This is a genomic window from Ruegeria sp. AD5, assembly GCF_056542345.1.
Window position 1 is genome coordinate 561,604 of the sequence record NZ_JBQFZR010000001.1, and the last position, 54,211, is coordinate 615,814.

At 59.2% G+C, this 54,211-nt stretch carries 65 protein-coding genes (2 of these 65 running past the window's edge); 45 read left to right on the forward strand and 20 right to left on the reverse strand.

The features are described from left to right. Positions 1–86, reverse strand: partial view of an aminotransferase-like domain-containing protein gene (locus ACR0JG_RS02815; RefSeq protein WP_480567462.1) — the 5' portion only. 1,108 nt of this gene lie to the left of the window's left edge; 86 of the gene's 1,194 nt are visible here — the first part of the coding sequence; its start codon is at positions 84–86; its stop codon lies beyond the left edge, outside the window. A gap of 151 nt (positions 87–237) precedes the next feature. On the opposite strand from ACR0JG_RS02815, the gene ACR0JG_RS02820 reads away from it, so the two are divergent. After that, positions 238–1,008 (forward strand): FadR/GntR family transcriptional regulator, encoded by a 771-nt coding sequence (locus ACR0JG_RS02820; RefSeq protein WP_170392644.1) that lies wholly within the window; start codon positions 238–240, stop codon positions 1,006–1,008. An 81-nt stretch (positions 1,009–1,089) separates the two neighbouring features. Here ACR0JG_RS02820 and ACR0JG_RS02825 read toward each other — a convergent pair whose 3' ends face one another. The 5 genes from ACR0JG_RS02825 to ACR0JG_RS02845 form a co-directional block, all read right to left on the reverse strand. Next, complete coding sequence (locus ACR0JG_RS02825; protein WP_170392645.1) at positions 1,090–1,650, reverse strand: F0F1 ATP synthase subunit B; 561 nt, start codon at positions 1,648–1,650, stop codon at positions 1,090–1,092. Positions 1,651–1,655: 5 nt separating this feature from the next. Next, positions 1,656–2,207, reverse strand: a complete 552-nt coding sequence (locus ACR0JG_RS02830; RefSeq protein ID WP_170402362.1) for a F0F1 ATP synthase subunit B' — start codon at positions 2,205–2,207, stop codon at positions 1,656–1,658. Positions 2,208–2,293: 86 nt separating this feature from the next. Beyond that, complete coding sequence (locus tag ACR0JG_RS02835; RefSeq protein ID WP_005981269.1) at positions 2,294–2,518, reverse strand: F0F1 ATP synthase subunit C; 225 nt, start codon at positions 2,516–2,518, stop codon at positions 2,294–2,296. Between the two features lie 48 nt (positions 2,519–2,566). Continuing rightward, positions 2,567–3,325: a F0F1 ATP synthase subunit A gene (locus ACR0JG_RS02840; protein WP_170392647.1), complete on the reverse strand. Its 759-nt coding sequence runs from the start codon at positions 3,323–3,325 to the stop codon at positions 2,567–2,569. Positions 3,326–3,327: 2 nt separating this feature from the next. Further along, positions 3,328–3,660: an AtpZ/AtpI family protein gene (locus ACR0JG_RS02845; protein ID WP_170392648.1), complete on the reverse strand. Its 333-nt coding sequence runs from the start codon at positions 3,658–3,660 to the stop codon at positions 3,328–3,330. Between the two features lie 231 nt (positions 3,661–3,891). Between ACR0JG_RS02845 and ACR0JG_RS02850 the strand changes: the two genes are divergently transcribed. Further along, entirely contained in the window at positions 3,892–4,224 is a 333-nt protein-coding gene (locus ACR0JG_RS02850; RefSeq protein ID WP_170392649.1) for an ArsR/SmtB family transcription factor, read from the forward strand. Here ACR0JG_RS02850 and ACR0JG_RS02855 read toward each other — a convergent pair. The 4 genes from ACR0JG_RS02855 to ACR0JG_RS02870 form a co-directional block, all read right to left on the reverse strand. Continuing rightward, a complete protein-coding gene (locus tag ACR0JG_RS02855) occupies positions 4,221–4,634 on the reverse strand; it encodes a universal stress protein (RefSeq protein ID WP_170402365.1) in 414 nt (137 codons plus the stop codon). The genes ACR0JG_RS02850 and ACR0JG_RS02855 overlap by 4 nt on opposite strands. An 81-nt stretch (positions 4,635–4,715) precedes the next feature. Continuing rightward, positions 4,716–4,994 (reverse strand): hypothetical protein, encoded by a 279-nt coding sequence (locus tag ACR0JG_RS02860; RefSeq protein ID WP_170425150.1) that lies wholly within the window; start codon positions 4,992–4,994, stop codon positions 4,716–4,718. Positions 4,995–5,051: 57 nt separating this feature from the next. Continuing rightward, a complete protein-coding gene (locus tag ACR0JG_RS02865) occupies positions 5,052–5,963 on the reverse strand; it encodes a DMT family transporter (RefSeq protein ID WP_170392652.1) in 912 nt (303 codons plus the stop codon). Then, a complete protein-coding gene (locus ACR0JG_RS02870; RefSeq protein ID WP_170609772.1) occupies positions 5,960–6,838 on the reverse strand; it encodes a LysR family transcriptional regulator in 879 nt (292 codons plus the stop codon). The genes ACR0JG_RS02865 and ACR0JG_RS02870 overlap by 4 nt, the downstream gene beginning before the upstream one ends. Before the next feature lie 120 nt (positions 6,839–6,958). Between ACR0JG_RS02870 and ACR0JG_RS02875 the strand changes: the two genes are divergently transcribed. Then, positions 6,959–7,540: an FMN-dependent NADH-azoreductase gene (locus tag ACR0JG_RS02875; RefSeq protein ID WP_480567463.1), complete on the forward strand. Its 582-nt coding sequence runs from the start codon at positions 6,959–6,961 to the stop codon at positions 7,538–7,540. Between the two features lie 64 nt (positions 7,541–7,604). Continuing rightward, on the forward strand, positions 7,605–8,345 hold the full coding sequence (locus tag ACR0JG_RS02880) for an aspartate/glutamate racemase family protein (protein WP_170425141.1): 741 nt from the start codon (positions 7,605–7,607) through the stop codon (positions 8,343–8,345). On the opposite strand, the gene ACR0JG_RS02885 is transcribed toward ACR0JG_RS02880, so the two are convergent. Continuing rightward, positions 8,346–8,876: a prolyl-tRNA synthetase associated domain-containing protein gene (locus ACR0JG_RS02885; protein ID WP_480567464.1), complete on the reverse strand. Its 531-nt coding sequence runs from the start codon at positions 8,874–8,876 to the stop codon at positions 8,346–8,348. A gap of 89 nt (positions 8,877–8,965) precedes the next feature. Here ACR0JG_RS02885 and ACR0JG_RS02890 point away from each other — a divergent pair, with 89 nt between their 5' ends. The 12 genes from ACR0JG_RS02890 to trmD all read left to right on the forward strand — a co-directional run bounded on the left by ACR0JG_RS02890 (position 8,966) and on the right by trmD (position 16,424). Continuing rightward, a complete protein-coding gene (locus tag ACR0JG_RS02890) occupies positions 8,966–9,484 on the forward strand; it encodes a hypothetical protein (RefSeq protein WP_170818880.1) in 519 nt (172 codons plus the stop codon). A gap of 160 nt (positions 9,485–9,644) precedes the next feature. Then, a complete protein-coding gene (ffh, locus tag ACR0JG_RS02895; protein WP_170402391.1) occupies positions 9,645–11,153 on the forward strand; it encodes a signal recognition particle protein in 1,509 nt (502 codons plus the stop codon). Then, positions 11,150–11,707 (forward strand): GNAT family N-acetyltransferase, encoded by a 558-nt coding sequence (locus ACR0JG_RS02900; protein WP_170733723.1) that lies wholly within the window; start codon positions 11,150–11,152, stop codon positions 11,705–11,707. The genes ffh and ACR0JG_RS02900 overlap by 4 nt, the downstream gene beginning before the upstream one ends. Beyond that, the gene (locus tag ACR0JG_RS02905; protein WP_170392660.1) at positions 11,704–12,255 is read left to right on the forward strand and encodes a GNAT family N-acetyltransferase; all 552 of its coding nucleotides are present in this window, start codon (positions 11,704–11,706) and stop codon (positions 12,253–12,255) included. The genes ACR0JG_RS02900 and ACR0JG_RS02905 overlap by 4 nt, the downstream gene beginning before the upstream one ends. Further along, positions 12,252–12,791: a GNAT family N-acetyltransferase gene (locus ACR0JG_RS02910; RefSeq protein WP_480567465.1), complete on the forward strand. Its 540-nt coding sequence runs from the start codon at positions 12,252–12,254 to the stop codon at positions 12,789–12,791. The genes ACR0JG_RS02905 and ACR0JG_RS02910 overlap by 4 nt, the downstream gene beginning before the upstream one ends. Continuing rightward, positions 12,788–13,084 carry a chorismate mutase gene (locus ACR0JG_RS02915; protein WP_170392662.1) on the forward strand — a complete coding sequence of 99 codons (297 nt, stop codon included), beginning with the start codon at positions 12,788–12,790 and terminating at the stop codon, positions 13,082–13,084. The genes ACR0JG_RS02910 and ACR0JG_RS02915 overlap by 4 nt, the downstream gene beginning before the upstream one ends. A 42-nt stretch (positions 13,085–13,126) precedes the next feature. Then, complete coding sequence (rpsP, locus tag ACR0JG_RS02920; protein WP_010437590.1) at positions 13,127–13,516, forward strand: 30S ribosomal protein S16; 390 nt, start codon at positions 13,127–13,129, stop codon at positions 13,514–13,516. Between the two features lie 12 nt (positions 13,517–13,528). Then, complete coding sequence (bluB, locus tag ACR0JG_RS02925; protein WP_480567466.1) at positions 13,529–14,164, forward strand: 5,6-dimethylbenzimidazole synthase; 636 nt, start codon at positions 13,529–13,531, stop codon at positions 14,162–14,164. Positions 14,165–14,166: 2 nt separating this feature from the next. Continuing rightward, the gene (locus ACR0JG_RS02930; RefSeq protein WP_170392664.1) at positions 14,167–14,313 is read left to right on the forward strand and encodes a hypothetical protein; all 147 of its coding nucleotides are present in this window, start codon (positions 14,167–14,169) and stop codon (positions 14,311–14,313) included. Then, positions 14,306–14,809, forward strand: coding sequence for a ribosome maturation factor RimM (rimM, locus tag ACR0JG_RS02935; protein ID WP_170475747.1), 504 nt, complete (start codon positions 14,306–14,308; stop codon positions 14,807–14,809). Before ACR0JG_RS02930 ends, rimM begins: the two co-directional genes overlap by 8 nt. Continuing rightward, entirely contained in the window at positions 14,809–15,624 is an 816-nt protein-coding gene (locus tag ACR0JG_RS02940) for a hypothetical protein (RefSeq protein WP_170425117.1), read from the forward strand. Before rimM ends, ACR0JG_RS02940 begins: the two co-directional genes overlap by 1 nt. Further along, on the forward strand, positions 15,621–16,424 hold the full coding sequence (gene trmD, locus ACR0JG_RS02945) for a tRNA (guanosine(37)-N1)-methyltransferase TrmD (protein WP_480567467.1): 804 nt from the start codon (positions 15,621–15,623) through the stop codon (positions 16,422–16,424). The genes ACR0JG_RS02940 and trmD overlap by 4 nt, the downstream gene beginning before the upstream one ends. A gap of 2 nt (positions 16,425–16,426) precedes the next feature. Here the strand turns inward: trmD and ACR0JG_RS02950 are convergent, their stop codons facing one another. Then, positions 16,427–17,227: a glycoside hydrolase family 25 protein gene (locus tag ACR0JG_RS02950; RefSeq protein WP_170508530.1), complete on the reverse strand. Its 801-nt coding sequence runs from the start codon at positions 17,225–17,227 to the stop codon at positions 16,427–16,429. Positions 17,228–17,597: 370 nt separating this feature from the next. On the opposite strand from ACR0JG_RS02950, the gene rplS reads away from it, so the two are divergent. Beyond that, positions 17,598–17,981 (forward strand): 50S ribosomal protein L19, encoded by a 384-nt coding sequence (gene rplS, locus ACR0JG_RS02955; RefSeq protein WP_170328369.1) that lies wholly within the window; start codon positions 17,598–17,600, stop codon positions 17,979–17,981. A gap of 11 nt (positions 17,982–17,992) precedes the next feature. Beyond that, entirely contained in the window at positions 17,993–18,214 is a 222-nt protein-coding gene (rpmE, locus tag ACR0JG_RS02960; protein WP_170392669.1) for a 50S ribosomal protein L31, read from the forward strand. An 86-nt stretch (positions 18,215–18,300) separates the two neighbouring features. Here rpmE and ACR0JG_RS02965 read toward each other — a convergent pair whose 3' ends face one another. From ACR0JG_RS02965 to ACR0JG_RS02975, 3 genes are all read right to left on the reverse strand, one after another. Further along, positions 18,301–18,978, reverse strand: a complete 678-nt coding sequence (locus ACR0JG_RS02965; protein ID WP_480567468.1) for an SOS response-associated peptidase — start codon at positions 18,976–18,978, stop codon at positions 18,301–18,303. Positions 18,979–19,029: 51 nt separating this feature from the next. Then, complete coding sequence (locus ACR0JG_RS02970; RefSeq protein ID WP_480567469.1) at positions 19,030–20,619, reverse strand: MFS transporter; 1,590 nt, start codon at positions 20,617–20,619, stop codon at positions 19,030–19,032. A gap of 118 nt (positions 20,620–20,737) precedes the next feature. Further along, the gene (locus tag ACR0JG_RS02975; protein ID WP_480567470.1) at positions 20,738–21,625 is read right to left on the reverse strand and encodes an AEC family transporter; all 888 of its coding nucleotides are present in this window, start codon (positions 21,623–21,625) and stop codon (positions 20,738–20,740) included. A gap of 218 nt (positions 21,626–21,843) precedes the next feature. Here ACR0JG_RS02975 and ACR0JG_RS02980 point away from each other — a divergent pair, with 218 nt between their 5' ends. Next, positions 21,844–22,653 carry a division plane positioning ATPase MipZ gene (locus ACR0JG_RS02980; RefSeq protein WP_170402416.1) on the forward strand — a complete coding sequence of 270 codons (810 nt, stop codon included), beginning with the start codon at positions 21,844–21,846 and terminating at the stop codon, positions 22,651–22,653. Positions 22,654–22,785: 132 nt separating this feature from the next. Here the strand turns inward: ACR0JG_RS02980 and ACR0JG_RS02985 are convergent, their stop codons facing one another. Both ACR0JG_RS02985 and ACR0JG_RS02990 read right to left on the reverse strand, forming a co-directional pair. Further along, complete coding sequence (locus tag ACR0JG_RS02985) at positions 22,786–24,021, reverse strand: adenylate/guanylate cyclase domain-containing protein (RefSeq protein ID WP_480567472.1); 1,236 nt, start codon at positions 24,019–24,021, stop codon at positions 22,786–22,788. A gap of 62 nt (positions 24,022–24,083) precedes the next feature. Beyond that, a complete protein-coding gene (locus ACR0JG_RS02990; protein WP_170392676.1) occupies positions 24,084–24,536 on the reverse strand; it encodes a MarR family winged helix-turn-helix transcriptional regulator in 453 nt (150 codons plus the stop codon). A gap of 65 nt (positions 24,537–24,601) precedes the next feature. Here ACR0JG_RS02990 and ACR0JG_RS02995 point away from each other — a divergent pair, with 65 nt between their 5' ends. Beyond that, the gene (locus tag ACR0JG_RS02995; RefSeq protein WP_170392677.1) at positions 24,602–25,225 is read left to right on the forward strand and encodes a LysE family translocator; all 624 of its coding nucleotides are present in this window, start codon (positions 24,602–24,604) and stop codon (positions 25,223–25,225) included. A gap of 22 nt (positions 25,226–25,247) precedes the next feature. Continuing rightward, positions 25,248–26,507 carry a fumarylacetoacetase gene (gene fahA, locus ACR0JG_RS03000; RefSeq protein ID WP_480567473.1) on the forward strand — a complete coding sequence of 420 codons (1,260 nt, stop codon included), beginning with the start codon at positions 25,248–25,250 and terminating at the stop codon, positions 26,505–26,507. Positions 26,508–26,527: 20 nt separating this feature from the next. Here fahA and ACR0JG_RS03005 read toward each other — a convergent pair whose 3' ends face one another. After that, positions 26,528–27,091: a DUF2585 domain-containing protein gene (locus ACR0JG_RS03005; RefSeq protein ID WP_480567474.1), complete on the reverse strand. Its 564-nt coding sequence runs from the start codon at positions 27,089–27,091 to the stop codon at positions 26,528–26,530. A gap of 52 nt (positions 27,092–27,143) precedes the next feature. Between ACR0JG_RS03005 and ACR0JG_RS03010 the strand changes: the two genes are divergently transcribed. The 6 genes from ACR0JG_RS03010 to ACR0JG_RS03035 all read left to right on the forward strand — a co-directional run bounded on the left by ACR0JG_RS03010 (position 27,144) and on the right by ACR0JG_RS03035 (position 31,656). Beyond that, positions 27,144–28,094, forward strand: coding sequence for an MBL fold metallo-hydrolase (locus tag ACR0JG_RS03010; protein WP_039541551.1), 951 nt, complete (start codon positions 27,144–27,146; stop codon positions 28,092–28,094). Positions 28,095–28,228: 134 nt separating this feature from the next. Then, on the forward strand, positions 28,229–29,839 hold the full coding sequence (locus ACR0JG_RS03015) for an FAD-dependent oxidoreductase (protein ID WP_480567475.1): 1,611 nt from the start codon (positions 28,229–28,231) through the stop codon (positions 29,837–29,839). 5 nt (positions 29,840–29,844) lie between these two features. Continuing rightward, the gene (locus tag ACR0JG_RS03020) at positions 29,845–30,042 is read left to right on the forward strand and encodes a DUF2783 domain-containing protein (RefSeq protein WP_170392682.1); all 198 of its coding nucleotides are present in this window, start codon (positions 29,845–29,847) and stop codon (positions 30,040–30,042) included. 4 nt (positions 30,043–30,046) lie between these two features. Continuing rightward, on the forward strand, positions 30,047–30,589 hold the full coding sequence (locus ACR0JG_RS03025) for a VOC family protein (RefSeq protein WP_170392683.1): 543 nt from the start codon (positions 30,047–30,049) through the stop codon (positions 30,587–30,589). A 7-nt stretch (positions 30,590–30,596) separates the two neighbouring features. Further along, a complete protein-coding gene (gene maiA, locus ACR0JG_RS03030) occupies positions 30,597–31,235 on the forward strand; it encodes a maleylacetoacetate isomerase (RefSeq protein ID WP_170402426.1) in 639 nt (212 codons plus the stop codon). 88 nt (positions 31,236–31,323) lie between these two features. Beyond that, positions 31,324–31,656 carry a DOPA 4,5-dioxygenase family protein gene (locus ACR0JG_RS03035; protein ID WP_223116956.1) on the forward strand — a complete coding sequence of 111 codons (333 nt, stop codon included), beginning with the start codon at positions 31,324–31,326 and terminating at the stop codon, positions 31,654–31,656. On the opposite strand, the gene ACR0JG_RS03040 is transcribed toward ACR0JG_RS03035, so the two are convergent. Further along, positions 31,653–33,281, reverse strand: coding sequence for an acyl-CoA synthetase (locus tag ACR0JG_RS03040; RefSeq protein WP_480567476.1), 1,629 nt, complete (start codon positions 33,279–33,281; stop codon positions 31,653–31,655). The genes ACR0JG_RS03035 and ACR0JG_RS03040 overlap by 4 nt on opposite strands. Before the next feature lie 221 nt (positions 33,282–33,502). Here ACR0JG_RS03040 and ACR0JG_RS03045 point away from each other — a divergent pair, with 221 nt between their 5' ends. After that, the gene (locus ACR0JG_RS03045) at positions 33,503–34,894 is read left to right on the forward strand and encodes an aminotransferase family protein (RefSeq protein ID WP_480567477.1); all 1,392 of its coding nucleotides are present in this window, start codon (positions 33,503–33,505) and stop codon (positions 34,892–34,894) included. 241 nt (positions 34,895–35,135) lie between these two features. Next, a complete protein-coding gene (locus ACR0JG_RS03050) occupies positions 35,136–35,561 on the forward strand; it encodes a GFA family protein (protein WP_223116959.1) in 426 nt (141 codons plus the stop codon). Positions 35,562–35,731: 170 nt separating this feature from the next. Here ACR0JG_RS03050 and ACR0JG_RS03055 read toward each other — a convergent pair whose 3' ends face one another. After that, positions 35,732–36,292, reverse strand: a complete 561-nt coding sequence (locus ACR0JG_RS03055; RefSeq protein WP_170392689.1) for a CHAP domain-containing protein — start codon at positions 36,290–36,292, stop codon at positions 35,732–35,734. Positions 36,293–36,614: 322 nt separating this feature from the next. On the opposite strand from ACR0JG_RS03055, the gene ACR0JG_RS03060 reads away from it, so the two are divergent. The 16 genes from ACR0JG_RS03060 to ACR0JG_RS03135 all read left to right on the forward strand — a co-directional run. Continuing rightward, positions 36,615–37,430, forward strand: a complete 816-nt coding sequence (locus ACR0JG_RS03060) for an ABC transporter substrate-binding protein (RefSeq protein ID WP_480567478.1) — start codon at positions 36,615–36,617, stop codon at positions 37,428–37,430. A gap of 1 nt (position 37,431) precedes the next feature. After that, a complete protein-coding gene (locus ACR0JG_RS03065) occupies positions 37,432–38,265 on the forward strand; it encodes an amino acid ABC transporter permease (protein ID WP_480567479.1) in 834 nt (277 codons plus the stop codon). After that, positions 38,265–38,996, forward strand: a complete 732-nt coding sequence (locus tag ACR0JG_RS03070) for an amino acid ABC transporter ATP-binding protein (RefSeq protein WP_480567480.1) — start codon at positions 38,265–38,267, stop codon at positions 38,994–38,996. Before ACR0JG_RS03065 ends, ACR0JG_RS03070 begins: the two co-directional genes overlap by 1 nt. A gap of 101 nt (positions 38,997–39,097) precedes the next feature. Continuing rightward, complete coding sequence (locus ACR0JG_RS03075) at positions 39,098–40,573, forward strand: Y-family DNA polymerase (protein WP_480567481.1); 1,476 nt, start codon at positions 39,098–39,100, stop codon at positions 40,571–40,573. Further along, positions 40,570–43,917, forward strand: a complete 3,348-nt coding sequence (locus ACR0JG_RS03080; RefSeq protein ID WP_480567482.1) for an error-prone DNA polymerase — start codon at positions 40,570–40,572, stop codon at positions 43,915–43,917. The genes ACR0JG_RS03075 and ACR0JG_RS03080 overlap by 4 nt, the downstream gene beginning before the upstream one ends. Before the next feature lie 145 nt (positions 43,918–44,062). Beyond that, complete coding sequence (gene cobS, locus ACR0JG_RS03085) at positions 44,063–45,049, forward strand: cobaltochelatase subunit CobS (RefSeq protein WP_010437533.1); 987 nt, start codon at positions 44,063–44,065, stop codon at positions 45,047–45,049. Positions 45,050–45,170: 121 nt separating this feature from the next. Continuing rightward, positions 45,171–47,048 carry a cobaltochelatase subunit CobT gene (cobT, locus tag ACR0JG_RS03090; RefSeq protein ID WP_170513326.1) on the forward strand — a complete coding sequence of 626 codons (1,878 nt, stop codon included), beginning with the start codon at positions 45,171–45,173 and terminating at the stop codon, positions 47,046–47,048. 265 nt (positions 47,049–47,313) lie between these two features. Then, positions 47,314–48,480, forward strand: a complete 1,167-nt coding sequence (locus tag ACR0JG_RS03095; protein ID WP_480567483.1) for an alpha/beta hydrolase — start codon at positions 47,314–47,316, stop codon at positions 48,478–48,480. Positions 48,481–48,557: 77 nt separating this feature from the next. Then, complete coding sequence (locus tag ACR0JG_RS03100; protein WP_480567484.1) at positions 48,558–50,348, forward strand: aminopeptidase P family protein; 1,791 nt, start codon at positions 48,558–48,560, stop codon at positions 50,346–50,348. Positions 50,349–50,411: 63 nt separating this feature from the next. Continuing rightward, complete coding sequence (locus tag ACR0JG_RS03105) at positions 50,412–50,756, forward strand: DUF427 domain-containing protein (protein ID WP_170392698.1); 345 nt, start codon at positions 50,412–50,414, stop codon at positions 50,754–50,756. 86 nt (positions 50,757–50,842) lie between these two features. Next, positions 50,843–51,397, forward strand: a complete 555-nt coding sequence (locus ACR0JG_RS03110; RefSeq protein ID WP_480567485.1) for a DUF333 domain-containing protein — start codon at positions 50,843–50,845, stop codon at positions 51,395–51,397. Positions 51,398–51,531: 134 nt separating this feature from the next. Beyond that, positions 51,532–51,768 carry a hypothetical protein gene (locus ACR0JG_RS03115; RefSeq protein ID WP_170597494.1) on the forward strand — a complete coding sequence of 79 codons (237 nt, stop codon included), beginning with the start codon at positions 51,532–51,534 and terminating at the stop codon, positions 51,766–51,768. A 331-nt stretch (positions 51,769–52,099) separates the two neighbouring features. After that, positions 52,100–52,975, forward strand: a complete 876-nt coding sequence (locus ACR0JG_RS03120; protein ID WP_480567486.1) for a carbon-nitrogen hydrolase family protein — start codon at positions 52,100–52,102, stop codon at positions 52,973–52,975. Positions 52,976–53,065: 90 nt separating this feature from the next. Then, the gene (infA, locus tag ACR0JG_RS03125; protein WP_005978431.1) at positions 53,066–53,284 is read left to right on the forward strand and encodes a translation initiation factor IF-1; all 219 of its coding nucleotides are present in this window, start codon (positions 53,066–53,068) and stop codon (positions 53,282–53,284) included. Between the two features lie 10 nt (positions 53,285–53,294). After that, the gene (locus ACR0JG_RS03130) at positions 53,295–53,873 is read left to right on the forward strand and encodes a Maf family protein (protein ID WP_480567487.1); all 579 of its coding nucleotides are present in this window, start codon (positions 53,295–53,297) and stop codon (positions 53,871–53,873) included. Further along, on the forward strand, positions 53,870–54,211 hold the 5' portion of the coding sequence (locus ACR0JG_RS03135) for a ribonuclease E/G (RefSeq protein ID WP_480567488.1). The gene runs 681 nt beyond the window's last position; the window shows 342 of its 1,023 coding nt (coding positions 1–342); it begins with the start codon at positions 53,870–53,872; its stop codon lies beyond the right edge, outside the window. Before ACR0JG_RS03130 ends, ACR0JG_RS03135 begins: the two co-directional genes overlap by 4 nt.

Sequence of the window (54,211 nt, forward strand, 5' to 3'; positions counted from 1 at the left end):
ATACCGGGCTCGCCCAGCAGTTTCAGCAATTCGCGGATTTCGGAAGCCTTCATCCGTGCGGTTCGGGTGGCGTAGAGCTGATCCATCTTAGGGGGCCTCCTCCGCCCTTGGGACGCAGATTAGGCAATGCGCCTCTTATGTCAATAATTCTGACCTAATGTTTCAACCTCTGTGAGCGACTTGAACGCCCCTTACAAACGTGGTCAAGTGACTTGACCAATTCCAAGTGGTAGCCAGATGCCTTTTCAAAAAGTTCAAACCGAAAAACTGTCACTGGCTGTTGTGCGCCAGATCGAACTGCTGATCCTGCGCGGCATTCTGCGCCCCGGAGAACGCCTGCCCTCGGAACGGGAGCTGGCCGAGCGGATGGGCGTGTCGCGCCCGTCGCTGCGCGAGGCAATCTCGGACCTCCAGGAGCAGGGATTGCTGACTGCCAAGGCCGGATCGGGCATCTATGTGGCCGAGGTGCTGGGCTCGGCCTTCGCGCCGGCTTTGATCCGGTTGTTCGGCAATCACGACGAGGCAGTGTTCGACTATCTCTCATTCCGGCGTGACATGGAGGGTCTAGCGGCTGAGCGTGCCGCCCGCATGGGCTCGGGCAGCGATCTGAAGGTGGTGCAGACCATACTGGACAAGATGGAAGACGCCCACGCCCGCAATGCAGCCGAAGAAGAGGCGCATCTGGACGCCCAGTTCCATATGGCGATCATCGAGGCCAGTCATAACGTGGTGATGCTGCATATGATGCGGTCGATGTTCGATCTGCTGCGGCAGGGCGTATTCTACAACCGACAGATCATGTTCCAGCAACGCACCACCCGCGACGCAATTCTGGACCAGCACCGCGCCATCAACACAGCCCTGCAGGACCGCGACCCGAAAGGGGCACGGAAGGCGGTCGAAGATCATCTGAACTTTGTCAAAAGCTGCATGGCCGATCAGCAGAAGGCCCTGCGCAATGAAGAGATCGCGCAACAGCGTTTGAAGCACGAGACTGGAGAGGTCTGATCCTTCAAACTGGAAGCCACGAAAAGAAAAAACCCGAGAGCCTGAAGCCCTCGGGTTTTTCAAATCATATGATCCAGGCGATCAGTGTAGCTTTTCACCCACATCCGCGATGGATGCATCGATCAGCTTGTTCGCCTGCGTTGCGGTCATCTGTTTGGCCAGCACGGCGTTGGCTGCCGAAACCGCTACGGTGATGGCCTGATCGCGGACTTCCTTGACGGCAGATGCCTCGGCGGATGCGATCTGATCCTGCGCTGCCGCGAGACGGCGCGCGATGGATTTTTCCAGATCGACCTTAGCCTGTTCAGCTGCCAGAACCGCGTCTTCCTTGGCCGCGGCAACGATAGCTTCGGCCTGACCCTGAACTTCGCGCTGCTTGCGCTCGTACGAGGCCAACAGGCTGCGTGCTTCTTCATGCAGGGCGCGGGCTTCGTCCAGCTCGGCTTGAATACCTTCGGCGCGATTGTCCAGCGCACCGCCGATCATACCGGGGACCTTGAAGTAGAACAGGACCGCGATAAAGACGATGAAGCCCAGAGTGACGACAAAGTCAGTGTTGGCAAGCGAGAAGAACGGGCCGCTTGCGGCCAGCGCGGGGCTGGCGGCACCAACGGTCAGGATAAGGGCAAGAGTGTTCCGCATGTCACTTATCCTTTCGTCTGCGCATCTACTGCACTGTTGATGGCTTTGGCATCCGCCTCGCCGCCCAGTGCTGTGACCAGTTCAGCCGCCGTATCCTTGGCAACCACTTGAATGCTTTCCAGCGCACCTGCACGGATTTCGGCAATTGCCTTTTCCGATTCAGCCGCCTTTGCAGCGATTTCCGCATCCGCCTTGGCAATCGCGTCATCCAGACCGGCCTGGATTTCGGCGCGGGCTTCCGCTGCGATACGCTGAGCCTCAGAACGGGCATCGGCCAGCGCTTTGTTATAGGCCTCTTCGGCCTCGACCGCTTTGGCCTTCAGATCTTCGGCCGCAGCCAGGTCATTTGTAATGGTCCCCTGGCGTTCAGCCAGGATTGCCGCGATGCGGGGCAGAGCCACGCGGGACAGGACCAGAAAGATGACGACCAGCGTGATGACCAGCCAGAAAATCTGGTTGGGGAACCAATCGAAGCAGAGCTGCGGCATCCCGACGGCGTAGCCGCTGGAATCAACGCATGTGCCTACTACTTCTTCAGCAATGGGTTCAGTCGCCATGATGTCCTCCGTCGGAACGTTGTCTTTACAACAGATGGGCCGCTATGGCTTGGGCCCATCTGCGCGTAAGGATCAGGTTCCGCAGATTATACGGCGAACATCAGCAGCAGCGAGACCAGGAATGCGAAGATGCCCAGCGCTTCTGCGAACGCGATACCGATGAACAGGGTTGCGGTCTGCGAAGCAGCCGCCGAAGGGTTGCGCAGGGCGCCGGCCAGGAAGTTGCCTGCAACGTTGCCCACCCCGATTGCGGCTGCGCCGGAACCGATTGCTGCCAGGCCTGCGCCGATGTGTGCGAGATCGCCTTCCATGAGAATTCTCCTTACGATTTGGAAGTTTCGATGTTGGGGGTTCGGACCTTAGTGCGACGGATGCAGCGCATCTTTCAGATACACACAGGTCAGAATGGTGAAGACGTAGGCCTGAATGAAGGACACGAGGACCTCAAGGCCATACATTGCGGTGATCGCCAGAACCGACACAGGCGAGATCACGGCAATCGCGGCAAAGCCTGCGAACACCTTGATAACCGCGTGGCCTGCCATGACGTTACCGGCAAGACGAATGGAGTGGCTGACCGGGCGCACGAAGTACGAAATCAGCTCAATAATCGCCAGAACAGGGCGCAGCGCCAGCGGCGCGCTGGAGACCCAGAACAAGCCCAGGAACGCAGCGCCGTTCTTGACGAAACCCAAAACGGTCACGGTTAGGAACACGGCCAGCGCCAGCGGGATGGTCACGGCGAAATGCGATGTGGTGGTGAAGGACATGGGCAACATGCCCAGGAAGTTCGCGCAAACGATGAACATGAACAGGGTCATGACATAGGGGAAGTACTTTACGCCTTCCTTGCCGCAGATGTCTTCCAGCATCTTGTAGATGAAACCATAGGCCAGCTCGGCCACCGACTGCATCCGCGTCGGAACAATGGCGCGCTTGGACGTGCTGAGAACCAGCAGGGCAAAGATCGCCGCAATCGCCAGGAACAGCCACAGGGTCACGTTGGTGGGCGTGTACCAGGCAATCGCACCGTCGCCGAACAACGGCTTGACGATAAACTGGTCCATTGGATGGAAAGCCAGGCTGCTGCCTTTTTCTGCGGTGGTCTCGGTTGCCACGTTCAGTCCCTCTCGTCCTTCTCGGTCGCGCTTGCGGCCGCTTGTTTCTCTTGAACCTCTTTCGCGCTGCGGAGCATAACCTTCACGCCCGCGACAAGGCCCAGCAATGTGAACAGCACCAGAAAGATCGGGATCGTCCCGAGCAGGCTGTCCAGCCCGTATCCGATGCCAAATCCGATCCCCAGACCGGAAACCATTTCGATGACCATCCTCCAGGCAAGCTCGCCTCCGGATACGTCAGCATCCGCACGAGGTTTCGGCGCTTTGGCCTTTTTCGCCGCTTCGATCTTGGCCTCCAGCTGCGCCATACGCTGCTTTTGGTCATCTTCGGTCACGGGCGTTTCCCTCGCACAGTCTTGGGTAGGGTGCTAAGGGGCTGAGAGCGCAGAGTCAACGGCAATGAAGCCGCAGCATAAACGTCGCTATGTATATGATTTTTATATTAAAATCACAGACCGCGTGAAACCTGCCGATGGCGTATAGTTCGCTGACCGGGCGGATAAGCCTGAATCCGCATATTCAACCAAATGGTTGACCAAACTCACAGGCTATGGTTCAGCGGAACCATGTCCAACGACCTCGACACTGTCTTCGCAGCCCTCGCCGATCCCACCCGCCGTGCCATCTTAGCGATGCTGCTGGAAGATGACATGGCCGTCACCGACGTGGCCGAACCGTTCGAAATGTCGCTGGCCGCGATTTCAAAGCATCTGGTGATCCTGACCAAAGCAGGTCTGATTTCTCAGGAAAAACGCGGACGGGTGAAGTGGTGCAAACTAGAACCCGACGCGCTTCGTGCGGCCTCGGTTTGGATGCAGGGGTTCGGACAGTTCGAACCGGTCAATCTGGATGCGTTCGAGCGGTTTCTTGAAGTTGAACTGCCCCCGGATGAGGCCTAACGCACAACTAAGACCGACATGCTGGCGTGTTTGGCCAGATATCCCGCGTGGCTGGACAGGATATAGTCTGTGATCCGGGGTGCGTGGGTTCCCACAACAATCAGATCGGCCCCCATTTCCTCTGCTGCGTGGGTCAGGTCCTTGTCGATCTCGACCGCGACATCAACCGAATGAATGTTGCGTGTGTCCACCTGCGCCCCGCTTTGCATCGCGATTTCATTGGCGCATGTCAGCAATTCTTGTTTGATCGCGTCTGTTGTCAGGTGGCTATCCCCAGGCTGCGGGCCGGTGACGCTGACGATGGTCACTTTGGCGCCCTGCCATTTGGCCAATTGCGCGGCAACCTCGGTGGCTTTCTTGACCTCGGGCGGCAAGTGCAGGTCGACCGGGACCATGATGTGTTTGAACATATTGGCGTCCTCCTGATCCTGAGATATGTCGACCCGGGCGGTTCGCCAGTCTGACCCGTCGGGACGATCCAAACGGCAGGCTCAGCCCTCGCGGCTATATTCCACCCCGGTCACAACCCCCGTTGGGTCGGCACGACAGAGCCACGGAGCCTCGGCCCCTGCCACGAATACGCTGGTGACCGAGCCTGTCGGGCTGGACTGGGTCGACATCGCTTTGACACCATCAGGCCCTGTGCCGGTTTCGGCGCCCACCAGAGCTTCGCAGCTGGCTTGCAGGTCCGCCTCTGCAGCGTCTTTCGCGCCACCGGGGGCACAGGCGGACAGCGCCAGCAATGCGGGAATAAGTGACATTGTTTTCATGGCCCAGCTCCTTGGTGGTGACAGGCAGGCTGCCACATCAGGTAGAAATCACAAGCTTCAATTCGAGCGCACCGGAGTGTTTGCAGGCGCGTCTTCTCCTTTCAGCAGCAACAACAGCGCAACAGCGGTGAGCCCGGCACCAACCAAAACCAATGCCGTCGGCGCAGGACGTCCCAGGGCGATTTCCCACAGGATCACCCAGCTGGGCGTCAGGTAAGTGTAGGCCATGACCTTTGCCGCGGGCAAACGCAGGGCTGCAAACTGAACCAGTACAAAACTGGCGGCGGTCGCAAACAACGAGATATAAAGCAGCGTCACCCAGACAATCCCGGGAAGGTTGCCCCAATCTACTGCACGGATATCGGACCAGCCCCAGACCGTCAGGATCAAACACCCCGCAACCAACGTACCGAAGGTGAACACCACCGCAGGCTCGCCCCGGTTCAATCGCCGTATCATCGGCGTATAGACGGCGTGCGCGGCGCAACCCCAGAAATAGATGATCTCGCCGCCTCCGATCTCGAAGACCTGAAAGGCTTGCCAATCCGCTCTGAAGATCACCCACAGCGCACCGACCGCACCGACCGTCAGGGCCAGCGCCATGCGTGGGGTGGTGATCTGGCGCAGCAGCACCCACCCGGCCAGCGCCGACATGACCGGGGTCAGCGTAAAGACCGCCGCCGCGCTGACCGGGGGAGCGGTTTTCAATCCGTAAAACATCAGGACAAAGTAGGCTCCGAACAATCCGCCAAGCACCAGATAGCGCCATGGTGCCCGAGCCGCGCTGCGCGGAATGCCCGTTGTGGCAATCGCAGCGATGCCGATCACAACCGCCGCAATCGCAAAGCGCGCTGCCGTGATCGCCGACGGTGCGATCTCATTTGCCGCCATTGAGCCAAGCGAGAAACTGCCCGCCACCAAAGCCGAGAATGTCAGCATGGCCAGATGGCCGCGCGCCTGCGGTGTCACGGCAGCCAGCCCTTGGATTGATCTTTCAGGAAGGATAGAAAAGCCTGCACCTTAGTGGTCCGGTGCAGATCCACATGAGTCACCAGCCACAGCTTGCCAGACCACTCGGGCAACGGTGCCATCACCTCGACCAGATCGGGATCGCGCGCGGCCTCCCAACGGGCCATAAAGCCGATGCCTGCACCGGCCAGAACAGCCTCTCGCATACAGAAATTATTGGTGCAGCGGAAAGTGATCGCCTGCTCCGGCGCGTTGGCACGCAGCCAGCGGGAAAACGGCGCGCGGCTGTTTTCATCATCATTGCCCACGAAGTAGTGATTGGCGAAATCTGCAACGTTTGCAGGTTTGCCGTGGCGCGCGAGATAGGCCTTGCTAGCGAATAGTCCGACCTCTTGTGGAATGAACGGCTGCACCACATTGTCCGGTTGATCCGGCGCGGCCCCGGCGCGGATCGCCACATGCGCCTCGCCATATTCCAACCGGAACAGGCGGTCGCCGGTCAGATAGCGCACGATCAATCCCGGGTGGGTCTGCTGGAACTCGGTCAGCGTCGGTACGATGAGCGGGGCCAGTGAGGCCAGTGAGGTGACCACGATCTCGCCCGAGACATCGTCTCCGCGCCCCTTCATGCGACCGACCAACTGGTTGAACTGATCTTCGGTTGCCTGCGCGACCCGCAACAGGTCCTCACCCGCTTCGGTTGGTGTGTACCCACGCGCGTGACGCTGGAATAGTTTGACGCCCAGCCGCGCCTCGATCGCATCGATATGGCGGATCACGGTGGCGTGGTGCACACCCAGCACATCCGCCGCGCCGCTGACCGTTCCCATGCGCGCCACCTGATAGGCGGTTCTCACTTCATCCCAATTGTCCATTGCATCTGATCCAATGTGCAAATTCTAACAATGCTTGTTGATATATCCGAGTTTTGTTCATGCACGCAACAGCCATATTGGGGCAACAGAAGGTAATTCCGCAACAAAGGACACCCCGAAATGACCAAAACCATCCTGCATATCGACGCCTCGGCCCGCCGCACTGGATCTGCCACCCGCGATCTGTCCGACCGCGTGGTTCGCCACTTGAACGCCGGGCGTATCATCCGCCGCGATCTGGCCACCCCCCTGCCCCTGCTGACCGAGGACTGGATCGGCGCCAATTTCACCCCCGCCGACCAGCGTGACGCGGTACAGAAAGACCTGCTGGCCCTGTCGGACGAATTGGTGTCCGAGTTGCAAAAGGCCGACACGATCGTCATCGGCCTGCCAATCTACAACTTCTCAGTTCCCGCCGCGTTCAAGGCCTGGATTGATCTGGTCGCCCGTGCCGGTCTGACATTCTCCTATACCGAAGAAGGACCGAAAGGTCTGCTGGAAGGCAAACGCGCCATCCTTGCTGTTGCATCGGGCGGTACGGCGGTGGGCTCCGAGATCGACTTTGCCACCACCTATGCGCGGCATGTTCTGGGCTTCATCGGCATCCATGATGTCGAGGTCATCGCCGCAGATCGCATGGCACTGGACCCCGAAACAACCCTGTCCAATGCGCAGAAAGCTGTCACCAAGCTGGCAGCCTGATTGACCTGACCCCCTTGAACCGTCCAGTCTGCGCCGAGGCAAATCGGCAGACTGGACGGTTCACATGAAAAAGATTGGAATATTGGGTGGTGTTGGCTGGGCCTCAACTGTCGACTACTACCGGGCGATCGCTGAAGGCGCGGGTCGGTATTTTGCTGAACGCGGCCACGGATCGCCGCTGCCCATCCCACCCATGACCATCGAATCCGTCACCCAAGCCAAAACCCGCGCCTTGCGCGGCGTGGCCGGTGACGAAGACAGCTGGGCCGCTTTCGACGCGGTGTTCCGCGAAGCACTGCTGACTTTGGAACACGCAGGCTGCGATTTCGGCATCATCGCCTCCAATACGCCACACGCGCGGCTTCACGCGATCCGCGAAGGCGTCTCCATGCCTATTCTCAGCATTTTTGACGCAACCGCCGACGCGACCGCCTCGACCGGCGCCACCAATGCTTTGGTCCTTGGAACCGCAGTCACCATGCGGGCCACAAACTATGCCGACCGGCTGGCCGCCGAGGGTATCACGGCAAACACACGCCTGCCCGAGCCCGAGATCGCCGAGATGCAGGCGATGATCGACAGTGATTTCTACGGCGGCGCATCCGACACCGCACATGCGCGCCTGCTGGCCTTCTGCAACAAACACGCCACACCCGGAACCGCGATCTTGCTGGCCTGTACCGAGTTGCCTCTGGCCTTCCCCGATCATCTGGACGATCCGGTGTTCGAGGCGGACGGTCACCTGTTCGTCAACCCCTCCGCCGCCCATGTCGCTGCCGCTTTGAACGAAGCGCTTGAAGGGTGATCACGGCAGCCAGTTTATCTCGCACCCGATCTTATCAAAGAACACCATCAGGTCTTCGCGCGACAAAACGACGGTTCGGTCGTTGACCAAAGGGTGCATGTTGATGACATCGGCCTGTTGCGCGGCGGCGTCCATGAAGAACTTAACGTTGTTCTCAACGCCGTTGATCATCGCCAGCGGACTGACCGCGCCAGGGCGGATGCCGAGGTTCTGGAACAGCCGATCCGCCGAGCCGAAGGACAGGTTGCCAACCCCCAACTCCGCGCCCAGCGCCTTGAGGTCGATCTCGCGGCTCTGTTCCAGCGTCATTAGATAATTCCGCTTTTTCTTGTCGCGCAGATACAGGTTCTTGAGCCGCAATGTGTTTTCACCCGGCACCATGAACTGGCCTTCCACCCCCTTTGCATCCTCAACCGTGCGCAGCGGGATATGAGTATGCAACCGATGGGGCAGCCCCCATTCATCCAACTGCGCCAAAAGCGCATCCGAGCTGAGCGGCAACGTATCCTGAAAGACAGATGATGCGTCCATGGGAACCTCCTCGTATGGCGCGCTCATCGCCCAACCGACAGGTAAATTCAAGCCACGACAGGCGCGGCATTCGGTGCTAGCGTGCCGCCATGAAAGTCACGCGCAACACTCCGAGCCAACTGATCCTGTCCAATACGCCATGGTTCATCGGCATCACGCTGGTTTTCTTCATTCTGGCATTTGTCGGCGCGGGCGTCTTCTTGGCCAGTGAAGGTGGCGAGGGTATCTTGTTCGGCATTTTCTTCGCACTATTCGGCGGAGGCATGGGTTTTGGTGCATTTTGCGCCTTTGTCCGGCGCGTGCAGGTCATACTGGATCGCAATAATAACAGCATCCTGATCCGCAGACAGTCAGTCTTTGGATATGATGCCGTGGAACATGAGCTCTCGCACCTCTCGCACGCGGAAACCGAAAGCACGACCTCACGTAGCGACAATGGCACATCGACCCTCTATCGCCCTGTCCTGATACTGGATGAAGGCATGAGCGCCGGACGGCATCCCATTGTCGAGGCTTATTCCAGCGGGCGCGGCGCGCATCGGCTGGTTGATGCGATCAATGACTGGCTTCCGGCGCGCAAGGTTGACTCTGCCAGCCAATCGGCCTAAGTCGCCACCAACATCCGGAAGCGCTTGATCTTCCGGTCCCTTGAGTCGTTCAGGGATCGCCCCCCACCAGCGAGTTTCGCCCGTGGGGGCGTTTGTGCATTTAACCGACGCGTCCTATCTAGGGCACGCCACCAGATAACCGGCTAAGGAGGCCGAAGGCATGTTTGAAAATCTATCCGAACGCCTTTCCGGCGTCTTTGACCGGCTGACCAAACAGGGTGCCCTGTCTGAAGAAGACGTGAAAACCGCCCTGCGCGAAGTCCGCGTTGCCCTGCTTGAGGCCGACGTCTCGCTGCCGGTGGCGCGCGAGTTCGTCAAGAAAGTACAGGAACAGGCGACCGGTCAAGCTGTCACCAAATCGATCACGCCCGGCCAGCAGGTCGTCAAGATCGTGCACGACGCGTTGGTTGATACACTGCGTGGCGAAGAAGACCCCGGCGCGCTGAAGATCGACAACCCGCCTGCCCCGATCCTGATGGTCGGCCTGCAGGGTTCCGGTAAGACAACCACCACCGGTAAGCTGGCGAAACGCCTGAAAGAGAAAGAGGGCAAGAAGGTCCTGATGGCCTCGCTCGACGTCTATCGCCCAGCGGCGATGGATCAGCTTGCGGTTCTGGGCACGCAGGTTGGTGTAGATACGCTGCCGATCGTACCCGGTCAGACGCCGGTTGATATCGCCAAGCGCGCCAAGCAACAGGCAACGCTCGGCGGCTATGACGTCTATATGCTCGACACCGCGGGTCGTCTGCATATCGACGAAGTCCTGATGGACGAGGTCGAGCAGGTTCGTAACGTGGTCGACCCGCGCGAGACGCTGCTGGTGGTCGACGGCCTGACCGGTCAGGTCGCTGTTGAAGTGGCCGAAGAGTTTGATGCCAAGGTCGGCATCTCGGGCGTGGTCCTGACCCGGATGGACGGTGACGGACGTGGCGGTGCGGCGCTGTCGATGCGCGCAGTCACCGGCAAGCCGATCCGCTTTGTTGGTCTGGGCGAGAAGATGGACGCGCTCGAAACCTTCGAGCCGGACCGGATCGCGGGGCGTATTCTGGGCATGGGCGACATCGTCGCTCTGGTCGAAAAGGCCCAGGAAACGATGGAGATGGAACAGACCGAGCGCATGATGAAGCGCATGGTCAAAGGTCAGTTCAACATGAACGACCTGAAAATGCAGCTGGAGCAGATGATCCAGATGGGCGGCATGCAGGGCATGATGGGTATGATGCCGGGCATGAACAAGATGGCCAAGCAGATGGATCAGGCCGGTCTGGACGATAAAATCCTGCGCCAGCAAATCGCGCTGATCCAGTCGATGACCAAACGCGAACGCGCCAACCCGCAACTGCTGCAAGCCAGCCGCAAGAAACGCATCGCCGCCGGTTCGGGTATGGAGGTCAGCGACCTCAACAAGCTGCTCAAGATGCACCGGCAGATGTCCGACATGATGAAAAAGATGGGCAAGATGGGCAAAGGCAAGATGCTGAAACAGGCCATGAAAGGCATGTTCGGCAAAGGTGGCCCAAGCCCCGAGGAAATGGCTGCGGGCATGGACCCCAAGGCGCTGGAACAAGCCGCCAAAGCGATGGGCGGTAAGATGCCCGGCGGTCTGCCCGGACTGGGTGGCGGCATGGGCCTGCCCCCGGGGTTGAGCGGTTTTGGAAAGAAAAAGTGACGTCAGCACGCTGCACCCAGCCCCCGTCCGGAAAGGCGGCGATGGCAGCAGCGCAGTATCGCGCGGCCCTGCCGGTCATTGAGACCCGGCGGCTGGTTCTGCGTGCACCCACTCTGGACGACCTGCCGGTGTGGACATCGATCTGCAAGGACAGCTTTGGCGATACCGAGCAAGACGCCTGGACTGAGTTTTCCTACTACACATCAGGCTGGCTTTTGCATGGTCACGGCTTGTTCACCGTCACGTTTAAAGACGATGATCAGGTCATTGGCTTCGTCATTCTGGGCCTCGAATGGGACGATCACGAGCCCGAGCTTGGCTATATGTTTGATAGCAAGTTCCGCATGCAAGGTTACGCGACCGAAGCGTGCAGCGCCGTTCGCGATTTTGGGCTTGATCTGCTCGGATCCGGCCAGTTCGTAAGCTACGTTTCGCAGTCCAACGCTCGTTCGAACGCATTGGCACAGCGTCTGGGTGCAACGCGCGACGCCGTTGCCGAAAGCGCCTTTGGTCCAACACAGCATGTCTGGCGATACGGCGAGGTGCAGGCATGACACTTGCCATGGCCATACCAACGCTGGAAACCGAACGCCTGATCATGCGGGCCCCCTGCGAGGCCGATTTTGAGGCTGAGGCAGAGTTTTTTGCCAGCGACGCCTCGAAATTCGTCGGCGGCCCGAAACGCCCGGATGAGACATGGCGCGCTGTTGCGATGCTGTTAGGCCACTGGGCGATGCGGGGATATGGCTTCTGGGGTGTCGAGGAAAAAGACACGGGCACCTATGTAGGCCATGTTGGCTTGTGGAACCCGCATAGCTGGCCCGAGCCCGAAATTGGCTGGACCCTGATGAACCACGCCACCGGCAAGGGTTATGCGACCGAAGCGGCACTGGCTGCACGTGCACATGCCTATGACGTGCTGGGCTGGGAAACCGCAATCTCGCTGATCGATCCGGATAATCTGGGCAGCAAGGCTGTCGCGGAACGGCTGGGCGCGCAGTTCGAATATATGTTCGAACACCCGGCTTTCGGGGCGATGCAGGTCTGGCGTCATTCTGCGCCTGCCGATCTGGTAAACGGTGGCGTGGAGGCATACGCATGACCTCGTTCACTATACCCACCGTCGAAACCGATCGCCTGATCCTTCGCGCGCCGCATCTGGACGATCTTCCTGCGATGACCGCGTTCTACGCGACCGAGCGCAGCCATATGGTTGGTGGTCCCAAGGACGCGCTTGGAAGCTGGAGCTCTCTTTCGAACAGATTGGGTCATTGGGCGCTGCGCGGTTATGGTCTGTGGCATTTGACTGAAAAGACCAGCGGCGCATTCGTGGGATGGGCAGGCATGATCTACGTACCCGGCTGGGCGGAGCCCGAGCTGGGCTGGACGCTGATGGCCGAGGCCGAAGGCAAAGGTCTGGGCTTTGAGGCCGCCGCGGCTGCACGCGACTATGCAGCGCAGCATCAGGGGCTGAACGGTGTGATTTCTTACATCGCCCATGCCAATGATCGCTCGCGCGCGCTGGCCGAACGGCTGGGCGCAACGCTGGAGATTGAGAGAGCCGAACTTTTGGGCAAACACGCCCAGATCTGGCGTCATCCGCAGATTGATTTGACCACCGAAAGGACCGGCCAATGAACAACCCCGTGACACAGGCCGCGGCGCTGTTGAAAGACCATCGCGAAAGCATCGACCGGCTGGATGCGATCCTTGTCTACACGCTAGGAGAGCGGTTCAAGCACACGCAGGCTGTTGGCAAGCTCAAGGCCGCACACGACCTTCCCCCGTCCGATCCTTCGCGCGAAGCCGCGCAGATCGCACGGTTAGAAGACCTGGCGAAAGAGGCCGATCTGGACCCCGATTTCGCCAAGGCTTTTCTGAATTTCATCATTCAGGAAGTCATCCGACACCACAAGAAACACCAGAACTAAGCCGGTCTATCACCGGATACGCCATTCAAAGGAGATACCACCATGGCAATGAAAATTCGTCTCGCCCGCGGCGGCTCGAAAAAACGTCCCTTCTATCGCATCGTTGCGGCTGACAGCCGCATGCCGCGCGACGGCCGTTTCATCGAGAAACTGGGCACCTACAACCCGCTGCTGCCGAAAGACAGCGAAGAGCGCGTGAAAATGAACATGGAGCGCATCCAGTACTGGCTGGATCAGGGCGCACAGCCCACCGACCGGATCGCACGCATGCTGGAAGCTGCTGGCGCACGCGACAAGGCCGAGCGCAACAACCCCAACAAGGGTACTCCGGGCAAGAAAGCTCAGGAACGCGCGGAAGAGAAAGCTGCCAAGGCTGCTGAAGCTGCCGAAGCGGCGGCTGCACCGGCTGAAGAAGCTGCTGCAGAAGAATAAGCAGTCGGGCGCGTGCAGGATCAGGCCTTTTCCGACGATTTTCGCACGCAGTTCGATCTGTTGATGCGGCTCCGGCGTGATGTGCGCCGGTTCCGCACGGATGCAATTGACGAGGCAGTGCTTGCGCGCTGCCTCGACGCGTTTCGGCTGGCCCCTTCGGTTGGGCTGAGCGAACCCTGGCGCGTGATCCGCGTCGAAACTCAGGCCGCGCGTGACGCGGCGTTGAAGAATTTCCAAGCCGCAAACGAACAGGCGCTGAGCGGGTATTCCGGCGAAAAGGCGCAGCTGTACAGCCAGTTGAAACTGACCGGGATGAAAGAAGCCCCGGTGCAATTGGCCGTGTTCTGCGACGATGCCACCGACAAAGGCCAAGGTCTGGGCGCGGGCACTATGCCCGAGATGCGGCGCTATTCTGTGGTCTCAGCCATCACCCTGTTCTGGCTTGCCTTACGGGCAGAAGGGCTGGGGCTGGGTTGGGTCTCGATCCTCGACCCGGACCAGATGGTGCGCGATCTGGATGTCCCCGAGGACTGGCGGTTGATCGGATATTTCTGCTTGGGCTGGCCCGAGGCCCAATCCGATACGCCGGAACTGGAGCAGGTCGGCTGGGAATGCAGAGACACCTCTCTGCCCATCGAGGTGCGCTAGACATGTTCGGATTGTTACGGCTTCCCATCCTGCTGGCGATCGCCTTTATTGTGGGCGTATTCTTCGAGCGCTCGAACCAGCGCGAGGCGTGCGAGGTGATCGGGCAATGGCGGGACGGGCTATGTGTGACGGATGGTCGAAATGAGTGATCTGATCTGCGTGGGCAGCATCGCGGGCTCGTATGGGGTGCGCGGCGAGGTGCGGCTGAAAAGCTTCTGCGCCGTTCCTGAGGATATCGAAGGCTATTCGCCGCTGACCGATGAGACCGGCAAAGAGCGCTATCCGGTGGTCCTGACCCGCGCGATCAAGAACGGCTTTGCCGCCCGGCTGGGTGGGGTTGAAACCAAGGAAGCGGCAGATGCTCTGAACGGCCTGCGCCTTTATGCGCGACGTGATCAATTGCCTTCGCTGCCGGATGATGAGTTTTACCACACCGACCTTATCGGGCTTGAGGTTTATGACACCGGCGGCACGCTGCTGGGCCGAGTGAAATCGGTGCAAAATCACGGTGCGGCGGATCTGTTGGAACTGCATGGGCCGGGCTTAAAGGCCACCGTGCTGCTGCCGTTTACACTCGAATCCGTTCCGACCGTTGATCTGGACAAGGGCCGCATCATCGCTGATCCGCCCGAGGGCCTGCTGTAATGCGCCGCGTGTTGCTGCATCTGGGTCTGCACAAGACCGGGACGACGGCGGCACAGTCCTTTCTGTTCGAAAACCGCTCACTGATCTGGCCGCACCATGCGTTGGTCCTGCCCTATCGGACCCGCAAAACCGGCTTGTCCGAAGCAGCCACACGCTATTCCGTCTACGGCACCCCCGGCGCGATGAGCGATTTCAAGGATCAGATGCGGCACTTTCTGAATTCGCTGGAATTCGGCCAGAAACGTGGGCTGGTTCTGAGCGAAGAGAATTTCTCGGGCCTGCGCCCCAGCCGCAATGTCGCGGTGGGATATGAGGCCGCGCCCGAGCTCGCCTCGTGCCTTGTCGGCCTGATCCGCGACCGGTTTGCCGGGGAAGAGGTGCATATCACGATCTACTACTCGCTGCGCCAACGGGGAAGCTGGCTACGCAGCCTGTGGGCGCATGATCTGCAACGATCGCGCCTGATTCAGGATTTTGAGACCTTTCGCGCCCGGCTTGAACCGGTGCCGTCGCCTCAGATTGCTGCTGCGGCTGTGCGCGACCGTTTGCCCTCGGTCTCGGTCCGCACCGAATGGCTGGAAGACCTGCAGGGCCAGCGACATGGGCTTGGAAGCACTTTTGCTGAATTCCTTGACCTGCCTGCGGACAAAGCCGCCGAATTGGTAGGCCCGACCCGATCAAACCCACGCCTGCCCGAGGATGTCTTGCAGCAGATGCTGGAAATGAACCGATCCGATCTGGACGATGCTGCGCTGATCGATCAAAAGACGGCTTTGGTTCAAAGCACCCAGAATGATCTGATCGGCTCGAGATGACAGATAAACCCGGAAAGTCCCATGGCCGCAAAGCCATCCGTCCAACGTTGAAGCCGCGCGAGTTGATGACGCCGACGCCCGATCTGCACGGGGTGTGGAAGGCCAAGATCATCACGTTGTTCCCATCTGCCTTCCCCGGTGTTCTGGGCGAAAGCCTGACCGGCAAGGCCCTGCAAGAAGGGCTATGGCAGTTGGAAACTGTGGATTTGCGCCAATTCGGGATCGGCAAGCACCGCAATGTGGATGACACCCCGGCGGGCGGCGGTGCAGGCATGGTCCTGCGTGCCGATGTGCTGGGTGAGGCCATTGAGCATACGATGGCGGGCATCCGGGGCAACTGGCCGTTGATCTACCTCAGCCCGCGTGGGCGTCGGATGGATCAGAAAATGATGCAAAACCTGGCTCGCTGCGATGGCATGACCCTGTTATGTGGTCGTTTCGAAGGCGTCGATGAGCGCGTGCTGGAGCATTACGGCGTGCAGGAGGTCAGCCTTGGCGATTTTGTCATGACCGGTGGTGAGATCGCGGCGCAGGCGCTGATCGATTCGACTGTGCGGCTGATCCCCGGTGTGCTGGGCAATCAGGCCTCAGCCGAGGAAGAAAGCTTTTCGTCGGGCCTGCTGGAACATCCGCAATACACCCGCCCCGCCGACTGGAAAGGCCGCCCGATCCCCGAGATCCTGATGTCAGGCCACCATGGACGCATTGCGGATTGGCGTCATGAAATGTCGGAACAGATCACCCGCGAACGGCGGCCCGATCTGTGGGACGCCTATCGAAAATCAGAAGATAAGGGCTAAGACTAACGGGTTGCCTTCCACAACGCCCAGGTTTCCGGCGTGCCATTGAAGGTGTTGATGTCCACCTTACCCTGAACCCCCGGCACCAGCCCGGTGCCGGTGTATTGCCAGAACCGCCAGACCGAGCCTGGATAAACGTTGCGCGGGTGGCCCGCGACCGAGCGCAGCCAGAACTCAGTTTTGGGAAGTCGTCCGATATCGGTGTCGCCGTAGAAATCTACCGTCGTGTAGACAATCGGGCGTCGGCCATAGTGGCGCTCGAGAATATCAAGGAACCGCTGCGCCTCGGCCCGAACGGTTCGGCCATCAGGGCGCAGGGTGCAGGTTTTGGAATGAGGCGTCCATTCCATATCCAGCACATGCGGCAGGTCGGCCCCTTTGGGCACGTTCTGGATGAACCAACGCGCCTGTTCATGGGCCGGACGGCAGAAATAGTAATAGTGATAGGCCCCCCACGGCACTCCGGCAGCTTGTGCGCCGCGTCGGTGCTCGTCGAACATCGGGTCGGTAAAATCTCCGCCCTCGGTGGCTTTGATGAAGGCAAAGCTGACACCGTTCTTCTGTGCGGTGCGCCAATCAATCGGCCCCTGCCAACGCGAGACATCCAGCCCGTGCACGGGGTACTGGCCGGGGTGGCGACCTTCCCACGGGTGCGGGTCAGCGTCACCAAAGGCGGGGTAGATGATCGAAGGCGGGGTCGTGTCCGCGAAGGCCTGCGGCTCAACCGCCTGAGGTTGCGGGCCGCGGCGACCACATGAGACAATTGCAAGCGCCATAACGGCCAGCAGAAGTGCTTTGCGCATCTTATGATCCTGTATCAAATATCTGCTCTTATAATTAATCCCAGAATGCCTGATCTGGTTAACAAGGCAACGGTGGATTTGACGGGTGGCAAAAACTCACCTGTTTCACCAAGAATAAGGCTTGATCCCCGCCCGCAAAGCCCGTAAAGCAGCGCAATCCGGTGTGGCGTTATGCGACTCCGGTGTTTTGGTTTGCATCCTGACGTGACGCCCAGCTTTCTTCGGCACCGGCGCGACAGGGCGGACCGGACCAAAAGGAACATTCGATCTGACCTCTGGCGGGCTGTGCGCAGGACCCGGTGAAGACCAAGAGCTCTCAGGCCGTGCCCAAACTTCGTGGACCAACCACGAGCAGATAGGAGTAACTGCGATGGACCTGATCGCACAGCTTGAGGCGGAACAGATTGCCGCCCTGGGGAAAGACATCCCCGATTTCAAAGCCGGTGACACCATCCGTGTCGGCTTTAAAGTGACCGAAGGGTCGCGTACCCGTGTGCAGAACTATGAAGGCGTCTGCATCGCGCGCAAAGGTGGCAGCGGCATCGCCGGTTCGTTCACCGTTCGCAAGATTTCGTTTGGCGAAGGCGTGGAGCGTGTGTTCCCGCTGCATTCGACCAATATCGACAGCATCACCGTTGTCCGCCGTGGCCGCGTTCGTCGCGCCAAACTTTACTACCTGCGCTCGCGCCGTGGTAAATCCGCGCGTATCGCAGAAGTCACCAACTACAAGCCCAAGGCTGGCGCCGAGGCGTAAGGAGCGGAAAGATGAAAAAAGACATCCATCCCGATTATCACGTCATCAACGTCAAAATGACCGATGGCTCTGTGGTTCAGATGAAATCCACCTGGGGCAGCGAAGGCGACCAGTTGGCTCTGGAAATCGACCCTTCCGTGCACCCCGCATGGACCGGTGGTTCGTCGCGCCTGATGGACGCAGGCGGCCGCGTGTCGAAGTTCAAGAAGAAATACGAAGGTCTGGGCTTCTAATCCCGACCTGGTTGAAATGCGAAAGGCCGTCCAATTGGGCGGCCTTTTTTTGTTTTGGAATTACCCCACTGCACTTTGCGGCTGTTTCAGAAATCAAACCCGGTCTGGACCGGGGGCGTGTAAGGCTCAATCATATCTTCGCCCTCAGCTCCGCGCTTGATGGGTTTGACGGTGTGATATTCAAACCGGCCTTCGTACTGCGCACCCAACGACTGCTGCGCCTCTTGCGTGGTCGTGACGCCTGATAGCCAGTTTTCGATCTCATCCGGGGTCAGGATCACCGGCATTCGGCTGTGAATATGCGCGATCTGCGGGCTGGGTGTCCGGGTCAGGATCGTACAGCTATGGCTGCCGTCATCAGTCCTGTAAAACCCCGCAAAAAACATCACCGGGGCATTGCGCTGAACCGTGATGTAGACCGGGCAATCATGGCCCTGGTCCTTGGGCCACTCGTAATATCCCAGTGCCGGAATTAGACAGCGCCCCTTGTTCCAGTATTGCTGCCAGAAGCTGACATTTTCGATCTTCGAATTGATCATCGGCTTCTTGCTGCGCGGATCCTTGATTTGCCAGCGCGCAGTAGCCAATTCGGCCTGATCGCCGTCCCAACGGACCATGCCAACCCGATTGGTCGGAGACACATTGTACCCACCCGAAGGCAGCTGCTCGGGCAGATCAGGCGAGACCTTGCCGTAGAGAAAATACTCGGTAATCGCCAGCATTTCCCGCTGCGTCAGGTGACCGGCTGCAAACTTTCCACACATGACAAAAGCCTAGGCCGATTGAGTGCCGGTCACAAGTGGCCCCACCGACGATCAGTCCCTTGTCAGATCAACCGCGCTGTGCGGTGGAGGCACCGGGCCTCGCAGCATTACGGCAGCCAGGATCATCCCCAAAAGCGCAGCGATAGCGGCGACAAGCATGGCACTGTTAAATGCATCATCCTGCAGATCTCGCAAGGCGCGCGCCAAAGCTTCGCCCGTGGTCGGATCAAGCGCCGCTATAAGCTGCTGCACCTGACTGGCGGTGCCATGTGTCAGTGCATGGGCCAGGTCGGCCCGTTGCTCGGACCCGGTGGGCAAGGCGTTGATCACTTCGGACAGGCCGCGTCGGGTGGTGATCGCTTCGGCCAGACCTCCAACCACGGCACCAAGGGTGGCACCAAAATAGAGGAACGCATTCACCACGCCCGAGCCCTGCCCCATATGTTCTTCCGGCAACAAGCGCAGCCCGAGACGCGGCAATAACGAAAAACCGATGCCAAGCCCGATCCCGATAATCACCAGCTTCCACCAAATCGCACCCATGCCTGTTGTGTTCGTCGTTGTCGTCAACAGCATGAACCCACAGGTCATGAACCCCATGCCCAGGATCACCGGCCATCGAAAACTGTAAGGTGCAAGAAAACGCGGAGCCACCACGGACACGACGAACATACTGAGGCTCAACGGCAGGATCGCCACCCCCGCCCCAACAGCGGAAAGGCCAAACGCATCTGGCGATTGCACGAAGACGTTGAAATAGACGAAAAAGCTGAACAGCGCGAAACCGGTAATGAACATCCCTGCCGCCGCCATGAAATAACGGGGGTGGCGGAAATACCGCAACTCGATCAGGGGGTCCGCGCTGCGGCGCGAGGTGATGATCAGTGCAATCACCGCTACAGCCGACACGGCAAGCGGGATCAAGGTCGATCTTGTGGCCCATCCGTGACTTTCCCCGTTGCTGAGCGCAAAGGATAGCGGGCCAAGCAGCAGGACCAGCGCGACTGCACCCGCAAGATCGAACTTTGCGCCTGCAAGACGCGTGTCGGGCACGTAATGCTCTTTGCTGACCCGCAACCCGACCGCAAACGCCACGATCAGCAGCGCAAGATCGGTGGCAAATACGCCGCGCCAGCTGAGGTAATGTGCAAACGCGCCGCCAACAATCGGACCAACGCCGATTGCCAGCCCGACGATTGCGCCCCAGGCACCGGTGACGCTGGCCCGTTGTTCCTCGGGCGTGGCGGCAGTTAGCAGCGAAAGCGAGGTGCCAAACAGCGCTGCCGCCCCGGCACCTTGGGCCCCGCGGCCTGCCAGCAACATGGCTGCATCCTGTGAAAACAACACAAGGGCCGAGCCAAGACCGAACACGATCATTCCGGCAAAGAAGACGCCCATCTTGCCGGTGATATCGCCAAGTCGGCTGACGATGGTGACGAGGGTCGCGCTAACCACCGTATAGATCGCCATCACCCATTGCAGGCTGGAAGGCGACAGATCGAACTCGGCCTTCAGATTTGGCAGGATCGTCGCAACGGCGGTTGTGTTGAAGCCAACAACCATCATGCACAGCGCGGTCATCACCAGAACCAGACGTGCCCCTCCCGCGCCGGATATGTCCTCAGTGACGTCTTTTGGCATCTGCCTGTCCCCCGTTCAGGAATAGCGCGCTGGCCCTTCGGGCACGGTGTTGTGCCTATTATTAAACGGTTTTTTGCTGATAGATACTGTTTTTAGCGCGCTGCGCGCCCAGCGCCTATTAGATCCAGTAGGACAGCGCCACTGGCAGCACCAGGATCGTGGACAGAGTCGAAACCAGAATGAACCCGGCCACATCGGGTCCGTATTCCGGCACATGCTGATCGATAAACAAATAGGTCGCGACAGAGGAGGGCATCAAACAGCACAGGATCACCGCGCCCCGCTCAGCCCCGGTGAAGCCGAAGCTCCAGACCAACGCACTGGCAATCACCGCAGCCATCAGCAGGTGCAGCGCTGTCAGCAAAACGGCTCGGCCAAGGCTTTTGATCCGCAGGGTCGCCAGCGTGTGGCCCAGCGTCAGCAACATCAGCGGGATTGAAAGACCGCCCAGAATATCAAAGGATTTGGCCACCGGTTGCGGCAGGCTGGTGCCCGTCGCCATCAACACCAGCGACAGTGCGACCGCGTAAATAATCGGCGAAGTCGCCAGTTTCTTGGGTGAGAACTCTCCGGCCGGAATCCACATGCCGATCGTGAAGATACTGATCAGCACAACCACCACAAATGCCATCGTATAGGCCATTCCCGCATCGCCCAGCGCCAAAAGGGTAATGGGCAGGCCGATATTGCCGACATTGCCATGCATCAGTGGCGTCAGAAATGCCCGCACCGGCAGCCGCATCAGTTTGAGCGCGACAAGCCCCAACAGCCCAAAACCTGCAATCGCCAAAGCGGCGGCCATCATGACATCAAGAAAGGTGCCGACCGCAATCTGGGTGGTTGAAAGGTGCGAGATAATCAGCGTCGGATACCCGACCCGCGAGACGATCCCGCCAATAACCTTGTTGTCATAGGGGGCCCTGATCAAAGCCAGAGCGTAACCGATTCCAGCGCAAATCAGGACAGGCAGAACCACGTTCAAAACGTTCAGAAACAGATGATCCAATGGCTGCCCTCGATCACAAATCCATAGGATGGACAGTGAAACAGGGGTGTGTGTTTGGCAAGGATTTACCCTAACCCCCAAGTACCAAGCACTTTTCCAATTTGAGGCTTGATAATACCGCTCAAGACGGCCCGAGGTTCTTCCCTTCCCGGCCTACACAACATATAGTGGCTGCCAACAACGTGTAGGCAAACACGGCGGGACTTGGGAATACAGGCATGGCACATATCATTGTGGTCGGGAACGAAAAGGGCGGCGCAGGCAAATCAACCGTGTCGATGCATGTGGCCACTGCATTGGCACGGCTGGGGCACAAGGTCAGCACACTCGATCTTGACCTGCGGCAGCGCAGTCTGGGTCGTTATTTCGAGAACCGCTTGAATTTCCTGAACGGCTCGGACCTGTCTCTGCCCAGCCCACGCCACCACGACCTGCCCGAGATTGACGCCAGCGCTCTGCAACCCGGTGAAAACATCTATGACCACCGCCTTTCAGCCGCCGTAGCCGAACTGGAAAGCGATAGCGATTTCATCCTGATCGACTGCCCCGGTTCGCACACTCGACTCAGCCAGGTTGCACATTCGCTGGCCGATACGCTGATTACACCGCTGAACGACAGTTTCATCGATTTTGACCTGCTGGCGCGGATCGATTCCAAAGGTGAGAGAATCCTTGGCCCCTCAGTCTATTCCGAGATGGTCTGGAATGCCCGCCAACTGCGCGCCCAAGCTGGGCTGAAACCGATCGACTGGGTCGTCGTCCGCAACCGGGTCGGCACCCAGCGCATGGTCAACAAGGAAAAGATGCAACGCGCGATCGAGATGCTGTCACAGCGCATCGGCTTCCGCGTCGCCTCGGGCTTTTCCGAGCGAGTGATTTTCCGCGAGTTGTTCCCGCGCGGGCTGACTTTGCTGGACCTCAAAGATATCGGGGTCAAGCAGCTCAATATCTCTAACATCGCAGCACGTCAGGAGTTGCGCGACATGATGAAGGAACTGAGCTTGCCGGGTGTTGAGATCGATTTCTGAGCGACCACAGCTCGAATTACCCAACACATCCGCCCAAGACCCCGGAAACTTTAAAAGTTTCCGGATCGATTTCATTCTATGAAATCGTGCGCATCAGCAGTCGCACGCACTGGCACAGGTGTCAGTGATCGGTTAGTCAGCCCTTCTGTAAATCGTAAACAGCTCTTTCGGCTCTGCCACACCCCGCAACATATAGCGCCCGACCGAAATCAGGTCCTGATCGCAAGGATGCGCCGCGCGGGCGACATCGTCGGAAATCAGGATGCGCTGCCCCAGTGACCTGTGCATTCCCGCGATTCTCGAAGTCTGGTTGACCGCCGGACCAATTACCGTGAAATCCAGCCGACTTTCGGAGCCAATGTTTCCATAGAGGATCTCACCAGAGTGCAATGCCAGCGTATAGTTCGAAACCGGTTGACCCCGTGAACTCCGCTGAGTGTTCAATTCGGCCATGCGCTCTTGCAGCATGGTCGCCGCAGCCAGCGCGGCGCGGGCATCGGCATCGATCTCGCCGACATCAAACATCGCCATGACACCGTCGCCCATGAACTTCAGGATGTTGCCTTCGCATTGATGAACAACATCGACCACCACACCCAGGTAGTCATTCAGCATATCTATAACTTCGATCCCTGGCATCTCTTCTGACAGGCTGGTGAACCCTTCCAGATCGAAGTTCCAGATCACCGCATCAATCTGCTGCAGTGACCCGCGACGGATTTCACCGGACAAGACCCGACGACCGGCATCGCGCCCCAGATAAACCCGCATCAAATCTTTCGACACCCGCGCGTTCGAGGCTGACTTCAGAGCCAGCCCCAGATGCGGTAGCGCCGTATTGATCACGTCCAGATCATCGTCGCAGAATCCTTCCGGCGCATTGCTGGACCAGGACATCAAGACGCCGTCGATTGCCTCTTTCGCATCATAGGGGTTGCGTTGAGCCGGCACATCAAAGCTGATGCCAGTCGCGTAATAGTCCGTGGCCCCGTTTTCCCGCAACTCGTTCAGCAGGGGAAAACGGCTGGGTTCGTTCTGATCGACCAGCCGTTCACGGATAGCATCGATATCTTCGTGCAATACGGCATACAGCGGACTTTGTGTCCAAACTTCACTGGGCTCTTCGGAATACTCGAAGGTTTCCAGATTACTTCCTTTGCTGCGGTACCAGCTATAGCCCGTTCCGCCATAGACTGGATGCAAGGCCGGTTGCGCCGCATGAAAGCGCATCAAGGGCACACCAAGATCAACTAAACGGGTGCAATACCCGTCCAGAAGTTCTTGTTTGTCGGCCCCTTCCAGGCCTCGGGTCACCAACCAATCTATCAGATCATGGGATTTTGCCGTTGGGGAAACCGGCGCTGTCATGTGTCGTTCCTGTGTCCGTTATGACGTTGATCTGGGGGCAGCTGTACCGGATTACCAGTACCCTAATCCATTCCCGCCAGACGTCGCAGCATCATGCGCAGCAAGGCGGCCTCACCCGTGGTGAAACGCGATGCCAGTTTCTGATCATAATCCTGCGCGATACCGCTTAACTCGCGATAAACCTTCTGGCCAGCCGAGGTCAGCGATAGCCGCTCAACCCGCCGGTCATTTTCATCCCGCAACCTTTGCAAATATCGGCGCTGTTGCAATCGGCTGACCGCACGGCTGACCTTGGTTTTGTGGATTTTGGCACGCTCAACAATGTCGCGTGCGGTCATCTCACCATGATTGCCCAGATGAAACAGCACCCGCCATTCGGTGCGCAGCATTCCGTAGCGATCCTTGTAAACGCGCTGAAACTCAAGCGAACTTTCCTCGGCCGCCTGATTCAACAGGAACGGCAGGAAATTTCGCAAATCAAACTCATCTTTTTGGTCATTTTTAGGCTGGGTCATCCTTGTTAGTTACAAAATCAACTATTATTCGACAAGTGACAAGTTGAAGGATCACCGGAGACGAGATGAGTTTTGATATCTGGATCACCTATGTGGCGACGGTGTTGCTGCTGATGAGCACACCGGGGCCAAGCCAGTTGCTGATGCTGTCGAACTCGGCAACCAATGGGCTGCGGCGAGGTTTTTTTACCGCTGCGGGTGATTTGACGGCCAATTTCTTTCAAATGTTGGCCGCCGGTCTGGGTCTGGCTGCCCTGATCGCCACGTCCGGGACCGCCTTTACCGTGATCAAGTGGTTGGGCGTGGCCTATCTGGTCTATCTCGGCGTCAAGCAAATCGTGAAGGCACGCGTTGCCGAAACCAACGATGCGCCACGTGCCAGCCGCAAGGCGCTCTGGATGCAGGGCTTCATCACCTCTGCCGCGAATCCCAAGGCGGTGGTGTTCTTCGCCGCTCTGTTTCCGCTGTTCATCGATGGCGCGCTGCCATTCTGGCCGCAATTCGCCATCCTCTCGGCCACATATCTGATCATAGACGGGTTGTTTCTGATGGCCTATGGCTCCACTGCCAGTTGGCTGGCCCGGCGCCTGCAGGGGCCGGCAAGGCTTTGGCTCGACCGGATCGGTGGCAGCTTCATGATATTGGCGGCAGTCCTGCTGGGCTTCAAATCCCTGCGCGCCGCCTCGTAACCGAAAGACATAAGGACGCAATATGCCTTTGAAGAAATCCTGGGTCGCATCGGCCAATTCCGCCGACCACCCCTTCCCGCTGAACAACCTGCCTTATGGCGTGTTCTCGACCGAAACCACCGAGCCCCGCTGCGGCGTTGCCATCGGCGACATGATCTTCGACGTGACTGCTGCCGAAGCTGATGGATTAATCGCGCTGTCGGATGAGCCGCTGTTCGATCTGCCCTTCTGGAATCCTCTGATGGAAGAAGGCCCTGCCGTATGGGCTGCATTGCGCGACCGCCTAACTACGCTATTGGCTGAAGATTCGGACGAACAGCACAAGATTGAAGGTCTGCTGATCCCGCAGGACGAGGCCGAGATGCACATGCCCTTTGCCGTCAGCGAGTACACCGATTTCTACGCGGGCCGCCACCATGCCCAGAACGTGGGCACCATGTTCCGCGGCCCGGAAAACGCGTTGCCGCCGAACTGGCTGCACATCCCCATCGGCTATAACGGCCGCGCGTCGTCTGTTGTCGTTTCAGGCACGGATATCCGTCGCCCCTGGGGTCAGTTGAAATCGCCCGATCAGGACCTGCCTGCTTTCCTGCCCAGCCGTCGATTTGATATCGAACTAGAGATGGGTGCAATCGTGGGCACACCGTCTGACGGCCCAATTTCAGTGCAGGAAGCCGATGACAACATCTTTGGCTATGTCCTGCTAAACGACTGGTCCGCACGCGATATTCAGGCCTGGGAATACCAGCCGCTGGGGCCATTTCAGGCCAAGGCGACCGCGACCTCGATCAGCCCCTGGATCGTGACCAAAGCGGCGCTGGAACCGTTCCGCTGCGATACGCCCGACCGTGAGTTTGCCCTGCTGGACCACCTGAAGGATTGCGGCCCGATGCTCTATGACATCGATTTGGCCGTGACGATGGCGCCCGAGAATAAAGACGCCACGACCATCGCACGAACCAATTATCGCGAGATGTACTACTCGGCGGCGCAGCAGTTGGCGCATCACTCGACGTCTGGGTGTCCGATGAACACGGGCGACCTGTTGGGGTCCGGCACCATTTCGGGGCCGAACAAGCCAGAGCGCGGATCACTTCTGGAACTCAGCTGGGGCGGGAAAGAGCCACTGACGCTGGACACAGGCGAGACCCGCACCTTCATCGAGAACGGCGACACGCTGACCCTGACCGGCGCAGCCAAGGGCGACGGCTATACCATCGGGTTCGGCGATTGCACCGGCACCGTGCTGCCCGCACTCGAAAATCCATTCGCCAGAGATTGATGCAGGTCCAGCCCGCATATTCAGAGCGCGCTCTGCCAGTCCTTAACGGCCTCGATGGGATAAAGCAGCATCAGCACGTTCAGCGTCAGACCATCGCGGATCAGCGTGGTGGTCAGGATCTCGAATCCCAGCGCAATGGTGACCGTCATCCAGATCGGCAGGCGACGCGCCAACCAGAACCCCAGCATCATCGCGCCAATATCGGCGATCGAGTTGACGACACTGTCGCCGTAGTAATCCAGCGAGATCGTGACCGCGCGGTAATGTTCGATCACGGCATTGGTGTTCTCGGAAATCTCCCACGCGACTTCTATCAAGGTGGCGATGAACAACCGCCAGCCAACCGCAAGGCGGCGCGCCACCAGCCACAGAAGACCGTAAAACAGAAAGCCATGAATGATGTGGCTGGGCGTGTACCAATCGGTCAGATGCTGCGAGCTTTCGGAACTGAAGGTTTCACCATGCCACAGCTTGACAAACCCGCATTTGCAAATCGGTTCGCGGCCCATCCACAGCAGGATGATGGCGCAGGCAATGACAACACAAGCGGTTGCCCAATAAGGCAAAAATCGACGTTCAAACATATGGCGACAACACCATCAAAGTCAGTCGCTGTCCAGAAGGGAAATCACTGATATGGCCAAGGCATTTGCGTCCCAGGGGGACATGTCGGAAAAGAAAATCAGCTTCACCGAGGTGGGCGAAGGGCTGTATGCCTTCACCGCCGAAGGCGACCCGAATTCGGGCGTGATCATCGGCGATGACAGCGTGATGATTGTCGAGGCACAGGCGACCCCGCGTCTGGCCAACAAGGTGATCGAATGCGTGCGGTCGGTGACTGACAAGCCGATCACCCATGTGGCGCTGACCCATTACCACGCAGTACGCGTGCTAGGTGCCAGCGCGTTTGGTGCGCAACAGATCCTGATGTCGGATATGGCCCGCGCCATGGTGGTTGAACGCGGTCAGGAAGACTGGGACAGCGAATTCCAACGCTTCCCGCGTCTCTTTGAAGGACACGAAAGCATCCCCGGCCTCACATGGCCCACCACCACCTTCAGCGACACTATGACGGTTTATCTGGGCAACCGCCGGATCGACCTGATGCATCTGGGCCGTGCGCATACCGCTGGCGATATCGTCATCCACGTGCCCGATCAGAATGTCATGTTCACCGGTGACATCGTCGAATACCACTCGGCCTGCTATTGCGGCGACGGGCATTTCAGCGACTGGGGCGATACGCTGGATGAGATCAAGTGGTTCGACGTAGACGCTATCGCGCCGGGGCGCGGCGACGCTCTGGTCGGTAAAGACATGGTCAACGCGGCCATCGAAAACACCCGCGATTTCGTGGAAAGCACCTACCGCCCGGCAGCAAAGGTCGCGGCGCGTGGCGGTTCGCTGAAAGAAGCCTGGGACGCCGTGCGCGCAGAATGCGACCCAAAATTCGCCGACTATGCGATCTACGAACACTGCCTGCCCTTCAATGTTGCCCGCGCCTATGACGAGGCCCGCGGCATCGACACGCCCCGTATCTGGACCGCCCAGCGCGATCTGGAGATGTGGGAGGCCCTGCAGGGCTAAGAATTCCGGGCCGGATTTGATCCAGATCGTGGCGGCCCGGATTTGACGGTGAAACTCTAACGCAAGACCTCCGGCGCAACTGTGCCGGGGAACAGATGAGGTGCGCCCGATGCGCCAGAAATGGGAGAGAGAGAGTGAACAAGATTTTTGAAGTTCCACTTTATGCCTACGAGGCCAGCCCGGATCAATCCGCGCCAGCGCCCGTGCGCCACAAGGTCATCGTTGTCGGGGCCGGTCCGGTGGGTCTGGCAGCCGCCATCGATCTGGCCCAGCAAGGGGTTGAGGTGCTGGTGCTGGACGACAACGACAAGGTCAGCTTTGGCAGCCGCGCCATCTGTTTTGCCAAGCGCCCGCTGGAAATCCTCGACCGACTGGGTTGCGGGCAGCCGATGGTGGACAAGGGCGTTCTTTGGAACAAGGGCAAAGTGTTCTTCGACGAACGTCAGGTTTACGAGTTCGACCTGCAGCCCGACAGCGGCGATCAGCGCCCGGCCTTCATCAACCTGCAGCAATACTATTTCGAGCAGTTTCTGGTCGACCGCGTCCGCGAATTGCAAGCGCAGGGTGCACCGATCGAAATCCGCGGCCGCAACAAGGTCGAAGCCGTTGGAACCCACCCCGATCACGTCAAGCTTGAGGTCGAAACGCCTGAGGGTTCATACACCATCGAGGCGGATTGGGTCATCGCCTGCGACGGCGCGGGCTCACCCATGCGCGCCATGATGGGTAAGGATTTTGTGGGCCGCGTGTTCGAAGACAACTTCCTGATCGCTGATGTGATCATGGAGGCCGATTTCCCTTCGGAACGCTGGTTCTGGTTCGATCCGCCGTTCAACAAAGGCCAATCTGCGTTGCTGCATAAACAACCCGATGGCGTCTGGCGCATCGATCTGCAACTGGGATGGGATATCGACAAGGAACGCGAAAAGCGCCCAGAAAACGTGATCCCGCGCCTCAAGGCCATGCTGGGCGAGGAGGTAAATTTCGAGCTGGAATGGGTCAGCATCTACACCTTCCAGTGCCGCCGGATGGAGCAATTCCGCCATGGCCGCGTGATCTTTGCCGGTGACAGTGCCCATCAGGTCAGCCCGTTTGGCGCACGGGGCGCAAACTCGGGCGTGCAGGATACCGACAACCTGTGCTGGAAACTGAAACTGGTGATCGATGGCAGCGCACCTGAATCTTTGCTGGACAGCTACGATCAGGAACGCATTCACGGCGCGGACGAAAACATCCTGAACTCGACCCGCTCGACCGATTTCATCACCCCGAAATCGCAGATGTCCCGCATCCTGCGCGACGCGGTGCTGGACTTGAGCGAGCACTATGACTTCGCCCGCCCGATGGTGAATTCTGGCCGCCTGAGCGTACCTTGCGTCTATGACGGCTCGTCGCTGAATTCGGCGGATGCGTTGAACGGGCCGACGCAGACGCGCCCCGGAGCGTCCTGTCCCGATGCGCCTTTGGGTGATGGCTTTCTACTGCCTAAACTGGCTGGACAGTTCACGCTGCTGACCATCGACGCCGATGCACCAGATGAGATCGAGGTCGATGGCATCATCGTCAAACGCCTGGTACTCTCGGTCAAAGACGACCCGACCCTGACGCTGAAGCGCCGCTATTTAGGCGATGCCAGCGGAGCGGTCTATCTGATCCGTCCCGATCAGCACGTTGCCGCCCGCCGCGACACCTACGAAGAAAATGCATTCCGGCACGCGGTGCGCCGCGCCACAGGCAAGGAGTAAGCGACATGGCTGATCTGATCCTCTCATCCAATCTGACCCAGGCAGACGATTTCTATGCCGATCTGGTGGCCGCCCATGAAGGGCTTGAGAAAGCCGAAAGCGATGCGTTCAACGCGCGCCTTGTGCTGGTTCTGGCAAACCACATCGGCGACAACGCGGTGCTGAAGCAGGCGTTGGACGCCGCAGCCCTGAAACAGGAGTAAGCCCATGAAAATCGAACAGATTCACCACGTCGCCTATCGCTGCAAGGACGCGAAAGAGACCGTTGAATGGTATGGCAAGATGCTGAACATGGATTTCATTCTGGCGATTGCCGAAGACCATGTGCCCTCCACCCATGAACCTGATCCCTACATGCATCTGTTTCTGGATGCCGGAAATGGCAATGTGCTGGCGTTTTTTGAGCTGCCTACCAAGCCGGAAATGGGGCGCGATCCCAACACGCCGATTTGGGTGCAGCACATCGCATTCAAGGTGAAGGACCGTGATGAGCTGATCGCATTCAAGGACCATCTCGAAGCCAACGGCGTCGAGGTTCTGGGTGTCACGGATCATTCGATCTTTCATTCGATCTATTTCTTCGATCCGAACGGTCACCGGGTGGAACTGGCTTGCCCCGACCCCGAGGAAGAGGCCATGCTGGCCCGGCTGGATTCGGTCAAATGGGATATGCTCGAAGAATGGTCGCGCACCAAACGAGCCCCTCAGCATGCCGACTGGCTGCATGCCAAGGAACTAAGCAAAGGCTAACCATCGTATGTCCGAAGTGGTTCTGTTTGATTACTGGCGTTCGTCCGCCAGTTACCGGGTGCGGATTGCACTGAATCTGGCTGGGATCACCTACCGCCCGGTCGTCGTGGATCTGGTGAACGGGGCGCATCGCGCCCCGGATCATTTGGACCGCAACCCGCAGGGTCTGGTCCCGGTGCTGGATATCGATGGGGTTCGGTTGACCCAATCGCTGGCGATCATCGATTATCTGGATGAGACCCGCGAACTGGGTCTGCTGCCAACCGATCCGGCCAAGCGAGCCGCGGCGCGGGCATTGGCGCACAGTATCGCGGTGGATATCCATCCGGTCTGCAATCTGTCGGTTGCCAAACATGCCACCGCGCTCACCCAAGGTGCAGGCGACATGCCCGGCGACTGGATGCGTCACTTCATCCGGCCGGGTCTGCTCGCGTTTGAATCGCTGCTGGGCGGCTTTGATCAATCCCCGTTCTGCACCGGTGAAACGCCGGGTCTGGCCGATATCTGCCTGATCCCACAGCTTTATAATGCGCGCCGGTGGGAAGTTGATCTATCCGATATGCCACGCCTGACAGCAGTCGAGGCCGTCTGCGCCGAGCATTCGGCCTTTGCCGCAGCCCATCCTGACCTGCACGCTCCGCTCTGAACCGGCGCACAGAGTCTGTGTGGCGGTGCGGGTGCACAAATCCTCGCGCCGTCCTTAGGTTTCTGTGCAACGACAGATGGAGACCCCCATGCCCAAGATCACCGGCTACCACGCCCATGTCTATTTCGACGCCGACTCTCAGGACACGGCACGGCAGGTCTGTGAAGAGGCCGCGCGTCTGTTTCCCACTGTGCAGATGGGCCGCATGCATGCGCGCAATGTTGGCCCGCATCCGCGATGGAGTTGCCAGCTGGGCTTTCCCGCCGAAGCCTTTGATCAGGTCTTTCCCTGGCTGATCCTGAACCGGCAAGGGCTGACCATTTTCACCCATCCAGAAACCGGCGATCACTTGGCCGATCACCGGGATCGCGCTATCTGGATGGGCGAGATGCTGCCGCTTGATTTGTCGATCTTCGATTAACCCAATTCACGCGCCCGGTCGCGCAGGATGAACTTCTGAATCTTCCCCGTCGACGTCTTGGGCAACGCCCCAAACACAACCGTCTTGGGTGCTTTGAAATGGGCCATATGATCCCGGCAGAAAGCGATGATCTCCGCCTCATTCGCCTCTGCCTGCGGTTTCAATTCAACAAATGCACACGGCGTTTCACCCCATTTCTCATCCGGGCGGGCCACCACCGCCGCCTCCATCACGGCCGGGTGTTTATAAAGCGTGTCTTCGACCTCAACGGATGAGATATTCTCGCCGCCCGAGATGATGATGTCCTTGGACCGATCCTTCAGCGCGATATAGCCATCCGGATGCATCACGCCCAGATCGCCCGAGGCAAACCACCCGCCCTTGAAGGCTTTGTCTGTCGCCTCGGCGTTCTTGAGATAGCCCTTCATGACAATGTTGCCCTGCATGAATATCTCACCCATGGTTTCGCCATCCGAAGGAACAGGCTCCATGGTTTCAGGGTCTGCGACCATCAAGCCAGACAATGCCACGTATTTCACACCCTGACGCACCTTGAGCGCGGCGCGGTCCTCTGCACCCTTGTCGTTCCATTCGTCCTTCCAGGCGCAGACGACGGATGGACCATAAGTCTCGGTCAACCCATAGACATGGGTAACCTCGACACCCATCCCTTCCATCGCTTCGATCACCTTGGCCGGCGGTGGAGCGCCAGCGGTCATCGCCTTGATCTGCTGCGTGAAATCCTTGAGGTGATCCGGTGCATTGGCCAGCATGTTCAGCACGATCGGCGCGCCGCAGAAATGCGTTACGCCCTCTTCTCGGAAGGCGCGATAGATCGGTTCGTCCCGTACGGCGCGCAGGCAGACGGAGGTGCCCGCATTGGCCGCCATCGTCCACGGGAAACACCAGCCGTTGCAGTGGAACATCGGCAAGGTCCACAGATAGACCGAATGCTGCGGCATCCCCCATGTCAGAATGTTCGACGTCGCGTTCAGCGCCGCGCCGCGGTGGTGATAGACTACACCCTTGGGGTTGCCGGTGGTGCCCGAGGTATAGTTCAGCGTGATCGCATCCCATTCGTCTTCGGGCAAAGACCAGTCGAACTCCGGATCACCCTCGGCCAACAGACCCTCATAGGTCAGATCTCCCAATCGCTCGCCACCGTCAATACTGGCGTCTTCGATGTCGATCACCAGAATGTTGTGATCCACCTGTCCTAACGCCTGTTTCACGACGCCTGAAAACTCGGGATCGACCAGCAGAACCTTGGCTTCGGCATGGTTCAGAATGAAGGCGATGATCGGCGCATCCAACCGCGTGTTGATCGCGTTCAGCACCGCCCCTGCCATGGGCACGCCAAAATGCGCCTCATACAGCTCGGGGATATTGGCCGCGATGATCGAGACTGTATCGCCCACGCCTACGCCACGCGTAGTCAGCGCGCTGGCCAGACGTCGGCTCCGCGCATAGGTTTCTGCCCAGCTATACCGGCGCTCGCCATACACAACGGATGGGTAATCCGGATACACTGCCGCCGTCCGCTCAAGATAGCTCAGCGGAGACAACGTTGTGAAATTCGCCGGGGTTTTATCCAGATGTTGCTGGTAGATAGGTGTGGCTGTCATCCGGCGATCCTCCCAAACTCGTCAGATTGTCGTATTGAGCACAAAGTTTACGTCATAACAAACCCGTATTAATACGCGTTTGAGCTACACTGGAGATATCCTATGGGCTAATCTGGCCCTACTTCACGCGCACCATTCGCGTTGATCTGCAGTATCACGTCACTTTGCGCCCGCCGGGACCTACTGATTCCCCGCGCGCCCCACTTTTGAAAGGACATGTCATGGACGGCACGTTCAACGAAAACGATCTTTCCCGCGTCGTCGAAGCCGACCGCGCCCACCTCTGGCATCACCTGATCCAGCACAAGCCGTTTGAGACCAACGATCCCCGTATCATTGTCGAAGGCAAAGGCATGCGCGTGTGGGACCAAAAGGGCAAAGAGCACCTGGATGCCGTATCAGGCGGTGTCTGGACCGTGAACGTGGGCTATGGCCGCGAATCTATCTGTAAGGCGGTTTATGACCAGCTGATGAAGCTGTGCTACTTCGCCAACACCGCAGGCTCGATCCCCGGTTCGAATTTCGCGGAAATGCTGATCGACAAGATGCCGGGCATGAGCCGCGTGTACTACACCAATTCAGGTTCTGAGGCGAACGAGAAGGCGTTCAAGATGATCCGCCAGATCGCGCACAAGAAATATGGCGGCAAGAAAACCAAAATCCTGTACCGTGACCGCGACTATCACGGCTCCACCCTGGCGACCATGTCGGCAGGTGGTCAGGACGAGCGCACCGCGCAATACGGTCCCTTTGCACCCGATTTTGTGCGCGTGCCTCACTGCATGGAGTACCGCAAGCACGAGCTGGACGGCGCACCGGAAGAGAGCTTTGGTGAATGGGCTGCAGATCAGATCGAAGAGGTCATCCTGCGCGAAGGCCCTGACACTGTTGGTGCCCTGTGCCTTGAGCCCGTGACCGCAGGCGGTGGCGTCATCGAAGCGCCTGAAGGCTATTGGCCCCGCGTGCAAGAGATCTGCAAGAAATACGACATCCTGCTTCACATTGACGAGGTTGTCTGCGGCGTAGGTCGGACCGGCACGTGGTTCGGCTACCAGCAGTACGGCATCAAGCCGGACTTCGTGACCATGGCCAAGGGCGTTGCCTCGGGTTATGCCGCGATCGCCTGCATGGTCACCACCGAGGAAGTCTTTGACATGTTCAAAGACGACGCGGCAGACCCGATGAACTATTTCCGTGATATCTCGACCTTTGGTGGCTGCACTGCCGGTCCGGCGGCAGCGGTTGAAAACATGCGCATCATTCAGGATGAAAACCTGCTGCAGAACTGCGTCGACATGGGTGATCGCATGATGGGCAACCTGCAGGCGCTGATGGAGAAGCACAAAGTCATCGGCGACGTGCGCGGCAAGGGTCTGTTCCTTGGCGCCGAGCTGGTAACCGATCGGACCACCAAGGATCCGATGGACGAAAAGCGCGTTCAGGCCGTGGTTGCTGATTGTATGGCGCAGGGCGTCATCATCGGTGCCACCAACCGCTCGATCCCCAGCCGCAACAACACGCTGTGCTTCTCGCCAGCGCTGATTGCAACGGCGGACGATATCGACCAGATCACTGACGCCGTAGACGGCGCGCTGGGGCGTGTGTTCGGCTGATCTAGGCAACGAACTACCATTGAACCACATGAAACCCGCCAAATTTCGGCGGGTTTCTTTTCATGAGGACATCAGCCAAGCGTATGAGCTGATGCCAAAGATACTCAATTTTCATTCAAATGGCGGGAAAGAGTCCAAATTAGCCCTGAGCGCCGACGTTTTCTGCTGATGAAACGTCCCAAAATATCCATCTCAAAACTTACCTGCGTCCTATGTTTCAGGAGTTTGGGAGGGAAATCGAATGGCGACGCACGGGTATTGTCTGTGTAAAAGAACGAGCTGGGCCTACCAGGGCAGTCAAACATGGGCATGCTATTGCCACTGCGATGATTGCCGTCGGAATTGTGCCGCGCCGGTGGTTGCCTGGTTAGGCGTGCCGATAGAGAACTTTGAGTGGACCGGCGATAAACCCGGCACTTATGAAAGTTCCAAAGGCGTTTTCAGGCACTTTTGCGGGACGTGCGGATCACCTATTGGATTTGAAGCCGATCATTATCCGGGTGGTATGCACCTTTACGCAGCGTCGCTCGAAAACCCGGAAGATTTCAAACCGACTTTTCACGTCAACAAGCAAAGCAAATTGCCTTGGCTGCAAATGACTGATGATCTCGACGCGTTTGAAGGCACATTGCTACACACCCCTAACGACCCAGACGGATATCGTTAGATGAGGAAGCCACCTGGTTTTCAAGTGGCTGCTTTGCGCTGCCCTGCAGTCATTGATCATGTGTCAATGTAAACGTACCCGCCACCGAACACACGCGCACGGATGACAGCGGCACATCGGACGCTCGGCTTCACCGTACCAGCTACCGGCCGGGGCGCGGAGAGCTCAGATTACTCACCAAAATTCGGATAGATAAACCCGTTCACCGGGTACGAACTGCCGTAACTGCCCGGCCGGCTTTCAACCCGGACAAGCGTCCAATCATTGTTTTTGGACACGTCCCTCACGCCCATCTGCAACGACACCTTATTCCGGAGCCAGTTTGCGTGGTTCACAATGACTTCCCGCTCGGTGACAATATCGGACACGACAGCCACATGTCCCAGGGGCATCCCTCTGGTGGCCCGAAACGACATCACCGCACCGACCTCCGGTTCATTACCCCGGTCAAACCCATTGCGGGCCTTGCCCCACCAATCCTTGGCATTGCCACGAATTTCGATGCCGCTGAGGTTGCGTGCGTAGGGCACGCACCACACCCTTTGTCCCAGCGCATGTTTTCTTGAGACCTCTTGCAACGCCATGGCCTGACGTTCGGGATCCAAGTCCACCTCATTCGGATTCTTAGCACAGGCCGAGATCAAACTGAAAAGTCCCAAAACAACGGCAATTCGCGCGACGCCGGGCAGGCGCGACCAGATCGTATCGGTATTGCGTGCGTTGTACTGCAAGAAGGTTCTTTGCCGGTTTGAGTGGTGAAGCAGTTTTAATAATATCTTTAGGAAAAAGAAAAGAGCCCAACTGTTCTCCGGCAGAATATTGCCAGTTCCTGCGCCGCATTCCGGCCGTTGGCCGAGCGTGCGGTCACTTATGCAACAAGTTTCCTCCCTGTGCCGTCCCTGGGATTCCTGGCAGGCGAAGAGACCGGCACAAGGTCACCTGACACATGAACGCCAACCCGTCCCGCAGGTCGACGATCAAGCATCCGCTGGACAGTCGGGTTAGGCAGAATTACTTTGACCGCAACCCAATCCAACAGGAGGTTTGTATCGGATGTCCAAGACACTCTCGATCGCGGCAACTTCAATTCTGTTTTTGTCAACAGCGGCCAATGCGCAGGAACAATGCGCTGCCGGCAAAACGCTGACAGACGGCAAATTCACCATCGCAACGGGCAACCCGGCCTACTATCCGTGGGTGATCGACGACGCGCCTGAAAGCGGCGAAGGGTTCGAGGCAGCCGTTGCTTATGCCGTGGCTGAAGAAATGGGGTTCGCGGCTGATGATGTGGTCTGGGTCCGCTCGTCCTTCGACGAGGCGATCCAGCCTGGCGCCAAGGAATTTGACGTCAACATGCAGCAATATTCGATCACGCCCGAGCGCGATCAGGTGGTCGATTTCTCTGCCCCCTACTACACCGCTCCGATGGCGGTTCTGGTCAGCCCTAACTCAACCGAAACGGCCCCAACGCTCGAAGCGTTGAAAGGCCTGCAATGGGGGGCTGTTGGGTCCACCACGGCGGTTCCGAAACTGGCCAGTATCATCCAGCCCGACAGCGATCCGCTGCTTTATGGCGACAATGCTGACGTTAACGCCGCCATGTCGGCCAACCAGATCGATGCGGCCCTGTTCGACCTGCCCACCGCCCTGTTCCTCAGCGCGGTTATGATCGAAGGCTCAAAGGTCATTGGTCAGTTCCCGGCGGATGAAAATGACAATCCCGATCATTTCGGTATGCTGATGGAAGAAGGCAACCCGCTGAAGGCGTGCGTGGACGAAGCGCTGGCAGCACTGGCCGCGAACGGCAAACTGGCAGAAATCGAAGCCAAATGGCTGCAGGACACCACTGGTGTCCCTCTGATCAAGTAACATGGCAGATCACAAGGCGGCGGGGATGACCCGCCGCGAACGGTATGAGGCGCACCAACGTAGACGCGCGTTGGTGATCGCCACGATAAGCACGGTCACCGTTGTGGCCGCGATTTACTTTCTGGTGCCTTTGGCGCCGGGTTGGGCGAAGGTTCAGCAGAGCTTTTTCAACGGCGAGACGCTTGTAAAAACCTTCCCGAAACTGCTTGAGGCGTTTCGGATCAACGTAATGATCTTTTTGTGGTCCGCACCCGCAATCGCGGTGCTTGGCCTGTTGATCGCATTGGCAAGGGATGCCAAATCCCCCGCCCTTTTCCCGCTGCGCATCTTTGGCGCGGCGTTCACCGACATTTTTCGCGGTGTGCCTGTGATCCTGACGGTCTATCTGATCGGCTTCGGCATTCCGGGGCTCGGCCTGCCGCGTCCGTGGAATTCACCTTATATCTGGGGTTCGCTGGCGCTGATCCTGACCTATTCGGCCTATGTGGCTGAAATCTTCCGCTCTGGCATCGATAGTGTCCACCACAGTCAACGCGCCGCGGCCTTGTCGCTGGGTCTGTCGGAACGGCAGGTGATGCGCGACGTGGTGTTGCCGCAGGCGATCCGCAACGTGGTGCCATCACAGATGAACATGCTGATTGCGCTGCAAAAGGATGTCTCTCTGCTGAGCTTTATCGGCCCGGTCGAAATCTTCCGTCAGGCGGGGGTATTCAAATCGCTACTGGCGAATTTCACCCCCTATGTGGGCGCGGCGATCATCTTCCTGATCGTCACCATCCCCGCCACACGCTACGCCGATCACCTGATGGCCCGCCAAATGCGAGAGAGGCGCTGATGCCAAAACTGGAACTTCAGGGCGTAGTGAAACGCTTTGGCGACCGCACGGTCTGTGACGGGATCAATCTGACCGTGGATGAGGGCCAGATGGTCTGCCTGATCGGCGCATCCGGGTCGGGCAAATCCACCCTGCTGCGCTGCATCAACCTGCTGGAACCCATCGAAGACGGCGCAATCTTTCTGGATGGCGAGGATATCTCGGTCCCCGGTCTGAACCCGCAATCGGTGCGTGCCCGCATCGGGATCGTGTTCCAGAGCTTCAACCTGTTTCCGCATATGACCGCGCTTGAGAATGTCATGCTTGCCCCCCGCCGGGTGCGTAGACTGACACGCGCCGAATTGCAGCCCGAAGTCGAGGCGCTATTCGCCCGGTTCGGGTTGGCCGACCGGATGCACAACTATCCTGACCAATTGTCGGGCGGGCAGCAGCAGCGCGTTGCCATCGTGCGCGCCTTGGCCATGCAGCCTGAGGTCATGCTGTTTGATGAAATCACCTCGGCCCTCGATCCCCAACTTGTGGGCGAGGTGCTGGATGTTCTGCTGATGCTCAAGAAACAGGGCATGACGATGGTGATGGCCACGCATGAAATGGGCTTTGCCCGCGAGGCCGCCGACAAGATCTGTTTCCTCGACAGCGGTCGGATCATCGAAGAAGGCCCGCCCGAAGCGGTGTTTGACCACCCGACACACCAGACCACACAAGCCTTTCTGGCACGGGCGTTGAAGTAAGCGCGCGGGCTCTGAAACCCTGACGATCTGGCCCTCAAGGACTCGACTCTTTGAGGGTCAAGAACATATAAGAACAAATGTAGAACATTTGGGGGTTTTATATGTTCGGCGGGATGCAGCGCCGCATCGTTTCACTCTGGTTTCCCCGGCTGGCAAGCGACCGGGCTTTGCGCCTACGCCCGGTCGATGGGCCGTTTGTTCTGACGCTGAAACAGAATAATGCAAACCGGGTGTATTGCCTGAATGTGCAGGCCCAGCGGCAAGGCCTGCATTGCGGCATGCCCTATTCCGATGCCCGCGCCTTTTGCCCCGATCTGCAAAGCCATCCCGCCGATCCGCAAGGGGATCAACGGTTTCTGCACGCCCTGCGCCGCTGGGCCACGCGCTATTGCCCCTGGGTCGGGCTGGAGGGTGAGGATGGGCTGGTTCTGGACATCACCGGATCAGCTCATCTGGCTGGCGGGGAAGAGATGATGCTGACCGACATGCGCAGGCGTCTGGCCCGGGCCGGGCTGGCGGTGCAGATCGGTCTGGCCCCGACACGCGGTGCGGCCTGGGCTTTGGCCCATTATGGCGAGGGGGTCGCGACCCAGGATACCCTGAAGGCCATCCGCGCCCTGCCGGTGGCGGCGCTGCGGCTGGATGAGGATACCTCGGTCGCGCTGCAACGGCTGGGCCTGCGCCGGATTGGCGAGCTGGCGCAAACCCCGCGCGCGCCATTGACGCGCCGGTTTGGCCCCGAGGTTCTGATGCGTCTGGATCAGGCGCTGGGGGATCAACCTGAACAGATTACCCCGCTGGCCGACCCGCCCCATTACGGCGTGCGCATGACCCTGCCCGAGCCCATTGGCCTGCTGTCCGACATGATGGCCGGGGCGGAACGGCTGCTGGAACGGCTCTGCGACAAGCTGAAAGCGCAGGAAATGGGCGCGCGCAAGCTGTGCATCACCTTGCGCCGGGTGGATCAGGACCATCAGCAGGTCGAACTGCGGCTGGCCCGCCCTCTGCGTGACCCGTACCGCATCCTGCCCCTGTTCGAACGCGGGCTGGCCGAGGTGGATGCAGGCTTTGGCGTCGATCAGCTGCGGCTGGAGGCTACGCTGGTGGAACCCCTGCCGGTGCGCCAGATCAGCCGCGCCGCAAGCCGGGGCAAAGATCAACTGGATGACCTGATCACCCGCATCGGCACCCGGATCGGGCTGGAACAGGTCCATCGCCTACTGCCCGCGCAAAGCCATATCCCCGAACGCAGCTTCATCATCTCGCCCGCCGCCTATTCCGACCCCGCAGGCGGGTGGTGCGCTCTGCGCCCCCGCCCCCTGCAACTGTTTCCGCCAGAACCCATCGCCGGATCGGGCCCACACCCGCCGCGCCGCTTTCGCTGGCGACGCATGTCGCTGACCACAGGCCGCTCAACCGGCCCCGAACGCATCTGCCCCGAATGGTGGCTAGAAGATGAAAACTGGCGCACGGGCCTGCGCGATTACTGGCAGGTTGAAACCCGGCAGGGGCGGCGGTTGTGGCTGTATTACACGCCGCAAAATCCGGGATGGTTCGTGCATGGGGAATTCGCATGAGCAAAGCAAACCCGCCCAGCTCGCACGCGCAGGACCCCGGCTATGCCGAGTTGGGCGTAACCACCAATTTCACCTTCCTGACCGGAGCCTCACACCCAGAAGAGCTGGTGACCCGCGCGGCAGAGCTGGGCCTGAAGGCCATCGCGATCACCGACCGAAACTCTCTGGCCGGGGTGGTCCGGGGCTGGAGCGCGTTGAAAGAGCTGCGGCGCGAGGCGGAAGGCGCGGTACAGATCCGCTCGCAACACCGGGTTGATTCCTCGTCCCGGCAAGAGGTCGGGCATGTGCAGCCAATCGACAAACCGGACGTACCCGCCCTGCCCAAGCTGATCGTTGGCTGCCGTCTGGTTCTGCGCGACAGCGCGGTGCACTGGCTGGCCCTGCCCCGCGACCGCGCCGCCTATCAGCGACTGACCCGCCTGCTGACGCTGGGCAAACGACGGGCCGAGAAAGGAGAGTGCCATCTGGATCTGAAGGACATGCTGGCGGCCTGTCAGGGGATGATCCTAATCGCGCTGCCTCAGGCAGGGTTGAAACAGGCCATCCCCGACATTCAGACCGTCCGGCGGCAGTTCCCCAATGCGGTGTTTCTGGGGGCCGTGCCGCGTTATGACGGCAGTGACCGGGCCTATCTGGCGGCCTGTGCGCAGGCGGCGCTGCGGGCCTCGGCCCCGATGGTGGCGGTAGGCGATGTGCTGATGCACCGTGGCAACCGCCGCCAACTGGCCGATGTGCTGACCTGCATGCGCGAACACATCACGATTGACCAGATCGGCACCCGCGCCCTGCCCAATGCCGAGCGGCGGCTAAAAGGCTACGCGGATATGGCCCGGCTGTTTCAGGACCACCCCGGCGCGCTGCGCCGCACGCTGGAAATCGCCGACCGCTGCAGCTTTGACCTGAGCGAGCTGTCTTACGAATACCCAGACGAGATCGCCAGCACTGAAACCCCGCTGGCGCGGCTGGAACGTTTGGCCCACGAGGGGCTAAAACGACGCTATCCGGGTGGCCCGCCCGAGCGTGCGCTGCAATTGATGCAGAAAGAGCTGGCCCTGGTCGCCGATCTGGATTTCCCGGCCTATTTCCTGACCGTGCATGACATTGTGCAATTCGCCCGCTCGCAGGGCATTCTGTGTCAGGGGCGGGGCTCGGCCGCCAATTCGATCCTGTGCTATCTGCTGGGCATCACCGATGTCAGCCCCGACATGATCGCCATGGTGTTCGAGCGTTTTGTCTCGAAATACCGAGGCGAGCCGCCGGATATCGATGTGGATTTCGAACACGAGCGGCGCGAAGAGGTGATCCAGTGGATTTACGAGCAATATGGCCGCCACCGCGCGGGTCTCTGTGCCACGGTCATCCATTTCCGATCCCGCGCGGCAATCCGCGAGGTGGGCAAGGTAATGGGTCTGTCTCAGGACGTCACCGCAGGTCTGTCCGGCCAGATATGGGGGATGAGCAATGGCGGCGTTGATGCCGAGCGGCTGCAGGAACTGGGCCTCGACCTCAAGGACCGGCGCCTGATGCAGACCGTCCGCCTGATTGGCGAGATCATCGGTTTCCCCCGCCACCTGTCGCAACATGTGGGCGGGTTTGTCATCACCAAAGGGCGGCTGGATGAGCTATGCCCGATCGAAAACGCCGCGATGGAAGACCGCACCGTGATCGAATGGGACAAGGATGACATCGACGCGCTTGGCATTCTGAAGGTGGATATATTGGGGCTGGGGATGCTCAGTTGCATCCGCAAGGCGTTTGACTTGATGCAACAGCACAACAGCGAAACCCTCAGCATCGCGACCGTCCCGCAAGAGGACACGGCGACCTATGACATGCTGTGTGCCGCTGATGCGGTGGGCGTGTTTCAGGTCGAAAGCCGGGCACAAATGAATTTCCTGCCCCGGATGCGACCGCGCGAATTCTACGATCTGGTGATCGAGGTTGCCATCGTCCGCCCCGGCCCTATCCAGGGCGATATGGTGCAACCCTATATCCGACGGCGCAACGGGCTGGAAAAATCCGAACCCTTCGGCCCTGCCTTGGAAGAGGTGACGCGGCGCACGCTGGGCGTGCCGCTGTTTCAGGAACAGGCCCTGCAAATCGCCGTGGTTGGTGCAGGGTTTTCGGCGGAAGAGGCGGATCACCTGCGCCGCTCCTTGGCCTCATTCCGGCGCATGGGGACGATTGGCACCTATCGCGACAAGTTCATCGCGGGGATGCTGAACAACGGCTATACGCCCGAGGTCGCCGACCGCTGCTTTGGCCAGATCGAAGGCTTTGCCGATTACGGCTTTCCCGAAAGCCACGCAGCGGCTTTTGCCATGCTGGCCTATGTCTCGGCCTGGATGAAATGCCACCACCCGGCGATCTTTGCCTGCGCGCTGCTGAACTCGCAGCCCATGGGGTTTTATGCCCCCGCCCAAATCGTGCGCGACGCGCGCGAGCATGGGGTCGAGATCCGTCCGGTCTGCGTCAACGCCTCGGAATGGGACAATCTGCTGGAACGCCGTACCGATGGGGCGCTGGCCCTGCGGCTGGGTTTTCGTCAGATCAAGGGATTCAAGCAGGAAGACGCAGACTGGATCGTGGCCGCGCGGGGCAATGGGTATCCGGACCCCGAAACGCTGTGGCTGCGGGCCGGGCTGCGCCCGGATGTTCTGACCCGTCTGGCCGAGGCAGATGCGTTCTCCGGCATGGACCTGACCCGGCGCGACGCCCTGTGGCATGTCAAAGCCATCCGCAGCCGAACCGCCCTGCCGCTGTTCAATGACCCTATCGATGGCGAAAGCATCAATGAGCCGCAGGTCAACCTGCCGGTGATGCATCTGGGCGAGGAGGTTGTCGAAGACTACGTCTCGACCCGTCTGACCCTACGCTCGCACCCGATGGAGCTGTTGCGCCCGTCCCTGCCCGGCCTTGTGCCGCATGCCACGCTGCAGGACATCCCGCTGGGCCGCTACAGCGTCTGCGGGTTGGTGATTACGCGCCAGCGGCCGGGAACTGCCTCGGGCGTGATCTTTCTGACGCTCGAGGATGAAACCGGGGTCAGCAATGTGGTTGTCTGGCCCAAGGTCTATGAACGGTTTCGCCGCATCGTGATGGGCGGGCGGTTGCTGCAGGTTCGCGGGTATCTGCAGCGCGAGGGGATCGTCGTGCATCTGATCGCGCAGGAGATCACCGATATGTCGCATAAACTGTCCGAGCTTGGGCATCCGCTGGATGAGGCCATCGGCATCACCCAACCGCAAGCGGATGACACCCCGCGCCCTCGGCAGAACGGCCCAAGCGCCCGCCATCCGCGCGAACAGGCCAAGCGTCTGTTCCCAAGCCGGGATTTTCACTAGAACCCGCGCCAACATAAGGCCAGTTTCAAAGAAACATCTGGCTAACGTGATCCGGTCGCCTCTTTCCCTTGCCCTTGCCCGCAATATGTTGCACCACACACGGGTTCAAACCCGGTGAACGGGCCAAAGGATAAGGACAAGGCGCATGGCTGACGGATCGATCGACATCAACGCAAAACCCACCGAGGACATTTCGGTTCGCGAGGTGTTTGGCATTGACAGCGATATGGCAGTCAAGGGCTTTGCCGAACGCAGCGACCGTGTGCCGGTTATCGATCCAACCTACAAGTTCGATCCCGAAACCACGCTGGCGATTCTTGCGGGCTTTACCCATAACCGCCGGGTGATGATTCAGGGCTATCACGGCACCGGGAAATCGACCCATATCGAACAGGTTGCCGCCCGTCTGAACTGGCCTGCCGTGCGCGTGAACCTCGACAGCCATATCAGCCGGATCGACCTGATCGGCAAGGATGCGATCAAGCTGCGCGACGGCAAGCAGGTCACCGAATTCCACGAAGGCATCCTGCCCTGGGCGCTGCGCAACCCCGTTGCCATCGTCTTCGACGAATACGACGCGGGCCGTGCGGATGTGATGTTCGTGATCCAGCGCGTGCTGGAGCATGACGGCAAGCTGACCCTGCTGGACCAGAACGAAATCATCACACCGAACCCGAACTTCCGCCTGTTTGCGACGGCCAACACCGTCGGTCTGGGCGACACCACCGGCCTCTATCACGGTACACAGCAGATCAACCAGGCGCAGATGGACCGCTGGTCGCTGGTTTCGACGCTGAACTATCTCAGCCACGATGCCGAGACGATGATCGTGCTGTCGAAAGCGCCGCATTACAACACCGCCGAAGGCCGCAAGACCGTCAGCCAGATGGTCACCGTCGCCGACCTGACCCGGACCGCCTTCATGAACGGCGATCTGTCGACTGTCATGAGCCCCCGGACCGTGATCAACTGGGCTCAAAACGCAGAAATCTTCCGCAACATCGGCTATGCCTTCCGCCTGTCCTTCCTGAACAAATGCGACGAGCTGGAACGCCAGACGGTTGCCGAGTTCTATCAGCGCTGCTTTGATGAGGAACTGCCGGAAAGCGCGGCGAGCGCGAGCTTGGGCTAAGCAATATGAATTGCGCCCTGCGGGGCGCAATGCCTCCGGCGGAGGTATTTTTGGCCAGATGAAGGGGGATCCGGTTTCGCATTGATGCGGCGGGTCACTGCAACACAAAGGGCGATTGAACATGGTGCAGAAGAACGACAATCCTGCTGATCCGTTCAAGAAGGCTCTGGCCGAGGCTACTAAAGTTATGGCCGACGATCCCGAATTGTCGGTGAGCTACACTGTTGATCCATCGGGCCTGTCGGGCGAGTCGATGCGTTTGCCGCAGGTCTCACGCCGGATGACGCGCGAAGAGGTTCTGTTGGCGCGCGGGACGGCAGACGCATTAGCTTTACAACGCAAATATCATGATGACGCGACCCATGCGCGATATGCCCCTCCGGGTGATATGGCACGGGATCTTTATGAGGCGATGGAGACCGCCCGGTGCGAGGCGATGGGTGCGCGGGATATGCCCGGCACCGCGTCGAATATCGACGTCAAGATCGGGCATGAGGCGATCCGGCGCGGCTATGATCAGTGCAAACAGCCTGCGGATGCGCCATTGGCTGTGGCGGCGGGCTATCTGATCCGGCATCTGGCCACGGGCCGCGACATGCCGCCTGCCGCCGAGAATGTCATGAACCTGTGGCGCGGATTTATCGAGGAACAGGCCGGCGGGACGCTGGAAAATCTTGACGAAATCCTTTCGGACCAGGCCGAATTTGCCAAATTCGCCCGACAGATGATCAAAGATCTGGGTTACGGCGATCAGCTGGGTGATGACCCGGATGAACTGGACGACGAGCAGGAAGATCAGGCCGAGGATGACGCTGAAGAACAGCCCGATCCCGACAGCACCGGGCAGGATGATCAGGACGAACAAGACGCCGACGCGACGCCTGAACAAACTCAGGAAGAACAGCAGGACCAGTCTCAGGCTCAGGTCTCGATGGACGAGATGGCCGAGGATGAGATGGGTGATGAGGCTGAAATGCCCGAGGGCGAGGCTCCGCTAGAACCGCCAGCCCCGCCACCTGCGTCCGAGGCGGACCCGGATTACAAGGTCTATCTGAACACCCACGACGAAGAGATCGCAGCTGAAGATCTGGCCGAACCGGCCGAGCTGGAACGCCTTCGCGCCTATCTGGACCAGCAGTTGGAGCCCTTGAAGGGCGCGGTCAGCCGTCTGGCTAACAAGTTGCAACGCCGCCTGCAGGCGCAGCAGAACCGGTCTTGGGAGTTCGACCGCGAGGAAGGCATTCTGGATGCCGGACGTCTGGCGCGCGTCGTGGCCAACCCGACCACGCCACTAAGCTTCAAGGTCGAAAAAGATACCGAATTCCGCGATACGGTGGTGACGCTGCTTCTGGACAATTCCGGCTCGATGCGGGGCCGTCCGATCTCGATTGCCGCGATCTGTGCAGATGTCCTGGCGCGGACGCTGGAACGTTGCAACGTCAAGGTCGAGATCCTGGGCTTTACCACCCGGGCCTGGAAAGGCGGTCAGGCGCGCGAGGCGTGGCTGAACGATGGCCGCCCGCAGCAACCGGGGCGTCTGAACGATCTGCGCCACATCATCTACAAAGGCGCCGATGCCCCATGGCGTCGCGCGCGACCCAATCTGGGTCTGATGATGAAAGAGGGCCTGCTGAAGGAAAACATCGACGGTGAGGCGTTGGAATGGGCGCATCGCCGGATGCTCGCGCGGCGTGAGGCCCGCAAGATCCTGATGGTGATCTCGGATGGCGCGCCGGTCGATGATTCAACGCTCAGCGTGAACCCGGCGAACTATCTGGAAAAACACCTGCGCGACGTGATTGCGATGGTGGAAAAACGCAAGATGGTGGAATTGCTGGCCATCGGGATCGGCCATGACGTGACCCGCTATTATGATCGCGCCGTCACGATCACCGATGTCGAGCAGCTTGCGGGTGCTATGACCGAGCAGTTGGCCGCACTGTTCGACAGCGACCCGCGCGCCCGCGCGCGCGTGATGGGGATGAAGCGGGCCAGTTGACGGCCCTGCTTCGACAGTGCAGACTTAGTGCCATCCAAGCCAGTTTTTGCACCGCTGAAGGCGACTTTGCTTATGGTGGCGTAACGGATAGCGCATAAGCGCTATATCGAAGGGCAGGAACATCATTCGTTCTCCTGTTTATCTGCTTGGATAGTGTCCCAACCCTGCCCGGCCTGCTTGTAGCTGGTCCTGAGATACGCCCTAGAAACCCTTGAGATTGTTGTTGAACCTTGTCGTTCCGCGAGAAACGGAGTGTATTTGCCCCATGCGCTATGAGTTTGCAGACTGTATTCTGGATGTGGATCGACACGTCCTGACCCGCCGGGGTGAGCCCGTCGCAATCGAACCTCAGGTATTCGATCTGTTGGTCCTCTTGGCCCAGCACCCAGGTAAGCTGGTGCCCCGGGACGAGATCATCGCGCGTGTTTGGAGTGGCCGCTTTGTCTCGGATTCTACCATCAGCGCACGAATTGCAGCGGCGCGTAAAGCAGTCGGCGACGATGGCAAAGCGCAGCGGATCATTCGGACAGTCGTACGGCGCGGGTTGCAAATGGCGGCGGATGTGACCTGTGACGCCGACACCGATTCAGGCGTAGACAACCATACGCAACGGCTGCGTTACGCGCGCGGTGCGAAGGGTCGCGCTGTTCCATACACGCTTTCCGGTGATGGGTTGCCGATGCTGCGCATCGGTTCGGTCGTGCACGATCTGGAGGCGGAATGGCGCATCCCGTCCGAGCGTACCCGGTTACAGGACATGGCAAACCGTTTCCGCCTGTTACGCTACAACAAGGACAATGACGTCAGCTCAAACATCGACCATCAGGCGGTGTATGACCGCAGAATAGAAGAAATCCTGACCGTCGTGAATGCAGCGGGGTTTGACCGCTTTTCCATTCTCGGTGAAATGGGCGGCACCTTCCCTGCCCTACACTTCGCCGCAAGACACCCCGAGCGGATTGACAAGCTAATTATCTCCGGCGGATGGGCAGAAGGGCGAGATTACCGGGAAGATACCAAACAACCCGACTCGATCCGGTCACTGATCGCGGAAGGCTGGAACACGCCGGGCAGCGGCTATGCTATGGGCGCTGAATTCAGCTATTTTCCAGAAGGTCCGCTGGATAGCGTTCGGCACATGGTCAATGAATTGCAGACACTTTATTCAAGCGAGGAAAGACTTCACTACCGTGACATCGCCAATAGCACCTCGGTGCTGCAACTTCTTCCGATGGTGCAATGCCCCACGCTGGTTCTGCACGGGCGGCACACAGCCGTTCACCCCCTGTCCGAGGCGCGCAAACTGGCGGCTGGAATCCCCAATGCCTCGCTTGTGATCCTTGAGACCGGCAACCAGATACCATTGCCTGGAAATGAGGCCTACAACCCATATATCCAGGCCATTCAACGCTTTCTTGAGACAGAAGAATAGTGTGCGCCGGGGCGCTGGACATTTCCTACCGCAGGCCGCAGGTTTGCGCGCAGCAAGACCGACGAATGAGGCCGCCCATGTTCCAGAGTTTCGAAGTGACCGCACGCCCCGAGCAAGGCCCACCACGACTGGCCGCTTTGCGGGACGAGCTGGCGCGCGAAGGCCTGCAGGGCTTCCTGATCCCGCGTGCGGATGCGCATCAGGGTGAATATGTGGCCCCTCGGGATGAAAGGCTGGCCTGGCTTACCGGATTCACCGGTTCTGCGGGGTTTTGCGCGGCGCTCACGGACATTGCCGGGGTTTTCATCGACGGGCGCTATCGCACTCAGGTAAAGGCCCAGGTCGCACAGGATTACACGCCGGTCCCATGGCCAGATGTCAGCCTGAGCGCGTGGTTGAAAGAGCAATTGCCAAATGGCGGCAAAGTCGGGTTTGATCCGTGGCTCCACGCTGCAGGACAGATTTCGTCTGCACAGAAAGAGCTTGAAGGCAGCGGCGTCGAACTGGTGCGCTGTGATAACCTTGTAGACCGAATTTGGGCGGATCAACCCGACCCTCCGATGAATCCTGTCAGGGCACATCCGATTGAATTTGCAGGTGAAAGCGCCGAGAGCAAAATCAAGCGCCTCGCGAGTGACCTGCAGAGCGCAGATCGTGCGGCAGCGGTGATCACCTTGCCGGATTCGATCATGTGGCTGTTGAACATTCGCGGCGCGGACATCGCATACAACCCTGTGGCCCATGGCTTTGCCATCCTGCACGGTGATGGGCGGGTGGATCTGTTCATGGCCGCTGCCAAACTGAACGGGCTGAAGGATCATCTGGGCCCGCAGGTCACCCAACACCAACCCGACGCGTTCCTGACAGCGGTTGAGGCACTTGAAGGCAAGGTACAGGTCGATCCGGGAACGGTTCCGCAGATCGTAGCGGATGCGTTGGGGGACCGTATGGTCGATGGCGGCGATCCCTGCGCCCTGCCCAAAGCCCGCAAGAACCCGGCCGAAATCGCAGGCACGGCCGAGGCACATCTGCGAGATGCCGCAGCGGTGATCGAACTGCTGTGTTGGTTGGACGCGCAGAAGCCCGGCACCCTGACCGAGACACAGGTAGTAACGCGGCTGGAAGAAAGCCGCCGCCGGGACAACGCGCTGCAGGATATCTCATTCGACACCATCGCGGGCACCGGGCCGAACGGGGCCATCATGCATTATCGCGTGACCGAGGAAACCGACAGCAGGCTGGAAAACGGTCACCTGCTGGTGCTGGACAGCGGTGGGCAATATCTGGACGGCACCACCGATATCACCCGCACAATTGCAATCAGCGATGTTGGGGATGAGGAAAAGGCCTGCTTTACACGCGTCCTTAAAGGCATGATCGCCATGTCGATGCTACGCTGGCCTGTTGGCTTGGCAGGACGCGATATCGAATGCGTAGCGCGGCTGCCGCTATGGCTGGCCGGGCAGGATTTCAACCATGGGGTCGGTCATGGGGTCGGTACCTATCTCAGCGTGCATGAGGGCCCTCAGCGCCTGTCTCGGGTCAGCCATGTCCCGCTTGAGCCGGGCATGATCCTGTCGAACGAGCCGGGATATTACCGCGAGGGTGCTTTTGGCATCCGGCTTGAGAACCTTGTCGTAGTGGAAGAGGCCCCAAACCTGCCCAGCGGTGACGACGAACGCGCCATGCTGAACTGGCGTACGCTGACTTATGTCCCAATCGACAGGCGTTTGATTGTAGTCGATTTGCTGACACGAGAGGAACGTGCTTGGCTGAACGCCTATCACCGCGACGTGGCGGAAAAAGTCCGGCCAAGGCTGGGCGACGCCGCTCAACTGTGGTTGGATGCCGCAACCGCACCGGTCTGACACCGGATTGTTACATAGTTTGGGCAGAGGAGAAGCCCTGACACGACGAGGGAAGGAACAGGAATGACAGACACCATCACGATCCGCAAAGCACCGGGCAAATGGAGCGTCCGTTCAGGCGGCGCGATTTTGGGTGAAACCAACAACGCGCTGGAACTTCTGGAAGGCGACAAAGACCCGGTTATCTACTTCCCGCGTGCGGACATTGCGATGGCCTTTCTGGATCGGACCAACAAAGTCACCCAATGCGCAGGCAAGGGAGACGCCACGCATTTCTCGATCGTAAACAAATCCTCAGTCACCGAAAACGCCGCTTGGAGTTATGAAAACCCGATCGACGCGGTGGCCGAAATCAAGGATCACTTGGCCTTTTATCCCGCAGACTCGATCAAGGTGGAACAACTCTGATCCAAGTATCCGCGCAGGACCGGATCGATCTGCAAAACGGCGAAAATCCTCAGAACCTGCCCTGTCCACAATGTTGCGAGGTGACCATGACAAAGCGTCTATTGAATTCCGCAGGCACGATTGCGACCCTGACGATGGCCTTTTCAATGGCTCTGCCCGCCGCAAGCTCTGCCAACACCGGTCTGGCCAATCCCGCGGCAACATATTGCATCGCGCAAGGCGGGCTCTACGGTATCCATGACGGTCCGGACGGTCAGAGCGGTATCTGCCAATTGCCCGACGGCACCCGGATCGATGCATGGACCTATTTTCGCGAACACCATGCGGGCGCGGATGGCAGCAAGCCGGTCGGCCTTGCAAATCCCGCCGCCGTGTACTGTGGCTCAATTGGAGGCGAATATGACCTGACCACGTCTCGCTGCGCACTGAGCGACGGTACGTCCTCCGATGCATGGGAGCTGTACCGCAAGGCACATGGAAAAACGCATCAGGTGGTGAACCCCGCAGCAGCCTACTGCCTTGAGATCGGCGGCAGCTACAAGATCAAAGACACTGGTTCGGGTCAGGTGGGTATATGCACCAAGCCGGACGGCACCTCGCAGGACGCATGGGCCCTGTTCCGTGCGGAAAATCCCGAGTGATCCGATCCGGTAATCAAGCCCGACATCCACACCCAAAATGAACTTGAAGCCCCGATTGAACCGCAGTTTACCGACGATCAGAGCGCGTGGTAGTGACCGTTTTGCGACAGCCTGATCGCGTCCATTAAGTCGCCTTGGCTAATTTTCAGGTTTTCCTGCAACGCAAGCATATTATCTGGCTGCTGATTACACTGGGGTTCGCTTTCCTCGCTTTCGATGAAGGGTTCGAGATTCACGAAGGTCTGGACAAAGCGTTTCACCGCTTTTTCGGGATTTCGCAAACCAGCCTGACCGACCAGATCGAGGACATACCTGATCCCCGGATTTGCCCTTCTGGCCGCATCCTTGGTGCACGATGCCGTTACAAATGACAACGCCTTGTTTCTGTGAGTCGATATCCCCGGGGCCAATGTTCTTGATGTAAAACTGCCCCTTCGCACGCTTGAGGAACTTGAAAAACTGATGCCCGAGGTGGAGTTCCTTGCCTGTTTCGTTCAGGTTCCTCGGTAGGTCAACTCGACCTCTGATCAGCCATTCGATGCAATCTCTGCACCGGCGGCCGAGAAAGCCTGCCAATACACACACCCGCCTCGAAACAGTAAGTCGCAACATAGGTTTCAGAACCACCCGCGCCGCGATTGCAGTAGCCCTGGACGATCTGCTGTTCTAGTGTCGCGCAGCGACCAGACATAGGACTTGGGAATGAAAATCGCCACCGCCGCCTACGACCTCGATTGGCTCGATAGTTGGGCTCAATATGAAGACAAGCTTGAGGCATGGGTTTCCGAGGCCGCAGGACAAGGTGCCGACCTTCTGGTCTTTCCCGAATATGGCGCAATGGAGTTGTCGACGCTCGACGGCCCTAAGGTGGCCGGTGATCTCGAACGCTCAATCCGGGCGGTTTCCGACCGGATGGAAGATGTACAAGTTGTGCATTCGCGCCTTGCAAAGATGTACAACACATACATTCTGGGGGCTTCCGCCCCGGTCATCGACGGACCAGGGCGCCCGGTGAACCGCGCAGTGTTCTACGTTCCTGACGGTCGTCTCGATCATCAGGACAAGCAGATCATGACACGGTTTGAACGCGAGGCCTGGGACATCGCCCCGGGCGGTTCGTTGAAACTGTTTGATACCGCATTGGGTAAAATCGGCGTTCTGATCTGCTATGATAGTGAATTCCCTCTCTTGGGTCGGGCCCTGAGCGAGGCCGATTTGATCCTCGTTCCATCCTGCACCGAAGCCCTGTCCGGGTATTGGCGTGTGCGGATCGGTGCCATGTCTCGTGCCCTTGAAAATCAATGTGTTACGGTAATGTCATCGTTAGTTGGCGGCAATGAATGGTCCGAAGCAGTCGACATGAATACCGGCATGGGTGGCGTGTTTGGCCCGCCCGATATCGGGTTCCCACCGACGGGAGTGCTTGCCGAGGGCACGCTGAATACCGCTGGCTGGACCTATGCCGAGGCCGACCTGTCCACAATTGCAAACGTCCGCGCAGACGGGTGGGTGTTGAACCGCACGCACTGGACCGAGCAAGACGCTCGGGTCGATTCAGTCACAATATCACCCCTTTAGGTGACTTCGCCCTTGAAATAAGGCCGAAATAGGCTCATTTAAGCGCACGATCTGCAGATTCTGCAGGTGCAACCTAATGATGGAGACAACATGGCCAAGGAAGATACGCTCGAATTTCCCGGTGTCGTGAAGGAACTCCTGCCTAATGCGACGTTTCGGGTCGAGCTGGAAAACGGCCATGAGATCATCGCACATACGGCAGGCAAGATGCGCAAGAACCGCATCCGTGTTCTGGCCGGCGACAAAGTTCAGGTCGAAATGACCCCATATGATCTGACCAAGGGTCGGATCAACTATCGCTTCAAGTAACGCTTCGTACATGGCGTTTATCCTCGGATCGGGCAGCCCGCGGCGGCTGGACCTGCTGGCGCAGCTTGGCGTTCGGCCCGATGCGATCCGTCCGCCGGATATCGATGAAACGCCGCTGAAAGGCGAACTGCCAGCCCCCTATTGCAGCCGCATCACGCGGCAAAAAGTTCAGGCTGTTCAAGCTGATAGCGATGATATCACCTTATGTGCCGACACAGCGGTCGCACTGGGTCGCCGCATTCTTGGCAAACCCGAAGACGCGGGACAAGCTGCAGAGTTTCTGCACGCCCTGTCCGGCCGACGCCATCGGGTGATCACTTCGGTCGCTGTGCGGCGCGGGGATAAAATCCTCCAGCGTGACGTGGTTTCTCAGGTAAAAGTGAAACGTCTGTCCGACAGCGAAATCAATGCCTATCTTGCGACGGATGACTGGCAGGGCAAGGCCGGAGCCTATGCAATACAAGGTCCTGCCGGTGCGTTCATCCCGTGGATTTCAGGCTCGTTCACCGGTATCGTCGGCCTACCCCTGTCCGAAACTGCTGCACTGCTGCAAGGCATCGGCTATCCCTTATATCGCGAGGTATCATGAAGGGTCGTACCATCATTCTGGATCATATTCAGGGACGCGAAGCTGCAGCTCTGATGGTGGATGGTATTCTCGACGATTTCCTGATCGCCACAGATGCCCCTGCGCCAGGTACGATCTACCGCGCCCGCGCCGATCGCCCGGTCAAAGGTCAGGGCGGCATGTTTCTCACCACACCCGACGGCCCGACTTTTCTGAGGCAAGTCAAAGGGTTGGCACCCGGTGCTTTGCTACTGGTGCAGGTGACCGGATATGCCGAGCCCGGCAAAGCCATACCCGTCTCGAACCGTATTCTGTTCAAAAGCCGCTTTGCGATCGTGACACCTGACGCGCCCGGCCTG

Excerpts from the sequence above, each read along its gene's own strand:
- ACR0JG_RS03100 (WP_480567484.1), top strand. The coding sequence starts at position 48,558 with ATGTTCCAGAGTTTCGAAGTGACCGCACGCCCCGAGCAAGGCCCACCA.
- ACR0JG_RS03080 (WP_480567482.1), top strand. The coding sequence starts at position 40,570 with ATGAGCAAAGCAAACCCGCCCAGCTCGCACGCGCAGGACCCCGGCTAT.
- ACR0JG_RS02985 (WP_480567472.1), bottom strand. The coding sequence starts at position 24,021 with ATGACAGCGCCGGTTTCCCCAACGGCAAAATCCCATGATCTGATAGAT.
- ffh (WP_170402391.1), top strand. The coding sequence starts at position 9,645 with ATGTTTGAAAATCTATCCGAACGCCTTTCCGGCGTCTTTGACCGGCTG.
- ACR0JG_RS03120 (WP_480567486.1), top strand. The coding sequence starts at position 52,100 with ATGAAAATCGCCACCGCCGCCTACGACCTCGATTGGCTCGATAGTTGG.
- ACR0JG_RS02875 (WP_480567463.1), top strand. The coding sequence starts at position 6,959 with ATGACCAAAACCATCCTGCATATCGACGCCTCGGCCCGCCGCACTGGA.
- ACR0JG_RS03110 (WP_480567485.1), top strand. The coding sequence starts at position 50,843 with ATGACAAAGCGTCTATTGAATTCCGCAGGCACGATTGCGACCCTGACG.
- ACR0JG_RS02880 (WP_170425141.1), top strand. The coding sequence starts at position 7,605 with ATGAAAAAGATTGGAATATTGGGTGGTGTTGGCTGGGCCTCAACTGTC.
- rimM (WP_170475747.1), top strand. The coding sequence starts at position 14,306 with ATGAGTGATCTGATCTGCGTGGGCAGCATCGCGGGCTCGTATGGGGTG.
- trmD (WP_480567467.1), top strand. The coding sequence starts at position 15,621 with ATGACAGATAAACCCGGAAAGTCCCATGGCCGCAAAGCCATCCGTCCA.
- ACR0JG_RS02905 (WP_170392660.1), top strand. The coding sequence starts at position 11,704 with ATGACACTTGCCATGGCCATACCAACGCTGGAAACCGAACGCCTGATC.
- ACR0JG_RS03130 (WP_480567487.1), top strand. The coding sequence starts at position 53,295 with ATGGCGTTTATCCTCGGATCGGGCAGCCCGCGGCGGCTGGACCTGCTG.
- ACR0JG_RS02860 (WP_170425150.1), bottom strand. The coding sequence starts at position 4,994 with ATGAAAACAATGTCACTTATTCCCGCATTGCTGGCGCTGTCCGCCTGT.
- ACR0JG_RS03075 (WP_480567481.1), top strand. The coding sequence starts at position 39,098 with ATGTTCGGCGGGATGCAGCGCCGCATCGTTTCACTCTGGTTTCCCCGG.
- ACR0JG_RS02970 (WP_480567469.1), bottom strand. The coding sequence starts at position 20,619 with ATGCCAAAAGACGTCACTGAGGACATATCCGGCGCGGGAGGGGCACGT.
- ACR0JG_RS02890 (WP_170818880.1), top strand. The coding sequence starts at position 8,966 with ATGAAAGTCACGCGCAACACTCCGAGCCAACTGATCCTGTCCAATACG.
- ACR0JG_RS02830 (WP_170402362.1), bottom strand. The coding sequence starts at position 2,207 with ATGGCGACTGAACCCATTGCTGAAGAAGTAGTAGGCACATGCGTTGAT.
- cobS (WP_010437533.1), top strand. The coding sequence starts at position 44,063 with ATGGCTGACGGATCGATCGACATCAACGCAAAACCCACCGAGGACATT.
- ACR0JG_RS03105 (WP_170392698.1), top strand. The coding sequence starts at position 50,412 with ATGACAGACACCATCACGATCCGCAAAGCACCGGGCAAATGGAGCGTC.
- ACR0JG_RS03010 (WP_039541551.1), top strand. The coding sequence starts at position 27,144 with ATGGCCAAGGCATTTGCGTCCCAGGGGGACATGTCGGAAAAGAAAATC.
- ACR0JG_RS02950 (WP_170508530.1), bottom strand. The coding sequence starts at position 17,227 with ATGCGCAAAGCACTTCTGCTGGCCGTTATGGCGCTTGCAATTGTCTCA.
- ACR0JG_RS02965 (WP_480567468.1), bottom strand. The coding sequence starts at position 18,978 with ATGTGTGGAAAGTTTGCAGCCGGTCACCTGACGCAGCGGGAAATGCTG.
- rpsP (WP_010437590.1), top strand. The coding sequence starts at position 13,127 with ATGGCAATGAAAATTCGTCTCGCCCGCGGCGGCTCGAAAAAACGTCCC.
- infA (WP_005978431.1), top strand. The coding sequence starts at position 53,066 with ATGGCCAAGGAAGATACGCTCGAATTTCCCGGTGTCGTGAAGGAACTC.
- ACR0JG_RS02820 (WP_170392644.1), top strand. The coding sequence starts at position 238 with ATGCCTTTTCAAAAAGTTCAAACCGAAAAACTGTCACTGGCTGTTGTG.
- ACR0JG_RS02870 (WP_170609772.1), bottom strand. The coding sequence starts at position 6,838 with ATGGACAATTGGGATGAAGTGAGAACCGCCTATCAGGTGGCGCGCATG.
- ACR0JG_RS02825 (WP_170392645.1), bottom strand. The coding sequence starts at position 1,650 with ATGCGGAACACTCTTGCCCTTATCCTGACCGTTGGTGCCGCCAGCCCC.
- maiA (WP_170402426.1), top strand. The coding sequence starts at position 30,597 with ATGTCCGAAGTGGTTCTGTTTGATTACTGGCGTTCGTCCGCCAGTTAC.
- rplS (WP_170328369.1), top strand. The coding sequence starts at position 17,598 with ATGGACCTGATCGCACAGCTTGAGGCGGAACAGATTGCCGCCCTGGGG.
- ACR0JG_RS02910 (WP_480567465.1), top strand. The coding sequence starts at position 12,252 with ATGACCTCGTTCACTATACCCACCGTCGAAACCGATCGCCTGATCCTT.
- ACR0JG_RS02850 (WP_170392649.1), top strand. The coding sequence starts at position 3,892 with ATGTCCAACGACCTCGACACTGTCTTCGCAGCCCTCGCCGATCCCACC.
- ACR0JG_RS03025 (WP_170392683.1), top strand. The coding sequence starts at position 30,047 with ATGAAAATCGAACAGATTCACCACGTCGCCTATCGCTGCAAGGACGCG.
- ACR0JG_RS02940 (WP_170425117.1), top strand. The coding sequence starts at position 14,809 with ATGCGCCGCGTGTTGCTGCATCTGGGTCTGCACAAGACCGGGACGACG.
- ACR0JG_RS02995 (WP_170392677.1), top strand. The coding sequence starts at position 24,602 with ATGAGTTTTGATATCTGGATCACCTATGTGGCGACGGTGTTGCTGCTG.
- ACR0JG_RS02915 (WP_170392662.1), top strand. The coding sequence starts at position 12,788 with ATGAACAACCCCGTGACACAGGCCGCGGCGCTGTTGAAAGACCATCGC.
- ACR0JG_RS02855 (WP_170402365.1), bottom strand. The coding sequence starts at position 4,634 with ATGTTCAAACACATCATGGTCCCGGTCGACCTGCACTTGCCGCCCGAG.
- ACR0JG_RS03095 (WP_480567483.1), top strand. The coding sequence starts at position 47,314 with ATGCGCTATGAGTTTGCAGACTGTATTCTGGATGTGGATCGACACGTC.
- ACR0JG_RS02885 (WP_480567464.1), bottom strand. The coding sequence starts at position 8,876 with ATGGACGCATCATCTGTCTTTCAGGATACGTTGCCGCTCAGCTCGGAT.
- ACR0JG_RS03060 (WP_480567478.1), top strand. The coding sequence starts at position 36,615 with ATGTCCAAGACACTCTCGATCGCGGCAACTTCAATTCTGTTTTTGTCA.
- ACR0JG_RS03070 (WP_480567480.1), top strand. The coding sequence starts at position 38,265 with ATGCCAAAACTGGAACTTCAGGGCGTAGTGAAACGCTTTGGCGACCGC.
- ACR0JG_RS02835 (WP_005981269.1), bottom strand. The coding sequence starts at position 2,518 with ATGGAAGGCGATCTCGCACACATCGGCGCAGGCCTGGCAGCAATCGGT.
- ACR0JG_RS03035 (WP_223116956.1), top strand. The coding sequence starts at position 31,324 with ATGCCCAAGATCACCGGCTACCACGCCCATGTCTATTTCGACGCCGAC.
- ACR0JG_RS03065 (WP_480567479.1), top strand. The coding sequence starts at position 37,432 with ATGGCAGATCACAAGGCGGCGGGGATGACCCGCCGCGAACGGTATGAG.
- fahA (WP_480567473.1), top strand. The coding sequence starts at position 25,248 with ATGCCTTTGAAGAAATCCTGGGTCGCATCGGCCAATTCCGCCGACCAC.
- ACR0JG_RS03045 (WP_480567477.1), top strand. The coding sequence starts at position 33,503 with ATGGACGGCACGTTCAACGAAAACGATCTTTCCCGCGTCGTCGAAGCC.
- ACR0JG_RS03050 (WP_223116959.1), top strand. The coding sequence starts at position 35,136 with ATGGCGACGCACGGGTATTGTCTGTGTAAAAGAACGAGCTGGGCCTAC.
- ACR0JG_RS03040 (WP_480567476.1), bottom strand. The coding sequence starts at position 33,281 with ATGACAGCCACACCTATCTACCAGCAACATCTGGATAAAACCCCGGCG.
- ACR0JG_RS02930 (WP_170392664.1), top strand. The coding sequence starts at position 14,167 with ATGTTCGGATTGTTACGGCTTCCCATCCTGCTGGCGATCGCCTTTATT.
- ACR0JG_RS03005 (WP_480567474.1), bottom strand. The coding sequence starts at position 27,091 with ATGTTTGAACGTCGATTTTTGCCTTATTGGGCAACCGCTTGTGTTGTC.
- rpmE (WP_170392669.1), top strand. The coding sequence starts at position 17,993 with ATGAAAAAAGACATCCATCCCGATTATCACGTCATCAACGTCAAAATG.
- cobT (WP_170513326.1), top strand. The coding sequence starts at position 45,171 with ATGGTGCAGAAGAACGACAATCCTGCTGATCCGTTCAAGAAGGCTCTG.
- ACR0JG_RS02990 (WP_170392676.1), bottom strand. The coding sequence starts at position 24,536 with ATGACCCAGCCTAAAAATGACCAAAAAGATGAGTTTGATTTGCGAAAT.
- ACR0JG_RS02980 (WP_170402416.1), top strand. The coding sequence starts at position 21,844 with ATGGCACATATCATTGTGGTCGGGAACGAAAAGGGCGGCGCAGGCAAA.
- ACR0JG_RS03020 (WP_170392682.1), top strand. The coding sequence starts at position 29,845 with ATGGCTGATCTGATCCTCTCATCCAATCTGACCCAGGCAGACGATTTC.